Source organism: Pseudomonas sp. P1_F7 (genome assembly GCF_056405655.1).
Map to the genome: position 1 here is coordinate 1 of NZ_JBFUBR010000026.1, position 57,319 is coordinate 57,319.

Sequence of the window (57,319 nt, forward strand, 5' to 3'; positions counted from 1 at the left end):
CGCGCAACGTCGATTGCAGGTTTTCCACACCTTCCTGGTTCAGCGTGTTGATCTCGGTGATGTCGACGTTGATCGACTCCACCACGGCGGTCTGTTCTTCGGTCGCGGTGGCTACCGACTGGTTCATGCCGTCGATTTCACCGATACGCAGCGTCACGCTGTTCAGGCGTTCGCCCGCGAGGTTGGCGATTTCCACGCTGTCCTGGCTGTGGCGCTGACTGTCGCTCATGGTGCTGACCGATTCCCGGGCGCCGACCTGCAGCTCCTCGATCATGGTTTGCACCTGTTGCGCCGATTCCTGGGTGCGGTGTGCCAGGTTGCGCACCTCGTCCGCCACCACGGCAAAACCGCGACCGGCTTCACCGGCGCGGGCGGCTTCAATGGCGGCGTTGAGCGCCAGTAAGTTGGTTTGTTGGGAAATGCTGGTGATCACTTCGAGAATCTGCCCGATGTTCACCGTTTTGCTGTTCAGCGATTCGATGTTGGAGCTCGATGCGCTGAGCATGCTCGACAGTTGATTCATCGCCACGATACTGCGGTCCACCACTTGCTGGCCGTCTTCGGCCAGGCTGCGGGCAACGCTGGCCTGGCTCGACGCCTGAGCCGCGTTGCGGGCAATTTCCTGGGCTGCGGCGCCGAGCTGGTTGATGGCGGCCGCGACGCTGCTGGTGCGCGAGGCTTGCTGGTCGGAGTTGAACATCGACGAGTTGGAAGCCGCGACCACGCGCAACGCCACTTCATTGACTTGCCCGGTGGCCGAGGACACTTCGCGGATCGAGCCGTGAATGCGCTCGACGAATCGGTTGAACGCGGTGCCGAGGGTGCCGAATTCGTCATTGTTCTGGATGGTCAGGCGTTTGGTCAGGTCACCTTCGCCATCGGCGATGTCGGCCATGGCACGGGTCATGACGTGCAGCGGCTGAATCAGGATGCGAATCAGCATGCCGAGCAGGGCGATGATGATCGCCACGGCAATGATCGTCGCAACCACTGCCGAGGTACGGAATTCGCTGAGCATCGAAAAGGCTTTTTCCTTGTCGACCGACAGACCGATGTACCAGTTGACCGACGACAAGCCTTTGATCGGGGTGAAGGTCACGATGCGGGTTTTGCCGTTGACCTGGATTTCGCTCATTGCGCTGCTGATGGCCGGCGTGTCCTGCGGGTAGACATCCTTGAGTGTCTTCATCGCCAGCGCTTTGTCGGGATGTACCAGGATCTTGCCGTCGGAACTGACCAGGAAGGCATAACCGATGCCGTTGAAATCCAGCGTGCCAAGGCTGTCGGCGATCACTTGCAAACTCAGGTCGCCACCGACCACGCCGATGTTCTGGCCGTCCTTGATAACGCTGTCGACAATGGAAATCACCAGTTGGCCGGAGGCCAGATCGATATAAGGCTCGGTTAATGCCGAACCGCTGCTGCTTTGCGCGCTCTTGTACCAAGGGCGTGCACGGGGGTCATAGCCATCGGGCATCTTGCTGTCCGGGCGAATGATGAAAGAGCCATCCTTGTTGCCGAGGTAGGCGCCCATAAAGGTTGAGGTCACGGCTTTTTGTACAAGCAGCCTGGAAACGTTGTCGGCATCGGGATTGAGCGCGACAGTTTGTGACAGGTTTTCAATCAGCAGGCTGCGCCCGTTCAACCAGGTCTGGATGTTGTTGGCGGTCACTGCGCCCATTTGCTGCAGATAATTTTTCAGGTCATCGCGGATGGCGTTGCGCTGCAAATAGTCGTTGTACAGCGTGAATGAGGCGAAGGCGGCAATCACAATGAGGGCGGCGGCAAGCAGGATTTTATGGCTGAAACGCAGATTTTTGTTCATGGCTTGGGGTTCCGCTAAGGTCTTAATGTCCAGCGCGTGCTTTTATAAAGGGGCGCACAACGGGCAAGGTTGAAAGCAAGTGAATTTTCCGACTCTCCTTAGGGAAATTTCCGACCAGATCGTGTCTGACTGCTTTGTCGTTATCTCTATCGGCCGTGTAGGACCAAAGATTAATCATGGGTGACCAAATGCCTGACTCATTGCAACTCGTTATCGGCGCCGATCTCGAAGGGCAGCCGATTGCCCAGGCCATGCGCCTGGCGAACCGCCACGGTTTGATCGCGGGCGCGACCGGCACCGGCAAGACCGTCACTTTGCAACGAATGGCCGAAGCCTTCAGCGATGCGGGCGTGGCGGTGTTCGCCGCCGACATCAAGGGTGACCTGTGCGGCCTTGGCGCCGCCGGCAACCCCCAGGGCAAGATCGCCGAGCGGATTGCCGGGATGCCGTGGCTCAACCACAAGCCTCAGGCTTATCCGGTGACGTTGTGGGACGTGCACGGTCAGTCCGGTCATCCTTTACGCACGACCTTGAGTGAAATGGGGCCGCTGCTGCTGGGCAGCCTGCTGGAACTGACCGACAGTCAGCAGTCGGCGCTGTACGCCGCGTTCAAGGTGGCGGACCGCGAAGGCCTGTTGCTGCTCGATCTCAAGGACCTGAAGGCGCTGCTCAATCATCTGCGGGACAACCCCGAATTGCTGGGCGACGATGCGGCATTGATGACCACCGGTTCCAGCCAGGCACTGCTGCGACGTCTGGCGACCCTGGAGCAACAGGGCGCCGAAGCCTTGTTCGGTGAGCCGGCGCTGCAACTCGAAGACATTCTCCAACCCACGGCGGACGGTCGCGGGCGCATTCATTTGCTGGATGCCAGCCGCCTGGTGCATGAAGCGCCGAAAGTCTACGCGACGTTCCTGCTGTGGCTGCTGGCCGAGCTATTCGAGCAGTTGCCGGAACGTGGCGATGCCGATAAACCGTTGCTGGCGCTGTTCTTCGACGAGGCCCACTTGTTGTTCAACGGCACGCCGCAGGCATTGCGTGACCGTCTGGAACAGGTCGTGAGGCTGATTCGTTCGAAAGGCGTGGGCGTGTATTTCGTCACCCAGTCGCCGGGTGACCTGCCGGATGATGTGTTGGCGCAGCTGGGCTTGCGTATCCAGCACGGCTTGCGTGCGTTCACCGCCAAGGAGCAGAAGTCCCTGCGCGCAGTGGCCGAAGGTTTCCGGCCGAATCCGGCGCTCGATACGTTGTCGGTGTTGACCGAGCTCGGGATCGGCGAGGCGCTGGTCGGCACCTTGCAGGAAAAGGGCACGCCGGAAATGGTCCGGCGGGTGCTGGTAGCGCCGCCGCAATCGCGGATCGGGCCGTTGACCGACGCCGAGCGCACGGCGCTGATTGCCGGTTCGCCGTTGCAGGGGCGTTATGACAAGCCGATTGACCGTGAGTCGGCCTATGAGGTGCTGATGGGACGCAAAGGCCTGGCGCCCGAAGCCGAAGCGGTTCCGGGTAAACCGGCACCCGAGGAGCCAAGCTTTACCGAGCAGGCCGGGGAGTTCCTCGGTACGGCGGCTGGCCAGGCATTGAAATCGGCGATGCGCCAGGCGGCCAATCAGCTTGGGCGACAGCTGGTGCGCGGGTTGATGGGGTCATTACTGGGCGGCAGCAAGCGCCGCTAGCGCGCGGGCACATTAGGCCTGTGTCAGGTTTTGTTTTTGGCGTGCGCCGCCAGTCGCTCCAGCGCTGCCCGCAGATTCGGGTCGCTGATCCCGTCGGCCGTGGCCTGAATGGTCGCGGCCGCATCGTCCGACAGGTCCATGGTGTGCCCGGCTGCGCCCCGCTGGACGGTAGGCGGCTGCACCTTGAACAGGATTCGCGTCAGGTTGGCAAACTCGTCGAACAGTTGCAGTTGCCGTTGCAGGCGCTTCTGCTGGTAGCGCAGGCGGGTTGCCCAATGACCGTCGGTGACAATCAGCAACAAACTGCCTTCACGCCAGGAAGCCACGTGGCAATGCTCGCGAGCGGCGGGTTGTAATTGGCTCTCGAGCAAACGTTGCAGATGACCCAGGCGTTGAGCGTGGCCAAGAATGGCTTTCAGCGGCTTGGCTTCGCGTAATAGAACGGCAGGTACTTTGGCCGTAAGTGGGCGAAATGCCATGATCAGACACCTGAAGTAACAGAGGCGCCATGGTAGCAGAAAGCGCCGGATGCACCCGCCCATTGCTTTTGTGGGTGCTTTGCCCATTAAATCAACAACTAACTTCTGCCTTGAACGGCTTGAAGTTGAGCAAAACGCCCTTATTTTAAGTGAGCCCCGTCAAAGCGCTGTGCCAGCATCGTGGAATATCGCCACTTTCCTCTCCATCGTTTCCGGGTAGAATGCTCGTTCGCATGCGGCCATGAGGGCTGCACGGGCGACTCACGGGGCCGCCCTCCATCCCTTTAGTGTGGAAGATCCTGCCGATATGTTTGCGCCTTTGTTAAAGAAACTTTTTGGAAGCAAGAACGAGCGTGAAGTCAAACGCATGCTCAAGACGGTGCAACTCGTCAATGCCTTCGAAGAGCAAATGGTGGCCCTTTCGGACGATCAATTGCGTGCCAAGACCAGCGAGTTCAAGGCCCGCATCGCCAAAGGGGAATCCCTCGACAAACTGCTGCCAGAAGCCTTCGCGGTCGCCCGCGAAGCCGGCAAGCGTGTCATGGGCATGCGCCACTTCGATGTCCAGCTGATCGGCGGCATGACCTTGCATGAAGGCATGATCGCGGAAATGCGTACCGGTGAAGGCAAGACCCTGGTGGCAACACTGGGCGTTTACCTCAACGCGCTGTCCGGCAACGGTGTGCACGTTGTGACGGTGAACGACTACCTGGCCCGCCGTGACGCCAACTGGATGCGCCCGCTGTATGAATTCCTCGGCATGACGGTCGGCGTTGTCACGCCGTTCCAGCCGCCGGAAGAGAAGCGCGCTGCCTACGCCGCCGACATCACCTACGGCACCAACAACGAATTCGGTTTCGATTACCTGCGCGACAACATGGCGTTCAGCATGGAAGAAAAATTCCAGCGCGAACTCAATTTTGCCGTGATCGACGAAGTCGACTCCATCCTCATCGACGAAGCCCGTACGCCGCTGATCATCTCCGGTCAGGCCGAGGACAGCTCCAAGCTGTACATCGAGGTCAACAAGCTGATCCCGACGCTTGAGTTGCACATCGAAGAAGTGGAAGGCGAAGTCACCAAGGCCGGCCACTACACCGTTGACGAGAAGACCCGTCAGGTCGAACTCAACGAAGCCGGTCACCAGTTCGTCGAAGAAACGCTGACCCGCATCGGCCTGCTGGCTGAAGGCGAGAGCCTGTACTCGGCGCATAACCTGAGCCTGCTGACTCACGTTTACGCCGGCCTGCGCGCGCACAAGCTGTTCCATCGCAACGTCGAATACATCGTGCAGGACGGTCAGGTCGTACTGGTCGACGAGCACACCGGCCGTACCATGCCGGGCCGCCGCTTGTCCGAAGGCCTGCACCAGGCCATTGAAGCCAAGGAAAACCTGAACATCCAGGCCGAAAGCCAGACGCTGGCATCGACCACCTTCCAGAACTACTTCCGTCTGTACAACAAGCTGTCCGGCATGACCGGTACGGCCGACACCGAAGCGTTCGAGTTCCACCAGATCTATGGCCTGCAGGTCATGGTGATTCCGCCGAACAAGCCGCTGGCCCGTAAGGACTACAACGATCTGGTGTTCCTGACCGCCGACGAGAAATACGCGGCAATCGTGGCCGACATCAAGGAAAGCATGGCCGCGGGCCGTCCGGTTCTGGTCGGTACCGCCACCATCGAAACCTCCGAGCACATGTCCAGCCTGCTCGTGAAGGAAGGCATCGAACACAAGGTCCTGAACGCCAAGTTCCACGAAAAGGAAGCCGAGATCATTGCCCAGGCCGGTCGCCCGGGCGCGCTGACCATCGCCACCAACATGGCCGGTCGTGGTACCGACATCCTGTTGGGCGGTAACTGGGAAGTGGAAGTGGCTTCGCTGGAAGACCCGACCCCTGAGCAGATTGCCCAGATCAAGGCCGACTGGCAGAAGCGTCACCAGCAAGTGCTCGAATCGGGCGGCTTGCAGGTGATTGCCTCCGAGCGTCATGAATCGCGTCGTATCGACAACCAGCTGCGTGGTCGTGCCGGTCGTCAGGGCGATGCCGGTTCCAGCCGTTTCTACCTGTCGCTGGAAGACAGCCTGATGCGCATCTTCGCCTCTGACCGGGTGAAGAACTTCATGAAGGCCCTGGGCATGCAGCCTGGCGAAGCGATCGAGCACCGCATGGTGACCAACGCCATCGAAAAGGCCCAGCGCAAGGTTGAAGGCCGCAACTTCGACATTCGCAAGCAACTGCTCGAGTTCGACGACGTCAACAACGAACAGCGTAAAGTGATCTATCACATGCGTAACACGTTGCTGGCCGCCGATAACATCGGTGAGACCATCGCTGACTTCCGTCAGGATGTGCTCGACGCCACCGTCAGCGCGCACATTCCTCCGCAATCGCTGCCTGAGCAGTGGGACGTCGCGGGTCTGGAAGCCGCGTTGCAGAGCGATTTCGGTGTGGCGCTGCCAATCCAGCAGTGGCTCGACGAAGACGATCACCTGTACGAAGAAACCCTGCGCGAGAAATTGATGCAGGAACTGATCGCGGCGTACAACGAGAAAGAAGACCAGGCGGGCGCCGAAGCGCTGCGCACCTTCGAGAAGCAAATCGTTTTGCGCGTACTGGACGACCTGTGGAAAGACCACCTGTCGACCATGGATCACCTGCGCCACGGTATCCACTTGCGTGGTTATGCCCAGAAGAACCCGAAGCAGGAATACAAGCGCGAGTCCTTCACCCTGTTCTCCGAATTGCTGGATTCGATCAAGCGCGACTCGATCCGTGTGCTGTCCCACGTTCAGGTTCGCCGCGAAGACCCGATCGAAGAAGAGCAGCGCCTGCGTCAGGAAGCCGAGGCACTGGCCGCTCGCATGCAGTTCCTGCATGAAGAGGCTCCGGGCCTTGAGCAGCCGGAAGTGTTGGGCGAAGAGGTCGATGTTGCCCTTGCTGCCGCGCCGGTTCGCAACGAGCAGAAGCTGGGTCGCAACGAGTTGTGCTACTGCGGTTCGGGCAAGAAGTTCAAGCATTGCCACGGGCAGATTCAGTAAAACCCGTTTCAAACGCTGAAATACCCGCGCCGCGACCGGCTTCTGCCGTCGCGGCGTTTTACCATTCGAACCACCGTTCTGCTGAAACGGTGCTGACATCATTTATAAAGGAGCGCATTCATGGCTGTTGGTCTTGGTCCTTTGCCAACGTTGCACCCGGTTGCCGGTTTTGAACTCGGTATCGCCTCGGCCGGCATCAAGCGCCCGGGGCGCAAGGATGTTGTAGTCATGCGCTGTGTTGAAGGCTCCACGGTTGCCGGCGTGTTCACGTTGAACGCCTTTTGCGCTGCACCGGTGATCCTGGCCAAGCAACGCGTACAAGGCCCTGTGCGCTACCTGCTGACCAACACCGGCAATGCCAACGCCGGCACGGGCGAACCTGGCCTGATCGCCGCCGAGCGCACTTGCGCCAAACTGGCGGAACTGACCGGTGTCGATGCCAGTCAGGTGCTGCCGTACTCCACCGGCGTGATCGGCGAGCCGCTGCCGGTCGAGAAAATCGAAGGCGCGCTGCAAGCGGCCCTCGACGACCTGTCGATCCACAACTGGGAAGCTGCCGCCACCGGCATCATGACCACCGACACCCTGCCAAAAGGTGCCAGCCGTCAGTTCCAGCACGATGGTGTGACCATCACCGTTACCGGCATCAGCAAAGGCGCCGGCATGATTCGCCCGAACATGGCGACCATGCTCGGCTACATCGCCACCGACGCCAAAGTCTCCCGCGACGTGCTGCAAAACCTGATGCTGGACGGCGCCAACAAGTCGTTCAACCGCATCACCATCGATGGTGATACGTCGACCAACGACTGCTGCATGCTGATCGCCACGGGGCAGGCCGCGCTGCCGGAAATCACCCGCGCCGAAGGCGAGTTGTTCGCCAAGTTGAAACAGGCGGTGTTCGAAGTGTGCATGGACGTGGCCCAGGCCATCGTTCGCGACGGTGAAGGCGCAACCAAGTTCGTCACTGTTGAAGTCAACGGCGGCGGCAATCACAAGGAATGCCTGGACGTCGGTTACACCGTGGCCCACTCGCCACTGATCAAGACCGCGTTGTTCGCTTCCGACCCGAACTGGGGGCGCATCCTGGCGGCCGTAGGCCGTGCCGGTGTGCCGAACCTGGACGTGAGCAAGATCGACGTATTCCTCGGTGAAGTGTGCATTGCCAGCCGTGGCGCGCGCGCGGCAACCTACACCGAAGCCCAGGGCGCGGCGGTGATGCAGCAGGAAGAAATCACCATCCGTATCGAGCTGGGTCGTGGCGATTGCAGCGAAACCATCTGGACTACCGACCTGTCCCACGAATACGTGAAGATTAACGCCGAGTACCGTACGTAAGATCGAGTCGATCCCATCGCGAGCAGGCTCGCTCCCACAGGTTCAGTGGCGTACACGAATGTTGTGTCCAACGCGGTCACTGTGGGAGCGAGCTTGCTCGCGATGGCGGTTTGCCGGTCAGCCACTAGACTGGCTTGTCCCTAAATCTAAAGGTCCCGAACATGAGCCTGCACCTGATCATCGGCGACAAACTGCATTCCTCCTGGTCCTTGCGCGGGGCCCTGGCCCTCGATCTGGCTGGCGCCTCCTACACCGAAGAACTGATCAAGCTGAACCAGCCGGACACCCGTGAGCGTCTGCTCAAGCATTCGCCGACCGGCAAGGTCCCGCTGCTGAAAGCCGAACACGGCACCATCGCCGACTCCCTGGCGATTGCCGAGTACCTGGCAGAACAGTTTCCCGACGCGAACCTGTGGCCCAAAGACACCGCCGCCCGTGCCCAGGCGCGTTCGGCGTGCGCGCAGATGCACAGTGGCTTTTTCGCCATGCGCGGCAACATGCCGTTCGATCTGAGCCATGACGCAGCACTGTCGCCGGTCCCGGCCGATGTCCAGGCGGACATCGAGCGCATGTCGGCGTTGTGGGCCGAATGTCGTGCTGCTGCGACCGAGAGCGGTCCGTACCTGTTTGGCCGCATCACGTTGGCCGACGCGTTCTTTGCACCCATCGCCGTGCGCCTGCGCACCTATCGGGTGAAACTGTCCGCGGCTGACGAAGCCTATGTCGAAACCCTCTACCAGTGGCCGGCGTTCAAGGCCTGGCAGAAGGCCGGACTGGAGGAGCTGCAAAGGTGAAACGAGTTCATGTCGCCGCCGCTGTCATCCGCGATGGCAGTGGCCATATCCTCATCGCCCGTCGTGCCGACTCCCAGCATCAGGGCGGCCTGTGGGAGTTTCCAGGCGGCAAGGTCGAGGCCGACGAGTCGGTTGAAACCGCACTGGCCCGCGAACTCCATGAAGAGCTGGGCATCGTGGTCGGCGCGGCGCGCCCGCTGATAAAGATTCGGCACGATTACCCGGACAAACAGGTGTTGCTGGATGTCTGGGAAGTCTCGGCATTTACCGGCGAGCCTCACGGTGCCGAGGGACAACCGCTGGCTTGGGTTGCACCTCGTGATTTGTCGAATTACGAGTTCCCGGCGGCCAATCAGCCGATCGTCGCGGCCGCGAAGTTACCCGCTCAGTACCTGATCACGCCGGAAGATCTGGAAACACCGGCGTTGCTGCGTGGTATTCAGAAGGCCATTGCCGGCGGCATCAAGCTGGTCCAGTTGCGCGCACCGAACGGTTACGATCCGAAGTATCGCGACCTGGCGGTAGATGCGGTGGGCCTGTGTGCCGGTAAGGCGCAATTGATGATCAAGGGGCCGTTCGAATGGCTGGGAGACTTCCCGTCCGCGGGCTGGCACATTACCTCGGCGCAGCTGCGCAAATACGCAGCGGCTGGCCGACCGCTACCGGCGTCGCGCTGGCTGGCGGCGTCGTGCCATAACGCTGAAGAGCTGTTGCTGGCCGAACAAATGGGGGTGGATTTCGTGACCCTGTCGCCGGTGCAGCCGACCCTGACTCACCCTGGTGCCGAGCCGTTGGGTTGGGAGCAGGCGTCGAGCTTGATCGAGGGCTTCAGCAAGCCGGTGTTCCTGCTCGGTGGGGTTGGCCCGGCTGAGGTCGAGAAAGCCTGGGCGGCGGGTGCACAGGGTGTGGCGGGGATTCGGGCGTTTTGGCCTGATTCCCAGTGATGCAAATGGCCTCATCGCGAGCAAGCTCGCTCCCACAGTGGATTTGCGGCGATCACAAAACCTGTGGGAGCGAGCTTGCTCGCGATGAGGGCTTGGCAGGCGCCGGCTAAACCTCAGGTTTCGCCGCAGGCCGCCAAAGAATCTCCGCCACTCCCTGACGCTTGGCAATCAGCCGCGCCATCACAAACAACAAATCCGACAACCGATTGATGTACGCCAGGCCAACCCCGGCCAACGGCTCAATCGTATTGAGCTGCTGACACCGCCGCTCTGCGCTGCGCGCCAGGCTGCGGCAGACATGGGCCTGGGCAATCAGCGTCGAGCCGCCGGGCAAGATGAAGTTTTCCAGCGGCCCCAACTCTTCATTCCACACATCGATCGCCGCTTCCAGGCGTTCGATTTCCGCTGCATTCAGCGCCTGATACACCGGCATCGCCAGTTCGCCACCCAGATCAAATAACCGATGCTGGCAGGGAGCCAATACCTCGATCACTTCGTTCAAGCCTGGAAACTGACCAGTTTCTGCCGCCAGCCCGGCCAGCAACACGCCCACCTGACTGTTCAGCGTATCGACTTCGCCAATGGCCTCGATCCGCGGGTGATCCTTGGGTACGCGACGTCCATCGCCCAGCCCGGTCTCGCCTTTGTCGCCAGTGCGGGTGTAAATCTTCGACAAACGAAAGCCCATGGTTACCTCGATAGCAGATTGAGTTCTTGCGGGACAGGCGACGTGCTCGCCAGGGGCAGGCGCAAGGTGAAGCAAGTGCCTTGGCCCAGGGTCGATTGCACTTCCATCTGCCCCTTATGATTATTGGTGATGATGAAGTACGAGACCGACAGCCCAAGCCCGGTGCCCTGGCCGATCTCCTTGGTCGTGAAAAACGGCTCGAAGGTCCGTTTGCGCACGCTTTCGCTCATGCCGATGCCGTTGTCCTCGACCTGAATTTCCGCCCATGGCGGATTCAGCCTGGTGCGCAGAATGATTCGCCCCGGCTCACTGTCGTCCTCGCGCTGGTGAATGGCTTGTGCGGCGTTTTTCAACAGGTTGAGCAGCACTTGCTCCAGTTCGTTGGCGGTGCCGGGGACCGGTCCCAGTGCCGGATCGAACTGACGAATGATGGCCTGGCCTTTGAAGTCGAAACCGATCGCCAGGTCGAAATCGTTGCCGGCGATTTCCACCGCCTGATCGATCAGGGCGGGCAGATCGCACGGGGCCATTTGGCGGGTACTGCGACGGCTGAAACTGAGCATGTGGGTGACGATTTTCGCCGCCCGGGCGCCGGCCTGCTGGATGCCGTCGAGCAACTGCGGCACTTCGCGGACTTGCAGGTACTGGTTGACCGTCGCCAGTTCGATGCCGGCCTGTTCGGCCACTTCGAGGTTCTTCGGCAAATCGGGCGACAGGCGTCGGCGAATGTTTTGCACGTTGTGCAGGATCGCACCCAGCGGGTTGTTGATCTCGTGGGCCATACCGGCGGCAAGACCGCCGACCGAGAGCATTTTCTCCGACTGCACCATCATCTCTTCCAGGGACAGGCGCTGGGTGATGTCGTCGATCCGGATCACCACACCACGCCCGGCGCCGCCCATTAACGGATAGAAAGTCAGGGCGTAGTGGCGGGGCTCGTCGTCCTTGAGCCAGGTGACACGTTCGATTTTGGCCACTGTATGCTGCTCGACCGTTTGCTTGAGTTGCGGCAAAAACGGCTTGAGCGGTTCGAAGGCGAGGAAGATGGGCTGGTTCAGGGCTTCATCGAGGCGCGTGCCGGACAGGGCGCTGGCCTCCTGGTTCCATTGCGTCACGTAGAGCTGTTCGTCGAGGGCGATCAGCGCCGATGGCATGGAGTCGATGATGCTGTTGAGGTAGTTCTGGAAACCGGTGAGCTTTTTTTCGATCTTGCTGCGCACCTGGACTTCGAGCTCCAGTTTGCGGTTGGTATGCCGGGTTTCTTCCGCCAGACCCTGGGCTTGGTCGTAGGCTGCCTGGGAGTCGTCCCGGGCCCGCTTGAGTTGCTGTTCCCGGGCCTCGATCCGCGAGAGCATGGTGTTGAACGCCTCGGCGAGGCTGCCGATTTCATCGTGGTTGCCACGCGAAGCACGCAGTGCGTAGTTTTCTTCACGGGTTACCTGCCGGGACAACTCTTCGAGTTGGTGGATCGGCCGGGTAATCAGGCGCTTGATCTGGCGGGCAATGATCAGCCACAGCAGTACGCTGAAGATCAGAATCCCCAGGCTGGCCGTCAGGGTCCCGGTGTAGAACGCCACTGGCAGTTCGCTCGTGGCCACCAGCAGCAGGTGCCCTGGTGCCGCACCGGTGCGGGGCAGGGGGATGACTTGGTTGGTACGAAACTCGGTAGCCTGCCAGTCTTCGATATGCCGGAAACGCTTCGGCAGCTCCAGGTTGTCGCCACGCTGCAATTGCGCCAATCGCTCACCCTTTGCGTCATACAGGGCCGCCGCGCGCAACGGCGAATAGCTGTTGAGTTCATTCAGCAGGCGCTCGGCGCTTTGCGGTGACGCCAGGGCTTCGGAGGCCAGGTTCGGGTTGGATACCAGTCGGCCGATGGTCTGCAGGGCCTGAGGCGCCATGCTTTCCTGGGAGATGTAGTAGGCGGCGCTGATAAAGGTCAGGTTGGCAACCAGCAGGACGGTGACCATCAGTACCAGCAGGGCAGCCAGCAGTTTCTGGCCGACGGGCAGGTTTTCAAGGCGCTGGCGCAATGGCATCGGATTCATCGCAGACAAGGAACAAGTGGCCAGCGTAGCCGCTGCTCAGTCGCTGGGCAATCCAAGGCTTTGCAGGCGAGCGATCAACCTTGCCTCAAGTTGATTGAGGTGAGGCAGGTTCAGTTGATGGCGCCCAGCCACTTTGCAGGCATAACCGAGCAGGTAGCTGATTTCCGTGCGACGCTGGCTCGTGACGTCCTGATGCATTGAGGAGTAGTTGGCTGCGGTGGCATGAATCACCCGTTCGACTTCCTGCTGCAGGTTTTCGGCTGCTGCCGGCTGACCACAACGCTCGAGCAACTCTACCAGTTCACCGCACAGGGTGGCGACCTCACATTGATGTTGCTGCAAACCGCCGTTGCGGCAATCGTGCAGCACCGTTAGCGGATTGATCGCACAGTTAAGGGCGAGTTTGCGCCACAGCCTGGTCAGGATTTCGGTGCTCCACTCGTGGGGGATGCCGGCAGCGCTCAGGTCATCGAGCCAGATCGGTGCGACCGGATGGCTCGCATCCCCCAGCCAGGTGAAGCCATGCCCGGCAAACACCACGCGCCAATCGCCATCGCGGAAGGCGCCTTCGGTGCTCGACGCATAGATGCAGCGTGCCTGAGGAACCTGTGCGGCCACCGCGTCCTGACTGCCCAGGCCATTTTGCAGCAGGATCAGTTCGGCGCCTGGGGCAAGGCGTGGCGCCAGTCGGGCCACTGCACTTTCGGTATCGTAGGCTTTGCACGCCACCAGCAGGCGGTTGATCGGTTGGGGGCTGTCGGCTGTCTCGGCGGGCACGGCATAGTGTTGCGCCTCGCCGTGTTCCACCAGTGTCAATCCACCGGCCGCCTCATAGGCCTGCAGTCGCGCGGTGTCCCGCAGGATCAGCCTGACCGGCACTCCAGTCCGAGCCAGACGTGTCGCCCATAAAGTGCCGAGGCTGCCGGCGCCCAGAACATGCCAGGTGGTAGACATCAGCTTTTTGCTCTGTTTAAGGCGTGCATCGGCAGCTCACAGTGAATGATGGGAAAGACCCGTTATAATCAGCGCGGATTTTAACCGCAAGCCAGGCGTGCTCCATCAGTGCGCCTTTAAATTTGGAGAGATTACATGCCGTCGTTCGACGTGGTATCCGAACTGGACAAACACGAAGTCACCAACGCGGTCGAGAACGCCGTCAAGGAACTCGATCGTCGTTATGACCTGAAAGGCAAAGGCAGCTTCGAGTTCAAGGAAAAAGACCTGACCGTCAACCTGACCGCCGAAGCGGATTTCCAGCTCGAAGCGATGATTGAGATCCTCAAGCTGGCTCTGGTCAAGCGCAAAATCGACGTGCAGTGCCTTGAAGTCAAGGACGCGTTTGCGTCGGGCAAGCTGATGAAGCAGGAAGCCGTCCTCAAGGAAGGCATCGACAAGGAACTGGCGAAGAAAATCGTCGCTCACGTCAAGGACGCCAAGCTCAAGGTCCAGGCGGCCATTCAGGGCGAGCAGGTTCGCATAACCGGCAAAAAGCGTGATGACCTGCAAGAAGCCATTGCAGTGCTGCGGGCCAAGGAATTCGGTATGCCGCTGCAGTTCAACAACTTCCGCGACTGACCTTGAAAGCGGGAACCTCTTGGCGTTTGCGACGTCGGAGGCCCAAGCAACGGCAGAAACGATTGAGCCCGTCGCGGTCCAATCGTTCTGCCGCTTTTTTTTACGCATGCCGAATAGCCGGAAAACAGGAGAGAGCAGATGGACTTAAATGCTGAGGTAGACAATCTGGTCAAGGTATCCCAAACCTGGATCCCGATGATCATGGAATACGGCAGCCGTGTACTGTTGGCGGTCATCACCCTGGCCATCGGCTGGTGGCTGATCAACAAAGTCACGAAAAAGCTCGGCGGCCTGATTGCATTGCGTAATGCCGACCTGGCGCTGCAAGGCTTTATCAGCAGCTTGGCGAACATCATTCTCAAGATCTTGCTGATCGTCAGCGTGGCCTCGATGATCGGTGTGGAAACCACTTCGTTTGTCGCGGCGATTGGTGCCGCAGGCCTGGCCATTGGCCTGGCATTACAGGGCAGCCTGGCGAACTTCGCTGGTGGTGTGCTGATTCTGTTGTTCCGCCCGTTTCGTATCGGTGACTGGATCGAGGCTCAGGGTGTCGCCGGTACTGTCGACAGCATCCAGATTTTCCATACCGTGCTGCGTACTGGTGATAACAAAACCATCATCGTGCCCAACGGCAATCTGTCGAACGGCATCATCACCAACACCAATCGTCAGCCGACCCGCAAAGTCGTGTTTGATGTAGGCGTTGATTACGAAGCGGACTTGCAGAAAGCCCGAGAAGTGTTGCTGGAGTTGGCCAAGGACCCGCGAGTATTGGCCGATCCGGCACCACAGGCAGTTGTTTCTACCTTGGGTGACAGTTCGATCACACTTTCGCTTCGTGTTTGGGTAAAGACTGCCGATTACTGGGACGTAATGTTCATGTTCAACGAACTGTCCCGTGATCGTCTGAGAGAAGCCGGCATCGATATTCCATTTCCACAGCGAGTTATTCGCGTGGTTCAGGAATCTGCTGTGCAGTAATTGGTTTTCTGGTCAAAGCCTGACTACTCGGTCAGGCATGTTCTGCATAGAACTGATCGTTTAAACACACTATTGACACGCCAATGAAAAAGGCCCATCCGAAGATGGGCCTTTTTTTGATTACCGCGAACTAACTTTCTGCGATTACAGAATGTTGAGTGGGTAGTCGGTGATCAGGCGGAACTCAGAGATATCGCCTTCGCCTTCGTCAGTGTTGGCAGAGTGCCATGCTTGACGGATGCGGAACGACAGATCTTTGGCTGGGCCGGTTTGAATGACGTACTTGGCTTCCACGTTGGTTTCGTGGTGTTTGCCGTCTGCACCGTACAGACCGGCGTAGGCGCTGTTCGCTGGAGTGTTGGTACCGTCGATGTTCCAACCATTCACGTAACGGACCATGAAGCTCAGGCCAGGTACGCCGTACTCGGCCATTTTCAGGTCGTAACGGGCTTGTACCGACTTCTCGCCCGGAGCATTGAAGTCAGAGTACTGAATGGAGTTGGCGAGGAAGATCGAGTCGCCACCGCGGTTGTTTTTACCCACACCGATGTAGTCGAACGGGGTATCGCCGTTGACCTTCTGGAAGCCCAGGGTCACGGTGTGTGCTTTCAGGAACGAGTAAGCAGCAGCCAGGGAGTAGGCGGTGTTGCTGATTTCGCCTGCTTTAGCGTTACCGGTATCCTGGGTGTTGTAGATGTTACCGTCGAAGTTGATCGAGTTGTCACCGCCCAGTGCGAGGGTGTAGTTCGCGTTGGCGTAGTACTGGTTCCAGACGTCTTCGAGCTTGGCACCGTAGAGCGAAACACTCAGGTCTGGGGTAATGCCATACTTGCCGCCGAAGTAGTCGATGGAGTTGGCTTGCACGCCAGCGTAAGTAGCCCACAGGTCGCCGTCACGGGCGTTGCTGTCCTGGCTGGTTGCCGAGTAGAAGTGACCGGCTTCGAGGTCGAGGTCTGTAACTTCGCTGCTCTGCAGTTGGATACCGCTGGCAGTTTGGTGAAGGATACGGGAACCGCCTACAGCGAACACTGGAGAGGTGCTTGGCTGCATGTCGCCGACTTTCAGCTCGGTCTTGGAGATGCGGAACTTGGCGGCAGCGCCGGCTTTGCCCTGGCTGTTGTTGACTTCGCCATCACCGTCCACGGACATGTTGCCGGAGCCTGCATATTTGTYGGAACCGTCCAGCTTAATGGCCAGTTGGCCCCAAGCTTCAACGCCAACACCGATCAGACCTTGGGTGTAGCCAGAGCTGTACATGCCCTGAATGCCCTGGGTCCAGTCTTTGTCATCGACTGCGCCGTCTTTCTTGTTACGGTTGTAGTAGTAGTTGCGAACCAGCAGGTCGAGTTTGCTGTCTTCAACGAAACCTTTGGCTTCGGCCTGGTCGCTTACGAAAGGTGCGGCTACTGCCAACTGAGTACTGGCTGCTGCTGCAACTGCCAGTGCGATCATGCTCCACTTCATCACGCGCATCGTGATTTGCTCCTTTGGTTTTAGAAGAGTACTGCCGTCCCACCTGTTTTTTTATCTGGGCGGCTCTTTCTTTTTGTGTCGGCGCAAACTTATATCACGCCGACAATGTTGGCGATACTTGCGTATCTAACCTTTCGCCTTCTTTACGACCCTGTCGCAAACAGCGATGTAGATGTCGCAAATTTCCAGCTCCAGCGCAACCGGGCCGACAACTTTAATGCTGTTTTCCGAGCCTTGGCGCCGGTAAAAAGAGTCCTGGTGAAACGTTTGAATCTCCATCGGGCTACCTTGCCACTGTTTATTTTGCCTGAAGGCCTCCGCTTCCAGCGGGTGCCACATCAGGTGATGTTGGGTATGAATGCAACAAGTGTGCACAAATTCGAGTTTTGTTGCAGTTTTTTTCAAAATGACTGTCTGGCGCTGTAAAAACCTCATAAAACCGGGGGAGGGAGCGCGTTTAGTTTGGGCTTGACGCCTTGCCTGGCATCATGTTGCACCCTTCTAAACGACTGCCTTACAAACAAAAATGTTACCGGTTCACCCCGCCGGTGAGTAAATGGCGGATGTCGAAGCGTTCAGCGTAGACCCACTGTGCGGTTTTGGTGCAAATTTTTTTTGTGTTGTGCTGAATTCATACAGGTTGTCCGCTTGTCTGAAATGAACTCCTTGTTGTTAATCAGTCATTTTGGCGTTTTTTTCGGCTTATTGGTTCTGAGGTGGTGCGCAGTTGCGAAAAATGTCTCATGTGGGGGCGCTGGCCTTTCGCCGGCGCTCGTGACCTCTGTGTAAGGTTCGTCGTGAAGCATGCGCCGTTCGCAGGTATGCTGCCGTCCGGTCGTTTGGCGCGCTGTCCCATCAGGAAGGGCGCTAAGCTGAAAAATGATGATCCGGCGGGAGTGTGCGCAGTGTTCGTTTTAGATCCACGACTTCAACAAGACACGTTACCGATCGGGGACTTTCCGCTCTGCCGGTTGCTGCTGTCCAACGATTCGAACTATCCCTGGTTCATCCTGGTGCCTCGTCGCGAGGCTATCAGCGAGATATTTCAGTTGGATGTCGCAGACCAGCAACAGCTTTGGCAGGAAACAACTGCGCTGTCGCAAGTGCTCAAGGACTCGTTCGATGCGGACAAGTTGAATGTTGCGGCGCTGGGCAATGTCGTCAGTCAGTTGCACATGCATGTGATTGTGCGCAAACGCGAAGATGCCGCCTGGCCAGCGCCGGTTTGGGGTAAGCACCCGGCAAAACCCTACAACTCGGAGCAGATCGCCGCCATTCGCGAACGTTTGCGTCTGATTTTGACCAATGATTTTACGTTTCTGGAGGGCTGAGCCATGAGCCTGGAAGAGCGCGTTACCGAGCTTGAAAGTCGTCTGGCCTTTCAGGATGACACCATCCAGGCATTGAATGATGTACTGGTCGAGCAGCAGCGGGTGGTCGAGCGTCTGCAGCTGCAAATGGCCGCACTGCTCAAGCGGCAGGAGGAAATGGTCGGCCAGTTCGAGTCGTTCGAAGAAGAAGCGCCGCCGCCCCACTATTAAGTAAATCGCAGGCATAAAAAAACCGCGGACAGCTCGGCTGTGCGCGGTTTTTTTTAGCCTTGAATCAGCGGCGCGGCAGTGCGGCGATCACATCTTCGGCTTGCAGGCCCTTGTCACGATTCATGACGGAGAACTCCACGCGCTGGCCTTCGACCAGGACGCGGTGACCTTCACCGCGAATGGCCCGGAAGTGGACGAAGATATCGTCGCCGGAGTCGCGGGAGATGAAGCCGAAGCCTTTGGACGTATTGAACCACTTAACGGTGCCGGTATCGCGGTTGCTCATGTCGTAGCTTGGCGAGGCGGTGGCTGGTGACGACTTGTAGAAGCTGATGCCCAGGTGCAGGGCAACGGCAATCAGGGCTGCGACCAGGCTGAACAGAACGGCGGGTTGACCGGCGATGACGGGCATCGGCGCGATCAGCGTCAGGGTTTGCAGGACCACGCTCAGAACCAGCAGGGCGCTGACCAGGTTTTGCAGTTGGTGACGTGGGCCTTTGTTCCAGTAAGGGATGACAGGTGCAAGTGTGAGGTTGAGCAGGCCGAAAAAGGCCAGGTACAGCGCGTCGGGTTGTTGCAGGTAAGGTAAGGCTTCGGATTGCAGGCTAGGGATGAAGGACAGCAGCAAGGCCGCTGCGCCTATCAACAGATGGACGATTTTCAACATTTTGATTAACTCACGTTAAGACAGCTCACAAGGAAGAGCTGATGGCGCACGGTTCGCTTCAAGATAATAAAGAGGCGTTGGACACGTACCCGGTATCAGCCTATGCGCCATACCCGGAAAAATAGGCACTGGCGACACGCTGTCTATTTAACAGCAAAGCCGCAGGCTACTCAAATCAGGGCGTCCGGCGGCTCTTTGGGGATGATTTGCCACAGGTTGCCCCGGGTTGCCGGGCTGCGGTACCTGCGGCCGACTTGCTGACCCAGCGTATGCAGGTGCATGAAAAAACGGCGTGGATGCTTCGCGCTCTGCTGGATCAGTAATACTCGCGTGCGTGGATGACGCCTTGAAGTGTTGTTCGAACTCTTCTTTCCTACGTCATTCAATACTGTGCTTCTGAAGGGTGTGTCACTTCGTTGCGTGGGAAATTGTCCGGAGTAGGACGTTGTCCAGAGTCTGCCAACAGTTGTTGGCTTCTCCTACGCCGAGGGTCATAAAGTCGTCTGGATATACCTTTGTACCTGCGTTTTTATAAGTCGACACACAGTTGCACTTAAGGAAGCCAGGATGGCAAAGGAGTGTCAGCGTTATGGTTTATGAACGGCAGGAAGAGGGACGATACGGTTCGCACAAGGATGTAAGGGTCGATCCGTTTGTTCGCGAGTTCGATATGGGGTTGGCCCAGCCCTTGTCCCGCTCCGTACGATTGAATGGCTTCGCAACCTGTTTGCGGCTTGAGCAGGTTTATTGGGATATTTTGGGGGAGATGGCCCGGATCAATGGTTGCTCGGTCAGTAACCTGTTATCTCATGTGGATCGCGAAGTTCACTTGCGTCACGGCGGGGTAAGGAACTTCAGTGGATTGGTGCGGGTTGTCTGCGTCGTGCACAGTCTCAAGGAAGGGGGTTGCACCGTCACGGCCTAGCCTGGGCGGCGAAAGCAGCAGAGTGTCGGTCTGTGCAGTCTTACGGCTGCACAGGCCGCATTTAATGGATATAATCCCGCTCTTTGCCGCAAAACCCTGCGTGAGCGGTAGCAATCTGATCGCCGAGACAACCTCCATGCCGATGTACGATTATCAATGTGCTTCCTGTGGTCATCAGTTGGAAGCCATTCAAAAGATCAGCGATGCACCGCTGGTCGACTGCCCTGCCTGTCAGGCGCCAGAGCTTAAGAAACTGCTGTCCATGCCGGGCTTCCGCCTCAGCGGCACGGGTTGGTACGAAACCGATTTCAAGACCGGTTCCAAGAAGAACCTGGCCGGCGGCGACAAAGCTGACTAGGTCTGGAACCTGAGTTGAACGACACGCGTGCTCTTGCATCACCCGACGACTTTTTTAAAGGCGGGGCTGCTGTAGGATCTCCACCGAATTTCGAATTACGAGAAGTGAAACCACGACCATGATGCGCAGCCATTATTGCGGCCAACTGAACGAAAGCCTGGACGGCCAGGAAATTACCCTTTGCGGATGGGTCCATCGTCGCCGTGACCACGGTGGGGTGATTTTCCTCGATATCCGTGATCGTGATGGTCTGGCCCAGGTCGTGTTCGATCCGGACCGCGCTGAAACCTTCGCCGCAGCCGATCGCGTGCGCAGCGAGTACGTCGTGAAGATCACCGGCAAGGTTCGCCTGCGTCCGGCCGGTGCGACCAACGCCAACATGGCGTCGGGCATGATCGAAGTCCTGGGCTACGAGCTGGAAGTACTGAACGAATCGGAAACCCCGCCGTTCCCGTTGAACGAGTTCTCTGACGTCGGCGAAGAAACCCGTCTGCGCTATCGCTTCCTCGACCTGCGTCGCCCGGAAATGGCCGAGAAGCTGCGTCTGCGTTCGCGCATGACCACCAGCATCCGTCGCTTCCTGGACGAGAACGGCTTCCTCGACGTCGAGACGCCGATCCTGACCCGTGCTACCCCGGAAGGCGCGCGCGACTACCTGGTGCCGAGCCGTACTCACGCCGGTTCGTTCTTCGCCTTGCCGCAATCGCCACAGCTGTTCAAGCAGCTGCTGATGGTGGCCGGCTTCGACCGTTACTATCAGATTGCCAAGTGCTTCCGTGACGAAGACCTGCGTGCCGACCGTCAGCCGGAATTCACCCAGATCGACATCGAGACCAGCTTCCTCGATGAAAAAGAGATCATGGGCCTGACCGAGCAAATGATCCGCAACCTGTTCAAGGAAGTGCTGGGCCTGGAATTCGGCGAGTTCCCGCACATGACCTTCGAAGAAGCCATGCGCCGCTACGGTTCCGACAAGCCAGACCTGCGTAACCCGCTGGAACTGGTGGACGTTGCCGATCAGCTCAAGGAAGTCGACTTCAAGGTGTTCAGCGGCCCGGCCAACGACCCGAAATGCCGTATCGCCGCTCTGCGTGTACCTGGCGGGGCGAGCATGCCGCGCAAGCAGATCGACGACTACACCAAGTTTGTCGGCATCTACGGTGCCAAGGGCCTGGCGTACATCAAGGTCAACGAGCGCGCCAAGGGTGTTGAAGGCCTGCAGTCGCCAATCGTGAAGAACATTCCTGAAGACAACCTCAACGTGATCCTCGATCGCGTCGGTGCGGTCGACGGCGATATCGTGTTCTTCGGCGCCGACAAAGCGAAGATCGTCAGCGAAGCCCTGGGCGCGCTGCGGATCAAGCTCGGCCACGACCTGGACCTGCTGACCTGCAAGTGGGCGCCAATGTGGGTCGTCGACTTCCCGATGTTCGAAGAAAACGACGACGGCAGCTTCACCGCCTTGCACCACCCGTTCACCGCACCGAAGTGCACCCCGCAAGAACTGGAAGCCAACCCGGCTGGCGCTCTGTCCCGTGCCTACGACATGGTGTTGAACGGTACCGAACTGGGTGGCGGTTCGATCCGTATCCACCGTAAAGAGATGCAGCAGTCGGTGTTCCGTCTGCTGGGCATCAACGAAGCGGAACAGGAAGAGAAATTCGGCTTCCTGCTCGACGCCCTGAAGTACGGCGCACCGCCGCACGGTGGTCTGGCCTTCGGTCTGGACCGTCTGGTGATGCTGATGACTGGCGCCCAGTCGATCCGTGAAGTGATCGCCTTCCCGAAAACCCAGAGCGCGGCAGATGTCATGACTCAGGCGCCGGGCCAGGTGGATGCCAAGGCATTGCGCGAACTGCACATTCGTCTGCGCGAAACGCCTAAGGCCGAGTAAGGCTGACCTGAAGGGCGCATCTGCGGATGCGCCCTTTCTTTATAGACAAAGCTGTTCAAGACTTTTGTTTGTCGGCCGGCGCAATGCAGCGCAGCGGACAATGTTTCAAAGAGAATTCGGAGCGAGTTATGGCAGGTCATTCCAAGTGGGCGAACATCAAGCACCGCAAAGAACGTCAGGATGCCAAGAGGGGCAAGATCTTCACCAAGTGGATTCGTGAGCTGACCGTCGCTGCCCGTCAGGGTGGTGGTGATCCAGGCTCCAATCCGCGCCTGCGCCTGGCCCTGGACAAGGCCCTGGGTGCCAACATGAGCCGCGATATCATCGATCGTGCTGTCGCCCGCGGTACCGGCGCTGCCGACACGGACGACGTGGTCGAGCTGACCTACGAAGGTTACGGCCCGGGCGGCGTGGCGGTGATGGTCGAATGCATGACCGACAACCGTAATCGCACCGCAGCCGCTGTTCGTCACGCGTTCAGCAAGTGCGGTGGTAATCTGGGGACTGACGGTTCGGTGGCCTATCTGTTCGAACGCAAGGGGCAGATCTCCTTTGCTGCCGGCGTTGACGAAGACGCACTGATGGAAGCGGCCATGGAAGCCGACGCCGATGACGTGGTGACCAACGAAGACGGTTCGATCGACGTTTTCACCTCGTTTGCCGGGTTCTATTCAGTGCGTAACGCACTGGAAGCGGCGGGCTTCAAAGGTGACGACGCGGAAATCGTCATGTTGCCGACCACCAGCGCCGAGCTCGATCTGGAAGGCGCCGAGAAAGTCCTCAAGCTGATCGACATGCTCGAGGACCTGGATGACGTGCAAAACGTCTATTCCAACGCGGAGATTCCGGAGTCGGTGGCCGCACAGCTCGGTTGATGGTCTCTTAAAAGATCGCAGGTTTCGGTTTGTGCTCTCTCTGTAGGAGCTGCCGAAGGCTGCGATCTTTTGATTTTCAGCGGTTTATTTGAATGATCGCAGCCTGCGGCAGCTCCTACCCGGCTATCCTCGGCTAACGGCGATCTCTCTTTGCAGGCGTTATGACTTTAATTCTTGGTATCGACCCCGGTTCGCGCATCACCGGTTACGGTGTGGTTCGTGATACCGGCCGTGGCTGTGAGTACGTCGCCTCCGGTTGTATCCGCACCGGTGCCGGCGAGCTGCATGAACGACTGCAGATTGTCTATCGCGGCGTGCGAGAGATCATTCAGACGTACCATCCGGTGACCATGGGCATCGAAAAGGTCTTCATGGCGCGTAACGCCGACTCCGCCCTGAAACTGGGGCAGGCCCGCGGTGCCGCCATTGTGGCGGGCGCGGAAGAAAACCTGGAAATTGCCGAATACTCCGCGACCCAGGTCAAGCAAGCGGTCGTCGGCACCGGTGCGGCCAACAAGGAGCAGGTGCAAATGATGGTCATGCACATGCTCAAGCTCACCAGCAAACCGCAGATCGATGCCTCGGATGCCCTGGCCATTGCCATCTGTCACGCTCATACCCGTTCCAGCCTGCTGCCCCATGGTCTGGGAGCTGCACGCAGTCGTGGCGGGCGCCTGCGTCTCTGATAGCATCAGCAATCATTTTCATGGGGTGGGGGCGTTTCGCCTGGATTGTCGGCGGTATTTCCTCGCTCTATCAGTCGCTGGCCCAGAGCTGGCCAACGCTCAAGGATTTGTAACGTGATTGGACGTTTGCGCGGCACCCTGGCTGAGAAGCAGCCTCCACATCTGATTCTGGATGTAAATGGCCTGGGCTATGAACTTGAAGTGCCCATGACGACCCTTTACCGCTTGCCGTCGGTCGGTGAGCCGCTAACCTTGCACACCCATTTGGTCGTGCGCGAAGACGCACAGTTGCTCTATGGTTTTGTCGGCAAGCGTGAGCGCGATTTTTTTCGCGAGTTGATCCGTCTCAATGGTGTCGGGCCGAAACTGGCGCTGGCCTTGATGTCGAGCCTGGAAGTCGACGAACTGGTTCGTTGCGTACAGTCACAGGACACGTCTGCGCTGACCAAGGTCCCGGGCGTCGGCAAGAAAACCGCCGAGCGCTTGCTGGTGGAGCTCAAGGATCGCTTCAAGGCCTGGGAAACCGTACCGGCCATGTTCGCCCTGGTGCCGAACCAGCCGGATGGGCCGGCCCCGGTGAACACTGCCGAGACTGACGCCGTCAGCGCCTTGATTTCCCTGGGCTACAAGCCCCAGGAAGCGAGCAAGGCGGTGTCTGCGATCAAGGAGAAAGATTTGAGCAGTGAAGACATGATCCGCCGCGCCTTGAAGGGAATGATCTAAGTGATTGAAGCTGATCGTCTGATCGCTGCCACGCACAGTCCGCGTGAGCGCGAAGAAGTCCAGGACCGCGCGATTCGCCCGGTCAGCCTGGCTGAATACATTGGTCAGCCGACCGTTCGCGAGCAGATGGAGTTGTTCATTCAAGCCGCTCGCGGTCGTAACGAGTCCCTGGATCACACGCTGATCTTCGGGCCGCCCGGCCTGGGCAAGACCACCCTCGCCAACATCATCGCCCAGGAAATGGGTGTGTCGATCAAGAGCACCTCGGGGCCGGTGCTGGAGCGCCCCGGTGACCTGGCGGCGCTGTTGACCAACCTTGAGCCTCACGATGTGCTGTTTATCGACGAAATCCATCGCCTGTCGCCCATCGTCGAAGAGGTGCTGTACCCGGCCATGGAGGATTTCCAGCTCGACATCATGATCGGCGAAGGCCCGGCCGCGCGTTCGATCAAGCTGGATTTGCCGCCGTTCACCCTGGTTGGCGCAACGACACGGGCGGGGATGCTGACCAATCCGTTGCGAGACCGTTTCGGGATTGTCCAGCGCCTGGAGTTCTACAACAACGCCGATCTGTCGACAATTGTCAGCCGCTCGGCAAGCATCCTCGGTTTGCCGCTGGACCCGGAAGGTGCATTCGAAATCGCCCGCCGTGCCCGTGGCACGCCACGGATCGCCAACCGCTTGCTGCGCCGGGTGCGCGATTTTGCCGAAGTTCGCGCCAAGGGCCACATCACCAAGCCGATTGCCGACCTGGCCCTGAACCTGCTGGACGTCGACGAGCGTGGCTTCGACCACCAGGACCGGCGTCTGTTGTTGACCATGATCGAGAAGTTCGACGGCGGGCCAGTCGGGGTCGACAGCCTGGCCGCCGCCATCAGCGAAGAGCGTCACACCATTGAAGACGTGCTGGAGCCTTACCTGATCCAGCAGGGCTATATCATGCGCACGCCACGGGGGCGGGTGGTGACGCGGCATGCCTACCTGCATTTCGGTTTAAACATTCCGTCACGATTGGGCGAAATGCCCGTGGTAGACGAGTTCCTCGATGCCGCTGACGATTAATTAACGTTGCGTGCTGATTTTTTCGGGCAATGTAGGGTCCCAGGACGGTACTTTCACGAGAAAGCCGCAGAACAATGAAAAACAGTTGCCATGCCGGATTGGCAACCTGAGGAGTAAGCACTAGAGTATGCGCGCGCAAAACGGGCTTGAGCCTTTCGCACATCGTTGTCGCGTTTATTACGAGGACACCGATGCGGGCGGCATCGTGTATTACGTTAATTACCTCAAGTTTATGGAACGGGCTCGAACCGAGCGGCTACGAGATCTGGGCTTTGCCCAATCGCAGCTTGCCGGTGAGGACCTGTTGTTCGTCGTGCATTCCAGCGAAGCGCGCTACCACGCGCCGGCGCGACTGGATGACGAACTGCTGGTAAGCGCTGAAGTAATCGAATTGAACCGTGCCAGCCTGCGCTTTAAACAGCAGGTCAGGCGGGCAACGGATAATGCACTGCTCTGCGAAGGGCAGTTTCTGGTGGCCTGTGTGCGCACCGACAGTTTGAAACCCCGGGCCATTCCCGAAGCTCTACGAGCGGCCTTTGCCGACGTGAGCGGCGCGGGTACACACTCAAAGCAGGAGATAAAGCGTGGAAGCTAACGTCGTCGACCATTCCTCCATGTGGAGCCTGGTCAGCAATGCCAGTATCGTGGTGCAACTGGTAATGCTGATCCTGGTAGCCGCATCGGTGACCTCGTGGATCATGATCTTTCAGCGCAGCAACCTGCTGCGCGCCGGTCGACGTGCCCTGGAGAGCTTCGAAGAGCGCTTCTGGTCGGGTATCGACCTGTCCAAACTGTACCGTCAGGCCGGCAGCAATCCGGACCCTGATTCGGGCGTCGAGCAAATCTTCCGTGCCGGTTTCAAGGAATTCTCCCGTCTGCGCCAGCAGCCTGGCGTTGACCCGGAAGCGGTCATGGAAGGCGTGGCCCGTGCCATGCGCGTTGCCATTTCCCGCGAAGAAGAAAAGCTCGAGCAGAGCCTGCCCTTCCTGGCCACTGTCGGTTCCGTCAGCCCGTACATCGGTCTGTTCGGTACGGTCTGGGGCATCATGAACTCCTTCCGCGGTCTGGCGACCGCCCAGCAAGCGACCCTGGCCACTGTGGCCCCGGGTATCGCCGAAGCACTGATCGCCACCGCGATCGGTCTGTTCGCCGCCATTCCAGCCGTTATCGCTTACAACCGTTTTGCTGCTCGCAGCGAAACCCTGCTGGGCCGCTACTACACCTTCGCCGACGAGTTCCAGGCGATCCTGCACCGCAAAGTGCACACCAGCGAAGAATAAGCAGGTAATTTCCAATGGCTTTAATCGCTCGAGCTCGCAAAAAGCGCAAGCCGGTCGCCGAGATGAACGTGGTGCCTTACATCGACGTGATGTTGGTGCTGCTTGTGATCTTCATGGTGACCGCGCCGATGCTCAATCAGGGCGTGAAAGTTGATCTGCCCAAGGTTTCCAGCGAAGCCTTGCCGCAGGACAACAACACCCAGGTCCTGACCATTTCCATCAAATCCGACAAGACCTACTACTGGAACCTTGGCAGCGAAGTCGACACCGAAAAGCAGCAGGATCGGGCCATGACCCTGCCGCAGATGACTGATGCGGTGACCAAGATCATTCGCGTCGGCAACGAAGGCGGCAAGCGTACCCAGGTCTTCATTCGCGGCGACAAGAGTGTCGATTACGGCTCCGTCATGGGGGCCATGGGCGGGTTGCAGAAAGCCGGGGTCGGTAATGTTGGCTTGATTACCGAGGCGCCCTGATGCAGCAACAGCGAGAGCCGTCCGCCTCGGAAAGCTACTTCTGGCCTAGTGTCTGGGCGATTGGCTTGCACGTGCTGGTGTTCGGCATGCTGTTCGTCAGCTTTGCCTTTACCCCGGAGCTGCCGCCGGCCAAGCCGATTGTCCAGGCGACCTTGTACCAGCTGAAATCGAAAAGTCGGGCGACCACCCAGACCAATCAGAAGATTGCCGGTGAAGCGCAGAAATCTGCTGCGCGTCAGACCGAAGTCGAGCAGATGGAACAGAAAAAGGTCGAGCAGGAAGCGGTGAAGGCTGCGGAACAAAAGAAAGAAGAGGCGGCTCAAAAGGCCGAAGAAGCCAAGAAGGCCGACGAGGCGAAGAAAGCGGACGAGGCGAAAAAGGCTGATGAAGCCAAGAAAGCCGACGATGCGAAGAAAACCGCGGAAGCCAAGAAGGCAGAAGAGAAACAATTGGCTGATATAGCCAAGAAGAAAGCTGAAGAAGAAGCCAAGAAGGCTGCTGAAGAAGAGGCCAAGAAAGCGGCCGCTGAAGAAGCCAAGAAAAAGATCGTCGAAGACGCGAAGAAGAAAGCCGCGGAAGACGCCAAGAAGAAAGCTGAAGCTGAAGAGGCGAAGAAGAAAGTCGCCGAGGAAGCGAAGAAGAAAGCTGCTGCCGATGCTGCGAAGAAGAAATCGCAGGACGCGGCACGTAAATCCGCCGAAGACAAAAAGGCCCAGGCCCTGGCAGATTTGCTTTCCGACACGCCGCAGCGTCAGCAGGCCTTGGCCGATGAGCAGGGCGACGAGGTCGCCGGCAGTTTCGATGATCTGATTCGTGCGCGTGCAGCGGAAGGCTGGGCTCGTCCACCTTCGGCACGCAAAGGCATGACGGTCGTGTTGCAAATCGGCATGTTGCCGGACGGTACGGTGACCTCGGTCAGCGTGTCCAGGTCCAGTGGCGACGGTCCGTTTGACGCATCGGCTGTTGCAGCGGTGAAGAATATTGGACGTTTGACAGAAATGCAGGGAATGAAGCCGAGTGATTTCGCTCCGTATCGTTCATTCAAGATGACATTCACACCTGAGGATCTAGCCTTGTGAGAAACCTTCTTCGAGGAATGCTGGTCGTTATCTGCTGCATGGCAGGGATGGCGATGGCAGATGAGAAAAACATTCTGGTTACCAGTGGTAGCGATCGGGCGACCCCGATCGCCGTAGTACCGTTCGGCTTCCAGGGCGGTAGCGTGCTGCCGGACGACATGGCGGAAATCATCGGTAACGACTTGCGCAACTCGGGTTACTACTCGCCGCTTCCAAAGCAGAACATGATCAGCCAGCCGAGCCAGGCCAGCGAAATCATCTTCCGTGACTTCAAGGCGCTGGGTGCCCAGTACGTCATGGTCGGCAGCATTGTTCCGGCGGGCGGTCGCCTGCAGGTGCAATACGCACTGTTCAACGTGGCCACCGAGCAGCAAGTGCTGACCGGCAGCGTGTCGGGCGGCGTCGATCAGTTGCGCGACATGGCGCACTACATCTCTGACCAGTCGTTCGAAAAACTCACGGGTATCAAGGGTGCCTTCTCGACTCGCCTGCTGTACGTAACGGCCGAGCGTTTCTCCGAGAACAACACTCGCTACACCCTGCAACGTTCGGACTATGACGGTGCTCGTGCCGTGACCCTGCTGCAGTCGCGCGAGCCGATCCTGTCGCCGCGTTTCGCACCGGATGGCAAGCGCATCGCTTATGTCTCCTTCGAGCAGAAGCGTCCACGCATTTTCATGCAAAACATCGACACCGGTCGCCGTGAGCAGATCACCAACTTCGAAGGCCTGAACGGTGCACCGGCCTGGTCGCCGGATGGCAATCGCCTGGCGTTCGTGCTGTCCAAAGACGGCAACCCGGACATCTATGTGATGAACCTGGGCTCGCGTCAGATCAGCCGTGTCACCAACGGTCCTGGCATCAACACCGAACCGTTCTGGGGCAAGGATGGCTCGACCATCTACTTCACCTCCGACCGTGGCGGTAAACCGCAGATCTACAAGACCAGTGCGGGTGGTGGCGGTGCCGAACGCGTGACTTTCGTCGGTAACTACAACGCCAACCCTAAACTGTCGGCTGATGAAAAGACGCTTGTCATGATTCACCGTCAGGATGGCTTCACCAATTTCAAGGTGGCGGCCCAGGATTTGCAGCGCGGTAGTGTAAAAATCCTCACTGATAGCACTCTGGACGAGTCGCCTACTGTCGCGCCCAACGGCACCATGGTAATCTACGCCACCCGCCAGCAGGGCCGGGGAGTCTTGATGCTCGTGTCCATCAATGGACGCGTAAGGCTCCCGCTTCCTACCGCACAAGGCGAAGTCAGAGAACCTTCCTGGTCCCCTTACCTGAACTGACGCGGCGCTATACGTTGTACTTAACACACTGGGGTTCATTAGGAGTTTCACGATGGAAATGCTGAAGTTTGGTAAATTTGCTGCGCTGGCACTGGCCATGGCTGTAGCTGTAGGTTGCTCGTCCAAAGGCGGCGACAATGCCGGTGAAGGCGCGGTAGATCCAAACGCTGGTTACGGCGCAAACACTGGTGCAGTTGACGGCTCCCTGAGCGAAGAAGCTGCACTGCGCGCTATCACCACTTTCTACTTCGAATACGACAGTTCGGACCTGAAGCCAGAAGCCATGCGCGCTCTGGACGTTCACGCCAAAGACCTGAAAGCAAACGGCGCTCGCGTTGTTCTGGAAGGCAACACCGACGAACGTGGTACTCGTGAGTACAACATGGCACTGGGCGAGCGTCGTGCGAAAGCCGTTCAGCGCTACCTGGTACTGCAAGGCGTTTCCCCAGCTCAGCTGGAACTGGTTTCCTACGGCGAAGAGCGTCCAGTTGCTACCGGCAACGACGAGCAGTCCTGGGCTCAAAACCGTCGCGTCGAACTGCGTAAGTAATTCGTCATGCGAACGTGCCGTCGTGCTGTAACTGTTCTGGCTCTCAGCCTCGCGCCACTGGCGGTGTGGGCTGCGGTTCCTGTGGTCGATAATGACTCTGGCTATAACAATAGCGGGAGCAGTTATCCGCCTGCAGGTTACGGTACGAACGGCGCCTATGCCGGGGGAGGGGTTTCGGCCCCTGTCTCGGCACAGGGCGAGCTGTTCAACCAACTGCAATCAATGCAGCAACAGATCGAGCGCCAGCAGGGTGCGATTGAAGTTCTGCAAAATGATGTAGCGCGCATGAAGCAGGAAAACCTGGAGCGATACCAGGATCTTGATCGGCGCATAGGAACCGGCGTTGCACCAGCCGCGACTCCTCAAAATTCTTCCACCGGTGGTGATTTGAATGCCGCTGGTGCAGCAGCAGGTGCAGCAGTTGGCGCGGCCGCCGCTCAAGCGCCTGCCGCGGGTAGCGAGCCGGCAGATCCGGCGAAGGAAAAGCTCTATTACGATGCTGCCTTCGACCTGATCAAGGCCAAGGATTTCGACAAGGCCAGCCAGGCTTTTGCCGCTTTTCTGCGCAAATACCCGAACAGCCAGTACGCGGGCAACGCCCAATACTGGTTGGGCGAAGTGAACCTGGCCAAAGGCGATCTGCAAGGTGCAGGTCAGGCATTTGCCAAGGTTTCGCAGCTGTATCCCAAGCACGCCAAAGTGCCGGACTCGCTGTACAAGCTTGCTGATGTAGAGCGTCGCCTGGGTCATACCGACCGGGTCAAAGGCATTCTGCAGCAGGTGGTGTCCCAATATCCGGGCACTTCCGCCGCTCAGTTGGCCCAGCGCGATCTGCAGAAAATGTAAGCCTGCTTGAGCCGTTTCAAAGAAACCCGCGCTTGTCGCGGGTTTTTTCGTTAGAATTCACGCCCTTTTTATGAAACACGCTTTTTGGGATCTGCGCATTGCCGGGGTTCCTTGAAGTGCCTGACGGAGGCGGACAGCCTGTTTAGCTGTTACGCCCGTGGCGACTATGCAAGACACATTGAGAATCACCGAAGTTTTCTACTCGTTGCAGGGTGAAACGCGGACTGCCGGGCTGCCCACTGTTTTTGTGCGCCTGACCGGTTGCCCTCTGCGTTGCCAATACTGCGACAGCGCCTACGCGTTCACAGGCGGAACCATTCGCACCYTCGACGACATCCTCGAGCAGGTCGCCGGTTTCCGTCCGCGATACGTCTGCGTCACGGGCGGCGAGCCCCTGGCGCAACCCAACGCCATTCCCTTGCTCAAGCGCTTGTGTGACGCCGGTTACGAAGTGTCACTGGAAACCAGTGGTTCTATTGATATCTCGGCAGTAGATTCCCGGGTCAGTCGCGTTGTCGACCTGAAAACCCCGGGTTCGAAGGAAGCACACCGCAATCGCTACGAAAACATTGAGCTGCTCACGCCCAACGATCAGGTGAAGTTTGTCATCTGCTCGCGGGAGGACTATGACTGGTCCGTTTCCAAACTGATCCAGTACGGTCTGGACAAGCGCGCCGGCGAAGTCCTGTTCTCGCCAAGTCACCATGATCTCAATGCTCGGGACCTGGCGGACTGGGTGGTGGCGGACAACCTGCCAGTGCGTTTGCAATTGCAGCTGCATAAATATCTATGGAATGACGAGCCGGGGCGCTGAAATGACTGAACAACTCAATACTGCTGAAAAACGTGCGGTCATCCTGCTGTCCGGTGGCCTGGACTCGGCGACCGTCGTGGCCATGGCGCGCGCTGAAGGCTACAGCTGCTACACCATGAGCTTCGATTACGGTCAGCGCTCTCACGCCGAACTGTACGCCGCCGAGCGTGTGGCGCGGGACCTGGGTGTGGTCGAGCACAAGGTGATCGGTCTGAACCTGAATGGCATGGGCGGCTCCGCGCTGACCGACAGCAGCATCGATATTCCGGAAGAGTTGGGTGAAGGCATTCCGGTGACGTATGTGCCTGCGCGTAACACGGTGTTCCTGTCCCTGGCCCTGGGCTGGGCAGAGGTACTTGGCGCACGGGACATCTTCATCGGCGTCAATGCGGTGGATTATTCCGGTTACCCGGACTGCCGTCCCGAGTTCATCGAGTCGTTCGAGCGCATGGCCAACCTGGCAACCAAGGCCGGCGTGGAAGGCAATGGCTTCCGCATTCAGGCACCTCTGCAAAACCTCAGCAAGGCGCAGATCGTCCAGGAGGGCGTGAAGCTTGGCGTGAACTACGGACTGACCGTTTCCTGCTATCAGGCCGACGATAAGGGTCGTGCATGCGGCAAGTGCGACAGCTGCCGACTGCGTGCAGAAGGCTTTGCGGCGGCCGGAATCAGCGATCCAACCCCTTATTTTTGATTTATTTCAAAATAGGTGTTGAATAGTCCTTAAAAATCAGTATTATACGCGCCACCACACAGCGGGTCGTTAGCTCAGTTGGTAGAGCAGTTGGCTTTTAACCAATTGGTCGTAGGTTCGAATCCCACACGACCCACCATTTTTGGCGGTTTAGAAAATCCGGAAGGCCCACGCAAGTGAGGATTTCCGGGTTTTTTTTTGCCCGCAATTCAAGTCCGCTTCGCTGCGGGCTGCTGCGCATGACGCAGGTCAGAATCACCTTTTGCATCCGTCGGATATTCTGTAGCCTTGCGCAGCTTCAACACTGTCCGTGCCTGATGAATACTCACTTTCCCGGCGGTACCCTGACGGGTCCGGAGCCGGGTGTATACTCGACTTTCGCGCGAATGCGCTTGCAGGTCTTGCGAACATGACGCAAATTTCCGAACGCCTTCTGGTTCAAGCCCACCTCGACGCCAAACAGCCCAAGCCGCTGACCGCCGATGAAGAGGCTTATTACCGTGCTGCCATCGCTGCCGAGCTCAAGGCTCAGGACGCGGTGCTGGTGGCCCACTTCTATTGTGACCCTGTCATTCAGGCGCTGGCCGAAGAGACGGGTGGTTGTGTCTCCGACTCGCTTGAAATGGCCCGTTTCGGCAACGCCCATCCGGCCAAGACCGTGGTCGTCGCCGGCGTGAAGTTCATGGGTGAGACAGCCAAGATCCTCAACCCGGAAAAACGCGTGCTGATGCCGACGCTCGAAGCGACCTGTTCGCTCGACCTGGGTTGCCCTGTGGACGAGTTTTCCGCGTTCTGCGATCAACACCCGGAGCGCACGGTGGTGGTGTACGCCAACACGTCGGCTGCGGTAAAGGCCCGAGCGGATTGGGTGGTGACTTCAAGCTGTGCGCTGGAGATTGTCGAGAGCCTGATGGACAACGGCGAGACCATCATCTGGGGGCCGGACAAGCACCTGGGGACCTACATCCAGCGCCAGACCGGTGCCGACATGCTGCTGTGGGACGGTGCCTGCATCGTTCACGAAGAGTTCAAGTCCAAGCAGCTTGAAGACATGAAGGCGCTGTACCCGGATGCAGCGATTCTGGTGCACCCGGAGTCGCCGACATCGGTGATCGAACTGGCCGACGCAGTGGGCTCCACCAGTCAGTTGATCGCGGCGGCACAGAGCCTGCCGAACAAGACGCTGATCGTCGCAACCGACCGCGGCATCTTCTACAAGATGCAGCAGCTGTGCCCGGACAAGGTCTTTATCGAAGCCCCTACGGCGGGTAACGGCGCGGCGTGCCGCAGTTGTGCACATTGCCCGTGGATGGCCATGAACACCCTTGAGCGCACGCTGAAGGCGTTGAAGGAGGGGGCGAACGAGATCTTTGTCGACCCGGCGCTGATTCCTCAGGCGATCCGGCCGCTCAAGCGCATGCTTGATTTCACCCAGGCGGCGCGGATGAAACTGGCCGGTAACGCTTAAAGGCCAGAAAGCAAAAGATCGCAGCCTTCGGCAGCTCCTACAGGTGTAAACGAAACCCTGTAGGAGCTGCCGAAGGCTGCGATCTTTTTTGTGGGCGTTACTTGGTCTTCTTCGGAATCCGCACCAGCCGGGTGTTGGAATACATGTCATGCCAGCTGCGTTTCTGCTTGTCGAACAGCGACCAGAAGAATCCCAGGCCAACGCATAGCAGCGAGGCAATCGACACCACAAAGCGCAGCAGCGCCTGCCACAGGCTGATGGACGAGCCATCGGCATTCTGCACGCGGATGCACCAGACCTGCATGCCCAGCGTCTGACCGGACCAGGTCCAGAATTTGGCGAAGAAGCCGAACAGTACGAACAACAGCACTGTGGAGAGCAGCGGATCGCCGTCCAGCGCACCCGCTTCGGTGAGGGTGCGCATCCTTTCTTCGCCGATGATCGCCATCTGGATCATCTTGTAGATGCCGCTGGTGACGATCAGCAGGGCGGTGCACAGCAGGAAATCATAGAACATGGCTGCCAGGCGACGACCCAGGCCAGCGGCAGGAAAGTCGCCCTGGGGAGTAAGCAGGTGTTTCGACATGGCAGGCTCTCGGCGAAAAAAGAAGCCATTTTACGGATTTACGCGCACAAAAAAGCCCCTGATGTCAGCATCAGGGGCTTTTTCGTTACAGAAGATTAGGCTTCTGCTTGTACTTCGTCAGCCTGCATGCCTTTCTGGCCCTGCACGGCGATGAAAGTCACTTTCTGGCCTTCTTTCAGGCTCTTGAAGCCGTTGCCCTGGATGGCGCGGAAATGCACGAACAGATCCGGACCGCTTTCAGGAGTGATAAAACCAAAACCTTTCTCGTCGTTAAACCACTTGACGGTACCGCTCTGACGTTGGGACATTTCTTATTTCCTTTGACGCAAAAAATTAATGACAGTCTCCTTCTCATGAAAGAGTACTGGGGCTGGTTGCAGGAGAGTAAGAAGACGTCGAACGGGATGTAGCTAACTTGTAGGCTACTGCCCAGGTCACGATTCCAAGCGACCCATGCAAACACAGTGAACAAACTCTACGCCAACTACGGGAGAAAAAACAAGCCCTGTGAGAGCCCCGTATTTCCTCAGGTTGATGGCAAAGTAAGTCCACTAGTGCGGCCTTATTCGCTAGCCTTGTTCAAATGTTTTCGATCGTTATAAGCAAAGTTCATAATCGAAGCTTAGAGCCAAACAATGCACTATTTTATGGCGGTTGCGTTACACATTAGTGCACAGTTAACGCAACCGCGTTACTTATAGGAACATTCAATCAGCCGCGATAGTAGCGTTGTGGAACAAATGGCATTTTGCTTACAAGCAAAGGCACCTTTTTCCCACGAACAATCGCCCAAACCGGTGTGTCCAGTGCGATGTAGGCGCTGTCGACATAACCCATGGCCAGCGGACCGCCCAGGGTCGGCCCGAAACCGCCGCTGCAGACGCTACCGATGATGTCGCCGGATTCGTTGACGATCTCGGCGCCTTCACGCACGGGTGTACGTTCCTGTGGTAGCAGACCCACACGTTTGCGGTTCACGCCTGCCTGTTGCTGAGCGAATACGGTTTCGGCGCCTGGGAAGCCGCCGGCCCGTGCGCCATCAGCGCGACGTGGCTTGGAGATCGCCCACAGCAGGCTTGCTTCGATCGGGCTGGTGTCGGTGTTCATGTCGTGGCCGTACAGGCACAGGCCGGCTTCCAGGCGCAGGGAGTCACGAGCGCCAAGGCCGATGGCGGCCACTTCGGCTTCAGCGAGCAGTGCACGAGCCAGGGCTTCGGCGTTGGCGGCGGGTACGGAAATTTCGAAACCGTCTTCACCGGTGTAGCCCGAACGGCTGGCAAAGCAGTCCACGCCCAGCAGATTCACGCGGGCGAACTGCATGAAGGTCATCTTTGCAACTGTAGGTGCCAGGCGTGCCAGCACGGTTACGGCAGCCGGGCCTTGCAGGGCAAGCAGGGCGCGTTCTTCGAACAGCGGCTCGATCGTGCACTGGTCGCCAATGTGCTTGCGCAGGTGGGCCAGGTCCTGGTCCTTGCAGGCGGCGTTGACCACCAGGAACAGTTCGTCATTGCCCAGGTTGGCGACCATCAGGTCGTCGAGAATGCCGCCGGTCTCGTTAGTGAACATGGCGTAGCGCTGCATGCCCACCGGCAGGTCGACGATGTCCACCGGCACCAGGGTTTCCAGGGCCTTGGCGGCATTGGCGCCGGTCAGGCGGATCTGGCCCATGTGCGAGACATCGAACAGCCCGGCCTGTTCGCGGGTGTGCTGGTGTTCTTTCATTACGCCCAGCGGGTACTGCACGGGCATGTCGTAGCCGGCGAACGGCACCATGCGTGCGCCGAGTTCGATGTGCAGTGCGTGCAACGGGGTTTTCAACAGTTGTTCGGTGGACATATTCAGCTCCTGAAGAAGGGTGCAGATGAGCGCGCATCAGCACTCGATAATGTTGACCGCCAAACCGCCACGGGCGGTTTCCTTGTATTTGCTTTTCATGTCGGCGCCGGTCTGGCGCATGGTGCGGATGACCTTGTCGAGGGAGACGAAGTGTTGCCCGTCGCCACGCAAGGCCATACGCACGGCATTGATGGCCTTGACCGAACCCATGGCGTTGCGCTCGATGCAAGGCACTTGCACCAGCCCGCCAATCGGGTCGCAGGTCAGCCCGAGGTTGTGTTCCATGCCGATTTCCGCGGCGTTCTCCACTTGTTGCACAGTGCCGCCAAGGACTTCGCACAAGGCACCGGCGGCCATCGAGCAGGCGACGCCGACTTCGCCCTGGCAGCCGACTTCGGCGCCGGAGATCGAGGCGTTTTCCTTGTACAGAATGCCGATGGCCGCGGCAGTGAGCAGAAAACGCACCACGCCGTCGTCATTCGAGCCGGGGATAAAGCGCATGTAGTAGTGCAACACCGCCGGAATGATCCCCGCTGCACCGTTGGTGGGCGCGGTCACGACGCGCCCGCCGTTGGCGTTCTCCTCGTTGACCGCCAGCGCGTAGAGATTGACCCAGTCCAGCACCGACAACGGGTCGCGCAACGACGATTCCGGGTTCTTGCACAACTGCCGATGCAGTGCGGCGGCCCGGCGTTTGACCTTCAGCCCGCCGGGCAGGATGCCTTCATTACGGCATCCGGCGGCGACGCAGTCCTGCATCACCTGCCAGATTTTCAGCAGGCCGGCGCGGGTTTCCGCTTCCGGGCGCCAGGCGCTTTCGTTGGTCAGCATCACCTGGCTGATCGACAGCCCGTATTTGACGCAATGACCGAGAAGGTCCTTGGCGCTTTTGAACGGAAAGGTCAGGGGCGTGGCGTCTTCGACGATGCGATCGGCGCCGGCGGCGTCTTCATCGACCACAAAACCGCCGCCGACCGAGTAGTACTCACGGCTGCGGATCTGCAGGCCCGCCGCGTCAAAGGCGCGAAAAATCATGCCATTGGGGTGATAGGCCAACGGTTTGCGAATCATCGCCAGGTGTTCTTTCTCGTTGAACGCAATGCTGTGTTCGCCGAGCAGGTTCAAGCGTGCGTTGCTGCGGATTTCTTGCAGACGCGCCGCGACGGTTTCGGTGTCTACGGTGTCCGGGTGCTCGCCTTCCAGGCCAAGTAGCACAGCCTTGTCACTGCCGTGGCCTTTGCCGGTGGCGCCGAGCGAGCCGTACAGTTCGACTTTGACGCAGGTGGTTGCCGACAGCAGCCCTTCACGGCGCAGGCCTTCGACGAAACGCGCAGCGGCGCGCATCGGGCCGACAGTGTGGGAGCTGGAGGGGCCGATGCCAATCTTGAACAGGTCGAACACGCTTAACGACATGGTGGTTCTCCGGTTTCTTGTTATAGGAATTCACGGAACATAAGACTTGGCACAGATCCCTGTGGGAGCGAGCTTGCTCGCGATGACGGACTGACATTCACCAGAGATGTTGATTGAAAGACCGCTATCGCGAGCAAGCTCGCTCCCACAGGGTTGTGGGGTGTTCTGGAAATTGGGGGCGGATCAATCCGCCCCCTCATTTGTTTAAGCGTAGCTTTCGATCGACGGGCAAGCGCAGACCAGGTTGCGGTCGCCAAACACGTTGTCGACGCGACCGACCGGTGGCCAGTACTTGCCTTCGATCAGCGACGCAACCGGGTACACCGCTTGCTCACGGCTGTACGGGTGAGACCACTCGCCGACCAGTTCCTTGGCGGTGTGCGGGGCGTTTTTCAGCGGGTTGTCGTCCTTGTCCAGGGTGCCGTTTTCCACTGCGCGGATTTCTTCGCGGATGCGGATCATGGCGTCGCAGAAACGGTCCAGTTCTTCTTTGGATTCGCTTTCGGTCGGCTCGATCATCAGCGTGCCGGCCACCGGGAACGACATGGTCGGCGCGTGGAAGCCGAAGTCGATCAGGCGCTTGGCGACGTCATCGACGCTGATGCCGCTGCTGTCTTTCAGTGGACGCAGGTCGAGGATGCACTCATGCGCCACCAGGCCGTTGCTGCCGGTGTAGAGCACTGGGTAGTGCTCTTCGAGGCGACGGGAGATGTAGTTGGCATTGAGGATCGCCAGTTGCGAAGCACGCTTGAGGCCCGCGCCACCCATCATACGAATGTACATCCAGGTGATCGGCAGAATGCTCGCGCTGCCGAACGGTGCCGCGCAAACGGCGCCTTGCTTGCGTTCCATCTGCGCGTGGCCCGGCAGGAATGGCGCCAGGTGCGATTTCACACCGATCGGGCCGACGCCCGGACCGCCACCGCCGTGGGGGATGCAGAAGGTTTTGTGCAGGTTCAGGTGCGACACGTCGCCGCCAAACTTGCCCGGTGCACACAGGCCGACCATGGCGTTCATGTTGGCGCCGTCGATGTACACCTGGCCGCCGTTGTCATGAACGATGCCGCAGATTTCGCGGATGCCTTCTTCGAACACGCCGTGGGTCGACGGGTAAGTGATCATCAGTGCGGCGAGGTGTTCGCGGTGCTCGATGGCCTTGGCGCGCAGGTCTTCGATGTCGACGTTGCCACGGGCATCGCAAGCGGTGACGACCACGCGCATGCCGGCCATTTGTGCAGTGGCCGGGTTGGTGCCGTGGGCCGACGACGGGATCAGGCAGATGTCGCGACGGTCTTCGCCACGGCTCTGGTGGTAGGCACGAATCGCCAGCAGGCCGGCGTATTCGCCCTGGGAACCGGCGTTAGGTTGCAGCGAAACCGAGTCGTAGCCGGTGGCAGCGCAAAGCATGGCTTCCAGTTCGTCGGTCAGTTGCTGGTAGCCGGTGCTTTGCTCGGCCGGGGCGAATGGGTGCAGGGCGCCGAACTCGGCCCAGGTCACCGGGATCATTTCGCTGGCGGCGTTGAGTTTCATGGTGCACGAACCCAGCGGGATCATGGTGCGGTCCAGCGCCAGGTCCTTGTCTGCCAGTTTGCGCAGGTAGCGCATCAGCTCGGTTTCCGAGTGATAGCGGTTGAACACCGGGTGGCTGAGGATCGGCGACTGACGCACCAGCGTGGCCGGGATGGCGCTGACGACCGAGGCGGCGAGGGCGGCGAAGTCCGGCAGGGCCTTGCCGTCGGACAGCAGGCTCCACAGGGCTTCAACGTCAGCCTGAGTGGTGGTTTCGTCCAGGGACAGGCCCAGGCGCTCGCCATCGACCACGCGCAGGTTGATGCGCTGGGCGTGTGCCTTGTCGTGCAGGGCGGTGGTTTGCGCGCCGGTCTTCACGGTCAGGGTGTCGAAGAAGCTCGCTTGCTCGACGCTCAGGCCCAATGCGCTCAAGCCTTTGGCCAGGATTGCAGTCAGGTGATGGATGCGATTGGCGATCTGCGTCAGTCCTTTCGGACCGTGGTACACGGCGTACATGCTGGCGATGTTGGCCAGCAGTACTTGCGCGGTGCAGATGTTGCTGGTGGCTTTCTCGCGACGGATGTGTTGCTCGCGGGTCTGCATGGCCAGGCGCAGGGCCGGGTTACCGAAACGGTCTACGGAAACACCGACCAGGCGGCCCGGCATGTCACGCTTGAACGCATCCTTGGTGGAGAAGTACGCCGCGTGCGGGCCACCGAAGCCCAGCGGTACGCCGAAGCGCTGTGCACTGCCGATGGCCACGTCGGCGCCGAATTCGCCCGGGGCGGTCAGCACGGTCAGGGCCAGCAGGTCGGCAGCCACGGCAACGAGGGCGTTGGCGGCGTGGAAGCGTTCGGTCAGCTCGCGGTAATCGAACACGTCACCGTTGCTTGCCGGGTATTGCAGCAGTGCGCCGAAGAATGGCGTCACGTCAGTCAGCTCGCGCTCGTCGCCAACCACCACGTCGATGCCCAGAGGCTCGGCACGGGTGCGCAGTACGTCGAGGGTTTGCGGATGGCAATGCACGGAGGCGAAGAAGGCGTGGCTGCCCTTGTTCTTGCTCAGGCGTTTGCAGAAGGTCATGGCTTCGGCAGCCGCGGTGGCTTCGTCCAGCAGCGAGGCGTTGGCAATCGGCAGGCCGGTCAGGTCGCTGATCAGGGTCTGGAAGTTCAGCAGCGCTTCGAGACGGCCCTGGGAGATTTCTGGCTGGTACGGGGTGTAGGCGGTGTACCAGGCCGGGTTTTCCAGCAGGTTGCGCAGGATCGGCGACGGCGTGTGGGTGCCGTAGTAGCCCTGGCCGATGTAGGTCTTGAACAGCTGGTTTTTAGTCGCGATGGACTTGATCAAGGCCAGGGCATCGGCTTCGCTCAAGCCGTCTTCCAGGCCGAGCACACTGGTGCCTTTGATGCTGTCGGGAATCACGCTGGCGCTCAGGGCTTCCAGGGAGTCGAAACCGAGGCTGTTGAGCATGGCTTGCTCGTCACCGGCGCGCGGGCCGATATGACGGGCAATGAATTCGTTGGCGGTGGTCAGATTCACTTGGGTCATGTCAGTGCTCCTCAGGCTTCGGCTTGGGCTTTGATCAGGCGGTCGTAGGCGTCCTGATCCAGCAGTTGGGCGACTGCCGAGGCGTCGCTTGGCTGGAAGCGGAAGAACCAGCCTTCGCCCAGCGGATCTTCGTTGACCAGTTCAGGGCTGCTGTCCAGCGCCGGGTTCACTTCCAGCACTTCGCCGTCCAGTGGCATGTACACGCCGCTTGCAGCCTTGACCGATTCCACGGTGGCAGCTTCGGCGCCTTTGTCGTAGGACTGCAGCTCAGGCAGTTGAACGAAAACCACGTCGCCCAGGGCGTTCTGTGCGAAAGCGGTGATGCCGACCGTGACGCTGCCGTCTGCTTCGGTGCGCAGCCATTCGTGATCTTCAGTAAAACGCAACTCGCTCATGGAAACTCCTAAGGGGCCAGACTCGTCTGGTGGACGCGATTGAATACTTGGGCGATGCCCGGGTTATGAGGAGTACATAGCAAGAACGCGGCCAATGTTGTTTTTATTGTTATTGATCAATGATTTAGGTGGTTTCGACAAACGCTGAAAATCAATCGTTGTAGCGAAATCGATACGGCATATGTCAAGGATGAAAGCCGAGGTGGATCAAAGCCTTGCACAGCCGTGACCGGAGAGGGGTGTAGCGATATCGTTCCGCTGTAGCGCTTTCAGTACAGATGGAGGTCGTTTTTAAACAGGTGAAGAAGTTTTCGAAGTGACAATCCGTTCCGTAGGAGCTGCCGCAGGCTGCGATCTTGTCGCAGGCACCATAAGATCAAGTACACAGCCCACCATCTGTGGACGCAAGGCTTCAAGCCTTGTTGGGAATCCCGTACTTGCGCAACCGATGGGCAATCGCCGTGTGGGAGGTTTGCAGGCGGGTCGCCAGTTGCCGGGTCGAGGGGTAGCTGACGTAGAGTTTTTCCAGCAGGGTTTTCTCGAACTCGTCCATGGCCTGTTCCAGGCTGTCGACGTCATGGTCGCTCTGGCGGGCCACCGAGGTGCCGGCGATGTCGAGGTCGCCGATGTCCACCAGGCTGCTTTCGCAAATCGCAGCGGCGCGGAAGATCACGTTTTGCAATTGCCGCACATTGCCTGGCCAGCGGTTGCCCAGCAGCGCCGGGTAAGTGCCCGGCGCCAGGCGACAGATCGGGCGCTGGATCTGCGCGCAGGCCTGCTGCATGAAGTAGCGGGCCAGCAGCAGGATGTCCTGGCCGCGCTCGCGTAGCGGCGGCACTTCAACGTTGAGAACGTTGAGGCGATAGAACAGGTCTTCGCGGAACAGGCCTTCGCTGACCATTTTTTCCAGGTCGCGGTGGGTCGCGCTGAGGATCCGTACGTTGACCTTGACCTCACGGTCACCGCCGACCCGGCGAAAACTGCCGTCGTTGAGGAAACGCAGCAATTTGGCCTGCAAATACGGCGACATCTCGCCGATTTCATCGAGAAACACCGTGCCCTGGTTAGCCAGCTCCATCAGCCCCGGTTTGCCGCCCCGTTGTGCGCCGGTAAAGGCGCCGGGGGCGTAGCCGAACAGTTCGCTTTCGGCGAGGTTCTCTGGCAATGCCGCGCAGTTCAACGCCAGAAACGGTGAACTGTACCGGGCGCTGATGGCGTGGCAGGCGCGGGCCACCAGCTCCTTGCCGGTGCCGGTTTCGCCCTGGATCAGCAGCGGTGCATCGAGGGCCGCCACCCGCTGGGCACGCGCCTTGAGAGTGCGGATCACCGGGGACTCGCCGAGCAGCGCATCGAAACCTTCGGCGTGGTCATGGTGCAGCGCGGAAAGGCGTTCGCCGATGCGGTTCGGTTGGTACAGGGTCAGCAGGGCGCCGGCGTCGGTAATCGGAGTGGCGTCGAGCAATAAAGTCTGGCCGTTGACGGTGATTTCCCGCAGCGGCAGGCGGAAGCCGTGTTCGAGCAAGGCGTCGAGCAAGGCCGGGTCGGCAAACAGGTCGCCCACGCTTTCACCGCCCGGTTCGCGGCCGTACAGGGCAATCAGGGCCGGGTTGGCCAGCAGCACCTTGCCGTCGCTGTCCAGCGCCAGCACCGGGTCGGTCATGGCTGCGAGCAAGGCGTCGAGCTGCAAGTGCCGGCGCTGGCCCGGCAGGATGTCGACCACCGTCACCGCTTGCACGCCACGCACGCTGAACAGGGCATCGCGCAGTTCCTCGAGGACTTGCGGGCTCAGGGTCGGGGCGTCGATATAAACATTGGGCGGGACCATTTCCACCGCATCCAGGTTCAGATTGCGCCCGCCGAGCAGGGCCAGGACTTCCTGGGTGATACCGACGCGGTCGATGAAGCTGACGTGGATACGCATGGGGCGGTTTTGGGTTCTGCAGTGCGAAGGGTGGCAAGTATGCCTTGGGGCGGGCTAATGGTGAAATTTTGCGCGGACTTTGATTGGGCTATAGCCCCCTGTGGGAGCGAGCTTGCTCGCGATGGCAGTGTGTCAGTCAACATCAATGGTGGATGACAGGCCGCCATCGCGAGCAAGCTCGCTCCCACAGGTACAGCGTCCACTTGGAGGCTGGGTTATTCCAGGTGCTCGGGTTTGACCGGGTCGCCCGATTTCATGTTCAACTGCACCCGCACGTCTTCGAACATCGCGTCGTAATGTTTGTGGACCGAACCGATGTTGCTATGGGTTTTCGGGATGCCATGCTTCTCGGCAATCTTGGTGACGTTGCTGGCGAAGTTGTAGGCCATGTCCTTGGGCAGGAAGAACGACTCGCTCATGTCTTTGTTCTGAATGCTGCCGTGCATTTTGAACAGCATCCCTTTGCCTTCCTTGGGGTCCTGACTGACTTCATAGTCGAGGTAGATGTTGTAGCTGACGTCGTCCTTGTTCAGCGCGTGTCGCTCGATGTGCAGGTGACCCGGCTCGAACGTTGCCATTGTTGACTCTCCTTCAAAAGGTCTTGAATCAGGGCAGACCGCAGGCCTGCCCCGCAGTTTCGGTTATTGATAGCTGATGCCCGGTGTCGCCGTGCTGATGCGTGTACCGGCCTTGCCCTGGACGATCGCTTCGATGTCCGCGAGCGAACCGATCACTGCGACTTTTCCAGTATGGCGCGCGAATTCGCAGGCTGCCTGCACCTTCGGTCCCATGGAGCCGGCGGCGAAGCCGAGTTTTTCCATTTCGTCGGGGTGGGCCTGGGCGATGGCTTTCTGCGTGGGTTTGCCAAAGTCGATGAAGGCGGCGTTGACGTCGGTGGCGATCACCAGCAGATCGGCTTCAAGTTGTTCGGCCAGCAGCGCCGAGCACAGGTCCTTGTCGATGACCGCTTCGACGCCTTCGAGTTTGCCGGGCGACGTATACATGGTCGGAATGCCGCCGCCACCGGCGCAGATCACGATGCTGCTTTTTTCCAGCAGCCATTTGATCGGACGGATTTCGAAGATGCGCTTGGGTTTCGGGCTGGCGACCACGCGACGATATTTGTCGCCGTCCGGGGCAATGGCCCAGCCTTTTTCGGCGGCGAGTTTTTCCGCATCGGCCTTGCTATAGACCGGGCCGATGGGCTTGGTCGGGTTTTTGAACGCCGGGTCATTGGCATCGACTTCGACCTGGGTCAGCAGGGTCGCGAAGGGCACTTCGAAGTCCAGCAGGTTGCCCAGTTCCTGTTCGATGATGTAGCCAATCATGCCTTCGGTTTCGGCACCGAGCACGTCCAGCGGGTAAGGGGTGACGGAGGTGTAGGCTGCCGCCTGCAATGACAGCAGTCCGACCTGGGGGCCATTGCCGTGGGCGATGACCAGTTGGTTGCCGGGATGGATCTTGGCGATCTGTTCGGTGGCGATCCGGATGTTGGCGCGCTGGTTGTCAGCGGTCATCGGTTCACCCCTGCGGAGCAGGGCATTACCGCCCAGAGCAACGACGATACGCATGGTGCTAGTCCTTCTAAACAGAGGAAAGGCAAACGACTCGATTCCCTGTGGGAGCGAGCTTGCTCGCGATAGGATCACCGCGGTCTGTCAGAGACACCGAGGTGCGGCCATCGCAGGCAAGCCAGCTCCCACATTGACCGTGTTCCGTCAGTGGGAGCCGAGTCAGCCGTTACAGGTCAGCCAGCGTCGACACCAGAATCGCCTTGATCGTGTGCATGCGGTTTTCCGCTTGCTCGAAGGCGATGCAGGCCGGCGACTCGAACACGTCATCGGTCACTTCGATGCCGTTGCTCAGGTTCGGGTACTGCTCGGCAATCTGCTTGCCGACTTTGGTATCACAGTTGTGGAACGCCGGCAGGCAGTGCATGAACTTGGTGCGCGGGTTGCCGGTGGCTTTCATCAGTTCGGCATTGACCTGATACGGCAGCAGTTGCTGGATGCGTTCGGCCCAGGCTTCGACCGGCTCGCCCATCGACACCCAGACATCGGTGTGGATGAAGTCCACGCCCTTGACCGCCGCTTTCGGGTCTTCGGTGAGGGTGATGCGCGCGCCGCTTTCTTCGCCGTATTTTTTGCAGCGAGCCACCAGGTCGTCCGCCGGCCACAGGGCTTTCGGCGCGCAGATGCGCACGTCCATGCCGAGTTTGGCGCCGATCAGCAGCAGCGAGTTGCCCATGTTGTTACGGGCATCGCCGAGGTAGGCGTAGCTGATTTCGTGGATGGGCTTGTCGGCGTGCTCACGCATGGTCAGCACGTCGGCGATCATTTGCGTTGGGTGGTATTCGTCGGTCAGGCCGTTGAACACCGGCACACCGGCGAACTTGGCCAGTTCCTCGACGATTTCCTGTTTGAAGCCACGGTACTCGATGGCGTCGTACATGCGCCCGAGCACACGGGCGGTGTCCTTCATGCTTTCCTTGTGGCCGATCTGCGAAGAGTTCGGGTCGATGTAGGTGACGTTGGCGCCCTGGTCATAGGCTGCAACTTCGAACGCGCAGCGGGTGCGGGTCGAGGTCTTTTCGAAGATCAGCGCGATGTTGTTGCCCTTGAGATGCTGCTGTTCGGTGCCGGTGTACTTGGCACGCTTGAGGTCGCGGGACAGGTCGAGCAGGTAGCGCAATTCGCGAGGGGTGTGGTGTTCCAGGCTCAGCAGATTGCGGTTATGGATATTGAACGCCATTTTGGATCTCCTAAGGTGTCGGTTATCCCCTTGGCCCGTGCATGCCCTTGGGTAGAGGGCAGCGCGGGCCAAGGTTCATAGGTTAGTAGTCAATCGGGTCGCGGATGATCGGGCAGGTCATGCAATGGCCGCCGCCCCGTCCCCGGCCGAGTTCGCCGGCGCTGATGGTGATGACTTCCACACCGGCCTTGCGCAGCAGGGTGTTGGTGTAGGTATTGCGGTCGTAGCCGATGACCACGCCGGGTTCCACGGCCACCACGTTGTTGCCGTCGTCCCATTGCTCGCGTTCGGCGGCGAAGCTGTTGCCGCCGGTTTCCACCACGCGCAGGGCCTTGAGGTTGAGGGCCTGGGCCACGGTGTCGAGGAAGTTGGTTTCTTCGCGGCGGATATCGATGCCGCCCGCTTTGCTTTCATCGGGACGCAGGGTGAAGGCGACGATCTGGTTCACCACTTCCGGGAAGATCGTGACGAGGTCGCGATCGCAGAAGCTGAACACCGTGTCCAGGTGCATTGCCGCGCGAGATTTCGGCAGGCCGGCGACGATCACTTTCTCGACGGCTTTGTTTTTGAACAGGTTCACCGCCAGTTGCGCAATGGCCTGCCGCGACGAGCGTTCGCCCATGCCGATCAACACCACGCCGTTGCCGATCGGCATCACATCACCGCCCTCCAGGGTGGAGTTGCCATGCTCTTTGTCCGGGTCGCCGTACCAGATCTGGAAGTCGGCGTTGGTGAACTCGGGGTGGAATTTGTAGATGGCGGTGGTCAGCAGGGTTTCCTGACGGCGTGCCGGCCAGTACATCGGGTTGAGGGTGACGCCACCGTAGATCCAGCAGGTGGTATCGCGGGTGAACTGGGTGTTGGGCAGCGGCGGCAGGATGAAGCTGGAGTTGCCGAGGAAGTCGCGGAACATCTCGATGGCCTTGCCACCGAAACTGGTCGGCAGATCATCGCCCGATACGCCGCCGATCAGGAACTCGGCGATCTTGCGCGGCTCCAGGCTGCGCAGCCACGAGGCGGTTTCGTTGATCAGGCCCAGGCCCACCGAGTTGGCGGTGATCTTGCGTTCCAGGATCCAGTCCAGGGCTTCGGGGATGGCGACGATGTCGGTCAGCAGGTTGTGCATTTCCAGCACATCGATGTTGCGTTCGCGCATCTTGGTGACGAAGTCGAAGTGGTCGCGCTTGGCCTGGGCCACCCACAGCACATCATCGAACAGCAGTTCATCGCAGTTGTTCGGGGTCAGCCGCTGATGGGCCAGGCCTGGGGAGCAAACCATGACTTTGCGCAGTTTACCGGCTTCGGAATGGACGCCGTACTTAACTTTTTCCTTGGTCATTACAGTGATCCTCCAGATGTCAAAACAGTGCTTCTAGAAACAGAAGCTAAAGAGTCAGGAAGCCGTCATAGAGACCGTAGGCCGCCACCACGGCGCCCACGACCACCGCAGCGAAAATCAGCTTCTCGACGTTGGTGAAAACCGGTTTGTTGATTTCCAGCTTGGCCTTGGCGAACAGGATCACGCCGGGGGCGTAGAGCAGGGCGGACAGCAGCAGGTACTTGATGCCGCCGGCGTACAGCAGCCAGATCGCGTAGATCAGGGCCACGGCACCGATGATCAGATCCTTCTGCCGCTCGCCCGCCGCGCCTTCGTAGCTTTCGCCACGCACCGCCAACAGCAAGGCGTAGGCCGCCGACCACAGGTAGGGCACCAGAATCATCGATGTGGCGAGGTAGATCAGCGACAGGTAAGTGCTGGCCGAGAACAGCGTGATGATCAGGAAAACCTGCACCATGGCGTTGGTCAGCCACAGGGCGTTGACCGGTACATGGTTGGCGTTTTCCTTGCGCAAAAACTCCGGCATGGTGTGGTCCCTGGCGGCGGCGAACATGATCTCCGCGCACAGCAGCACCCAGGACAGCAACGCCCCCAGCAACGAGATGATCAAACCGACGCTGATCAGCACCGCGCCCCAGTGACCAACCACGTGTTCCAGCACGGCGGCCATTGACGGGTTCTGCAGTTTGGCCAGTTCCGGCTGAGTCATGATCCCCAGCGACAGCACGTTGACCAGGACTAAAAACAGCAGCACGGTGACGAAGCCGATCACGGTGGCTTTACCCACATCGCTGCGCTTTTCCGCCCGGGCCGAAAAGATGCTCGCGCCTTCGATGCCGATGAACACCCACACGGTGACCAGCATCATCTTGCGCACCTGGTCCATCACGCTGCCCAGGTCCGGGTTCTTCAGGCCCCAGATGTCGGCGGTGAAAATGTCCAGTTTGAAGGCGAACAACGCGATCAACATGAACAACAGCAGCGGCACGATCTTGGCGACGGTGGTCACCAGGTTGATGAACGCTGCTTCCTTTATTCCTCGCAGTACGAGGAAATGTACGGCCCAGAGCAGCACCGAGGCGCCGATCACGGCAGCGGGGGTATTCCCCTCCCCAAATAGCGGAAAGAAGTAGCCGAGGGTGCTGAACAAAAGTACGAAGTACCCCACGTTGCCCAGCCAGGCACTGATCCAGTACCCCCAGGCGGACGAGAAGCCCATGTAGTCGCCGAAACCGGCTTTGGCGTAGGCGTAGACCCCGCCATCAAGATCGGGTTTGCGGTTGGCCAGGGTCTGGAACACGAACGCCAGGGTGAGCATGCCGACGGCGGTGATCGCCCAACCGATCAGAATGGCGCCGACATCGGCACTGGCGGCCATGTTTTGTGGCAAGGAAAAGATCCCGCCACCAATCATCGAACCCACGACTAACGCAACCAGCGCGCCGAGTTTGAGTTTTCCGGGAGCTTCAGACATTGCATGACTCCAATGCAGGAGAAGAGAGGCAACAGACTAATTCCGTTGACTGCTCAATCAGCTGACTTAGATCACTAAATGAGAGCGTTCCCAGTTTGTTGGCGGAGTGCCATCATTTACAATGTTTCTGCCTGTAATGCTTGTTCTAGAGCCTTTTGCAGATTATTTCAGTACTTTGTATAGTTTGTTTCGAATTATGACGCTAGTTGGTTTTTCAGAATCTGCAAATTTTCTTTATGGGTTTTTTGTACAAAATTGACGTATTAAAAAATCGTATACAACAAATGATTATATCGACGTCTTAATAGCCATTTTGTGCAAGTTAAAAGACGCTTGTTGGCGTTATCCAATAAACGTTATTACTCTTCATCAGTTTAGTTGACGCCCGTTATGTGACGATCTCGCAGCAGTTGTCGCCCGCCAAAGAAATGGAGATGCAATGATGTCGCAATCACCGAGCAAGCTTCGCCTGAGCGCGTTGATCGCGTTGGTGGTGGGTTCGATGATCGGCGGCGGGATCTTTTCCCTGCCGCAAAACATGGCGGCCAGGGCCGATGCCGGGGCGATTCTGATCGGTTGGGCAATCACGGCCGTCGGCATGCTCACCCTGGCGTTCGTGTTCCAGACCCTGGCCAACCGCAAGCCGGAGCTGGACTCCGGGGTGTACGCCTATGCCAAGGCCGGGTTCGGTGACTACATGGGCTTTTCTTCAGCCTGGGGGGACTGGATCAGCGCCTGGCTGGGCAACGTCGGCTACTTCGTGCTGCTGTTCAGCACCCTCGGTTATTTCGTTCCGGTCTTTGGCGAAGGCAACACGCCGATCGCTATCGTCTGCGCTTCGGTGCTGCTCTGGACCGTGCATTTTGTGGTGATGCGCGGGATCAAAGAGGCGGCGTTCATCAATCAAGTGACCACCGTGGCCAAGATCGTGCCGCTGATCATGTTCATCGTGATCACCGCCGTAGCGTTCAAGGCGGACATCTTTACCCTCGATATCTGGGGGCGCAACAACCCGGAGTTCGGCAGCGTGATGGATCAGGTTCGGCACATGATGCTGGTCACCGTATTCGTGTTTATCGGCATCGAGGGCGCCAGTGTCTATTCCGCCCGGGCGGAGAAACGATCCGACGTGGGCCGCGCGACAGTGATCGGGTTCGTTGGGGTATTGGCGCTGCTGGTGCTGGTGAACGTGCTGTCGCTGGGGATCATGACCCAACCGGAACTGGCGAAACTGCAGAACCCTTCATTGGCGGCGGTGCTTGAACGCATCGTCGGCCCCTGGGGCGCGTTGCTGATCAGCGTCGGCCTGGCGATCTCGTTGTTGGGTGCCTTGTTGTCCTGGGCGCTGCTGTGCGCCGAAATCCTCTTCGCCACAGCGAAAGACAAGACCATGCCGGCATTCCTGACCAGGGAAAACGCCAACCGTGTGCCGGTCAATGCGATGTGGCTGACCAACGCGATGATCCAGTTGTTCCTGCTGATCACGCTGTTTTCCGCCGGCACCTACACCAGCCTGATTTATCTGGCGTCCTCGATGATTCTGGTGCCGTACCTGTGGTCGGCGGCGTATGCGGTGTTGTTGTGCGTGCGCGGTGAAACTTACCAGCAGGCACCGGCCGAGCGGAGCAAGGATTTGCTCATTGGCGTCATCGCTTTGAGTTACGCGGTGTGGTTGCTGTACGCCGGTGGCCTGAAGTATTTGCTGCTGTCGGCGTTGCTGTATGCGCCGGGTGTGATCCTGTTTGCCAAGTCACGTCATGAACAGGGCATGCCATTGTTCACGGTTATCGAGAAAAGCATTTTCACCGGTGTCATTGGGGGCGCCGGGCTGGCGGCTTATGGGTTGTACAGCGGGTTGCTGAGTCTGTGAAGGTGTTGCTGGCGTATCAACCACCCTATGACTGGCCGGCGATGCTGGGTTTTTTGTCGGCGCGGGCGATTGTTGGCCTGGAAACGGTGGTCGAGGGTGTTTACTCGCGCAGTATCGACTTGCATGGCGTTCACGGTACGTTTTCGATCCAGCCTGCTACATCCGATGCGCTTGAGCTGAATCTGGACTTTCCGGATGCTGCTGCCGTGCCCGAGATCGTTGCGCGAGTGCGGCGGATGTTCGATCTGGATGCCGACCTGTCCACGATTCACCGGCACCTGGCGGTTGATCCGCTGATGGCGCGGTTGATTGCCGAGCGCCCCGGGCTGCGTGTACCAGGAGCGTGGGATGGCCTGGAACTGGCGATCCGCGCGGTGCTGGGGCAGCAGATTACGGTGGTGGCGGCGATCAAATTGGCGGGGAAACTGGTGGCGCAGTACGGTGTGCCATTGAGTTCACTGCAGTCGGGATTGAGCCATGTGTTTCCCACGGCTGATGTGCTGGCGGGAGCGGATCTGGCGACGCTGGGCATGCCGAAAAGCCGAGGCCGGACGTTGTCGGGGGTGGCTCAGGCACTGCTCGAGGATCCACGATTGTTTGAGCCCGGCCGGATGGGAGGCGTAGCACGGTTGCTGGCCTTGCACGGGATTGGTGACTGGACGGCGCAATACATTGCCTTGCGACAGTTGCGGGAGATGGATGGATTTCCCAATGGCGACGTGGGGCTGATCAATGCGTTGACGGCGCTGGAGGGTGGGCCGGTGACAGCGAAGCAGTTGTTGTTGCGGGCTGAAGGGTGGCGGCCGTATCGAGGGTATGCGGCGCAGGTGCTATGGACTGCTTTGAGTCGGTCGGACTGAGCTGATCCGGTTTTTGTGTTGCTGTTTCTGGCGCCATCGCGAGCAAGCTCGCTCCCACAGTTGATCGCGATCGTCAGGAAAAATGCGGTCCCTGTGGGAGCGAGCTTGCTCGCGATGGCTATCTAAAACTCACTACCACTGCGCGCAATGTGAACCCAATTCGGTTGCCGGTAGCGCCCATTGCAACGGTGTCCCAGTCATCTTCAATGGGGCGTGCAACCGATGCGCTGGCCCCCACGGAGTCTGCTCCACCATCACCCCCTGATCCTGCTCATCTTCCGCACGTAACGCTTCAATCGTCCCCGGCCCATGCTCGATCAACAACCTCGCCGTACGCGCCAACGACAATCGCGCCGAGCTCCCCATCCCGCGGCTCAAGCGCTCTGCCAATAACCTGATCGCACTGGCCGCCATCAAATACCCGGTGGCGTGATCGAGGGCCTGCACCGGCAACGGCGTCGGCTTGTCCGCCTGCTTCCAGCGCATGCCCGCTTCGGCAATGCCGCTGCTCATCTGCACCAGGCTGTCGAAGCCCCGGCGGTTTTGCCAGGGGCCGCTCCAGCCATAGGCATTGAGGCAAACATCAATCAGGCCGGGGTTCAGTTGATGGCGCTCATTCGTGCCGAAGCCAAGTCGCTCCAGCGCATCGGCACGATAGCCATGGAGCAGAATGTCGGCGTCCTTGAGCAGGCATTCGAATACCGCGCGATCGGACCTGTCGTTCAGATCAAGACGCGCGCAACGTTTTCCCAACGTGACTTCCGGCACCACCCCCGGCTCGTTCCAGGTCGGCGGATCGATGCGCAAGACATCGGCGCCCAGGCCTGCCAGAAAGCGACTGGCGATGGGCCCCGCCAGTACCCGGGTCAAGTCCAGTACCTTGATGCCGGCCAGTGGTCGAGCAACTGAACCTGTCCACGGTTTGCGGCTCTGGCTTGGGTGGTTGGCGAACAGAATCAAGGGTTCGGCATTTACCGCCTGTCCCTGCGGATGGGTCTGCCATTGATCCCAAGTGCGCATTTCGGCGGCGCAACCACCGGCATCGACCACTGCTTGCTCCAACTCGCTTTTCGTCCATTGCGCCACTTTGCCGGTCATCGCTGCGCGGTCGGCACAGGCACCGAGCACGTTTTCGGCGGCAGCGCGGTGGTGGGGCGCGTTGGTGTGCAGGCGAATCCAGCCATCGCGGGTGGCGTAGTCACCGGCCACCGGATCCCACAACGGCGGAACGCTCCAGCCGATCGGACGAATCGAGGTCGCGAACCAGAAGGATGCCAGGCGTCGGTCAACTTCAAGGTCGGGCAGGCGCCCGGTTTGCTGGTGCAGTAGTTCGCTGGCGGCCTGGCCGGCGGCGGCCATGCTGGCGCAGGCCAGATCCGTGACGGCAAACGCCGAGGGCAGGGCGCCGCTGGACGTGAATGAAATCGGGGTATGAGGCAAACCGAGTGCGGCTTGAATGGACGTGAGCAGATCAGTCATCGAAGGGCCCTCCGGAACGAGAGCCAGATCTTAGTCCAAAAAATTCCAAGTCAGATGAAATCCCTCTGTGGGAGCGAGCTTGCTCGCGATGACGGAATTACATTCAACATCAATGTTGATTGAAAGACCGCTATCGCGAGCAAGCTCGCTCCCACAGGGGATCTTCGGTAGGTGCTTTAAACGCGGAACTGATCCATCAACTTCATCTGCTGGGTGGTCAGGGTGTTGAGCTGGCTGCTGATCTGCGCCGATTCGGTGGCCTGGCCGGTCAGGGTTTCGGTGACGGTGCGGATCGCCGAGACGTTGCGGTTGACCTCTTCGGCCACGGCGCTTTGCTGCTCGGCGGCGCTGGCGATTTGCAGGTTCATGTCGCTGATCACGGTGACCGCGTCGCTGATCTTGCTCAAGGCCTGGACCGCCTGCTGGATCTGCCCGGCGTTGCTGTGGGCCTGAGTCTGGCTTGAATGCATGGTGGCGACCACGCCGCGGGTGCCGGACTGGATGCGTTCGATTACCTGGCGAATTTCTTCCACCGAATCCTGGGTGCGTTTGGCCAGGTTGCGCACTTCATCGGCCACCACCGCAAAGCCGCGACCGCTCTCGCCGGCACGGGCGGCTTCGATGGCAGCATTGAGGGCCAGCAGGTTGGTTTGCTCGGCGATGCTGCGAATCACCTCCAGCACCGAACCGATCTGCTCGCTGTTGACCGCGAGGGCTTCGACTTCGGTCACGGCCTTGCTGACTTCGTTGGCCAGTTGATTGATATCGCGGGTGCTGCGCTCGATGATCGACATGCCGTCGCGGGCCGACTGGTCGGCACCCTTGGCGGCGTTGGCCGCGTTCGAGGCACTGTTGGCGACATCGTGGGCGGTGGCGCTCATCTCGTTGGACGCCGTGGCGACCTGGTCGATTTCGCGGAACTGCACCTGCATGCCTTCGCTGGTCTGGCGGGCAATCTCCGACGATTGATCGGCCGTGCCGCGGGCGTCGGTGATGCTTTGCTTGATCTGCGCGATGGTCGGTTGCAGCTTGTCGAGGAAGCGGTTGAACCAGCTCACCAGTTCGCCCAGTTCGTCCTGCTTGCTGTAGTGCAGGCGCTGGGTCAGGTCGCCGTCACCGCTGGCAATCGCCTTGAGCATGTCGGCCACGCTGTTGATCGGGCGGGTCACGCCGGACGCGGTGAGCCACATCAGCAACAACCCAAGCAGGCCGGCAATCACCGCCACCGACAGGGCCTTGATCGTGCCGCTTTGCTGGGCATCGTCGAGTACCGCTTGCAGCTTCACCGAGTCGGCCAGCAGCACTTGTTTGGGCAGGTCGATCACCACGGCCCAGGCCTTGGCATCGGCAATCGGGCTGACCGGGTACACCGCACGGATCAGGTCGCCTTGCTGGAGAATCTTCGGCGCGCCGCTGCCGAGCAGTTGCAGGATGTCCTTGCCATCTGCACCCAGGGTGTCGCCGATGTTCTTGCCGACTTTCGTTGCATCGACACTGTAGGCCGCCATCACGCCAGTGCCGGAGACGATGAGCATGTGCCCGGCACTGTTGAACAGGTCGCGCTGGGAGTCGACCGCCGCCGCTTGCAGGGCGTCGAGGGCGATGTCGATACCGACCACACCGATGGACTTGCCATCCACCAGCAGCGGTACGGAAATGGTGGTCATCAACACTTCCTTGCCGCCGACCGTATCGGCGTAGGGGTCGAGCAGGCAGGTGCGCTTGCTGTCCCGCGGGCAGGTGTACCAGACGTTGTACGGCGTGCCGCTGAGGTTCAGGGTGGTTTTGGTCATGTCCTCTTCGACCATGATCGTGTTCAGCGACTCGCCCCCGGCGCGGCTCCAGTAGGTGGCGAAACGACCGATTTCGTTGGACTGGCGGGCGGCGTCGTTGGCGAACTCGCTGTCCTTGCCGTCCAGGCCGTTGGGTTCGAACGCCAGCCAGATGCCCAGCACTTTGCCGTTGCGCTCGAACGCGGTTTTCAGGCTCTGGTTCAACTCTTCACGCAGGGCGCCGGGTGCAAGCTCGCGCTTGGCGGCCAGGGTGCGCATGTCCTTGATCTGGTCGGCCAGGGCGGTCACCACCGTCAGGGTTTCACTGAATGTCTTCTGCACCCGCACCGCTTGCTCGGCGGCTTTGGCCTGGAGCAGGTCCTGCACACTGGCGGTGAGCATTCTGCTGCTGGAATCGCTGACCAGGTCATCGTTCTGATTGGTCTGGTAGATATTCATGCCCACTATCAAGGCGACTACACCCAGCAGGCACAGACCGGACAGCAGGACGATTTTCAGGCGGATGGACAGTGAGTCGAACATAGGGCGAACTCGCGAATGGATGAAGTGTTGGCTGTGGGCCGTTGCGGCTCACTCGCTAAATCCATTTAGCGCCGATCAATGCACATCGGCGTGGCGTTGAGGTTACATGAGGGGCAACCCGACGAACGGTAATGGTTGAACGTTTGCGCAGGAAAATGTGCCGAAAAGCGCTTTAAAACGAAGAAAAATCGCGGAGTTGTTCAGACGGGTTCTGGCAGTGATTCCGGCCGTGACCAGATCCACAGATTGCCCAGCCCCATCCCGATAATCGCCAGGTAGACCGGCCAGCCGTGATCGAGCATCGCCAACATCAGACCGGCACATAACAGCATGCTGACAGTGGCGCTGACTTTTGCTCGACGCGCGATGATCTTGCCGTTGCGCCAGTTATGGAGGATGGGGCCGAACAGTCGGTGGTTTTCCAGCCAGGCACTCAGGCGCGGCGAACTTCGGGTTGCGGCCCAGGCGGCCAGCAGGATGAACTCGGTGGTTGGCAGGCCGGGTATGACGATGGCGACCAGGCCGATGCCCAGGCTGACATAGGCCAGCAGGCCGAAGAGAAGGCGGGAGAGTTTGGAAGAGGTGGGCATGGGCTCGGGAGGAAGGCGTTCAGGCTTGATCGGGATCTAGCGGACTTACTCGGTCCCTGTGGGAGCGGGCTTGCCCGCGATAGCAATTTACAATTCAGCATCTCTATTGGATGCGAAGCCGCCATCGCGGGCAAGCCCGCTCCCACAGGGGTTAGATGTCTCAGGCCGGCTCGGTGGTTGTCGAATAAGCCTGCTCCAGCAACACGGTAAACCGGTTGAACGCGTCGATGGCGCCTTTTTCCACTTCGGCTTCTTCCTGGGTGCTGAATGCCAGGCCGTCCAGGGTCTGGACGAAGCGCTTCCAGCCTTCAGCGCGGCCACCGGCCGGTTCGCCGAGGTGGCGGGCGCCGAAGGTTTCGCTCAGGCCAAGGCCCACGGCACGCTTGATCAGGAACGCCGCACCGAGCTTCGAGCCTTCCGAAACAAAGATCCAGCCCAGGGCTTCGGCCTTGGTCGGGTTCTTCAGTGCACCGGCCACAGGTGTCGGCACGTCGGTGTCCAGGTCCGCGAGGTCGGCCCTGGCGGCATCGGCACGGCAGCGGGCCGGCAGATCCGGGACGATGGCGGTCAGTTCGGCATCGTTGTACAGCGACACCAGTTCCGACTGGAACAGGTACTGCGCTACCACGAAGCGGGCGAAATTGGCCGGGGTTTCAAACGGGGAGTGGGCCTTGACCAAGGCATCGAGCTTGCTGTGCGGCTCGTTGGTGATCTGGTTCAAACGCTGCGAGCGCAGGTTGGGGCGTTGTTCGGTGGCCTGGGTAGTCATGGCAATTCCTTGGAGAAAGAAGAGGCGCTTGGTAACGAGACGAACAGCAAGGCGCCTGACAGTAAAAAATCCTCACCGGGCGGCTTGATGAAACCGCCCGCCGGGATGTGCGGATCAGATATCCCAGATCAGGTTGACCGCAAAGTTGCGACCCGGCTGGGTCAGGCGATCGAGGTTGGCCGGTTGGGTCACCGAGGCTTCGCCGACGCTGTCGTAGCCGCGCACGTCATCCCACAGCCAGTACTTCTTGTCGGTGAGGTTGTAGACGCCGCCGCTGACGGTCACGTCGTCGGTCACCTTGTAGAACGCACTCAGGTCCAGAATGCCGAAACCGGGGGTCTTGAACTGGGTGCTGGTGCCGTCCGGGGTCTTGAAGCTGGTGCTGTCGACGCGGTCCTTCTTCTTCACCAGTGTCCAGTTGAGCACACCGCCGTAGGTGTCCTGGTCGTAGCCGAGGCCGAATACGCCGGTCAGCGGGTTGACGCTGTTGAGCGGCTCGCCGTTGTCGTCGTTGCGCCCGTAGGCATAGGCCACCGAGCCTTGGGTGTAGAGGCCTTGCGGCGC

Annotated in this window: 53 protein-coding genes, 1 tRNA gene and 2 pseudogenes (1 of these 56 cut by a window edge); 30 read left to right on the forward strand and 26 right to left on the reverse strand. The window is 59.5% G+C overall.

Annotation, left to right across the window (positions count from 1 at the left end; genetic code table 11):
• Positions 1-1,825 (reverse strand): methyl-accepting chemotaxis protein (locus AC1D1M_RS28570; RefSeq protein ID WP_477778283.1); only part of this gene is annotated, 1,825 nt, incomplete at its 3' end.
• A gap of 188 nt (positions 1,826-2,013) precedes the next feature.
• On the opposite strand from AC1D1M_RS28570, the gene AC1D1M_RS28575 reads away from it, so the two are divergent.
• A complete protein-coding gene (locus tag AC1D1M_RS28575) occupies positions 2,014-3,501 on the forward strand; it encodes a helicase HerA-like domain-containing protein (RefSeq protein ID WP_477778284.1) in 1,488 nt (495 codons plus the stop codon).
• 23 nt (positions 3,502-3,524) lie between these two features.
• Here the strand turns inward: AC1D1M_RS28575 and AC1D1M_RS28580 are convergent, their stop codons facing one another.
• A complete protein-coding gene (locus AC1D1M_RS28580; protein ID WP_477778285.1) occupies positions 3,525-3,980 on the reverse strand; it encodes a DUF721 domain-containing protein in 456 nt (151 codons plus the stop codon).
• A gap of 307 nt (positions 3,981-4,287) precedes the next feature.
• On the opposite strand from AC1D1M_RS28580, the gene secA reads away from it, so the two are divergent.
• The 4 genes from secA (at position 4,288) to AC1D1M_RS28600 (ending at position 10,099) form a co-directional block, all read left to right on the forward strand.
• Positions 4,288-7,023: a preprotein translocase subunit SecA gene (gene secA, locus AC1D1M_RS28585; RefSeq protein ID WP_477778286.1), complete on the forward strand. Its 2,736-nt coding sequence runs from the start codon at positions 4,288-4,290 to the stop codon at positions 7,021-7,023.
• A gap of 120 nt (positions 7,024-7,143) precedes the next feature.
• Positions 7,144-8,361, forward strand: coding sequence for a bifunctional glutamate N-acetyltransferase/amino-acid acetyltransferase ArgJ (gene argJ / locus AC1D1M_RS28590; protein WP_477778287.1), 1,218 nt, complete (start codon positions 7,144-7,146; stop codon positions 8,359-8,361).
• A 161-nt stretch (positions 8,362-8,522) separates the two neighbouring features.
• Positions 8,523-9,155, forward strand: a complete 633-nt coding sequence (locus AC1D1M_RS28595; protein WP_477778288.1) for a glutathione S-transferase family protein — start codon at positions 8,523-8,525, stop codon at positions 9,153-9,155.
• Positions 9,152-10,099: a Nudix family hydrolase gene (locus AC1D1M_RS28600; RefSeq protein ID WP_477778289.1), complete on the forward strand. Its 948-nt coding sequence runs from the start codon at positions 9,152-9,154 to the stop codon at positions 10,097-10,099. Before AC1D1M_RS28595 ends, AC1D1M_RS28600 begins: the two co-directional genes overlap by 4 nt.
• A 106-nt stretch (positions 10,100-10,205) precedes the next feature.
• Here AC1D1M_RS28600 and AC1D1M_RS28605 read toward each other — a convergent pair whose 3' ends face one another.
• From AC1D1M_RS28605 to AC1D1M_RS28615, 3 genes are read right to left on the reverse strand one after another with little or no spacing between them, the layout of a single operon-like run.
• Positions 10,206-10,787, reverse strand: a complete 582-nt coding sequence (locus tag AC1D1M_RS28605; RefSeq protein ID WP_477778290.1) for a cob(I)yrinic acid a,c-diamide adenosyltransferase — start codon at positions 10,785-10,787, stop codon at positions 10,206-10,208.
• A 2-nt stretch (positions 10,788-10,789) separates the two neighbouring features.
• Positions 10,790-12,826 carry a sensor histidine kinase gene (locus AC1D1M_RS28610; protein WP_477778378.1) on the reverse strand — a complete coding sequence of 679 codons (2,037 nt, stop codon included), beginning with the start codon at positions 12,824-12,826 and terminating at the stop codon, positions 10,790-10,792.
• Positions 12,827-12,871: 45 nt separating this feature from the next.
• Entirely contained in the window at positions 12,872-13,789 is a 918-nt protein-coding gene (locus AC1D1M_RS28615) for a putative 2-dehydropantoate 2-reductase (protein WP_477778291.1), read from the reverse strand.
• Positions 13,790-13,924: 135 nt separating this feature from the next.
• Here AC1D1M_RS28615 and AC1D1M_RS28620 point away from each other — a divergent pair, with 135 nt between their 5' ends.
• A complete protein-coding gene (locus tag AC1D1M_RS28620) occupies positions 13,925-14,410 on the forward strand; it encodes a YajQ family cyclic di-GMP-binding protein (RefSeq protein ID WP_007977344.1) in 486 nt (161 codons plus the stop codon).
• A gap of 138 nt (positions 14,411-14,548) precedes the next feature.
• The gene (locus AC1D1M_RS28625) at positions 14,549-15,391 is read left to right on the forward strand and encodes a mechanosensitive ion channel family protein (protein WP_477778292.1); all 843 of its coding nucleotides are present in this window, start codon (positions 14,549-14,551) and stop codon (positions 15,389-15,391) included.
• A gap of 144 nt (positions 15,392-15,535) precedes the next feature.
• On the opposite strand, the gene AC1D1M_RS28630 is transcribed toward AC1D1M_RS28625, so the two are convergent.
• On the reverse strand, positions 15,536-16,864 hold the full coding sequence (locus AC1D1M_RS28630; RefSeq protein ID WP_477778293.1) for an OprD family porin: 1,329 nt from the start codon (positions 16,862-16,864) through the stop codon (positions 15,536-15,538).
• A gap of 126 nt (positions 16,865-16,990) precedes the next feature.
• A complete protein-coding gene (locus AC1D1M_RS28635) occupies positions 16,991-17,269 on the reverse strand; it encodes a hypothetical protein (RefSeq protein ID WP_477778294.1) in 279 nt (92 codons plus the stop codon).
• 500 nt (positions 17,270-17,769) lie between these two features.
• On the opposite strand from AC1D1M_RS28635, the gene AC1D1M_RS28640 reads away from it, so the two are divergent.
• A complete protein-coding gene (locus tag AC1D1M_RS28640; RefSeq protein ID WP_477778379.1) occupies positions 17,770-18,195 on the forward strand; it encodes an HIT domain-containing protein in 426 nt (141 codons plus the stop codon).
• 3 nt (positions 18,196-18,198) lie between these two features.
• Positions 18,199-18,405, forward strand: coding sequence for a SlyX family protein (locus tag AC1D1M_RS28645; RefSeq protein ID WP_477778295.1), 207 nt, complete (start codon positions 18,199-18,201; stop codon positions 18,403-18,405).
• A gap of 64 nt (positions 18,406-18,469) precedes the next feature.
• Here AC1D1M_RS28645 and AC1D1M_RS28650 read toward each other — a convergent pair whose 3' ends face one another.
• Positions 18,470-19,072 (reverse strand): cold-shock protein, encoded by a 603-nt coding sequence (locus tag AC1D1M_RS28650; RefSeq protein WP_477778296.1) that lies wholly within the window; start codon positions 19,070-19,072, stop codon positions 18,470-18,472.
• Positions 19,073-19,314: 242 nt separating this feature from the next.
• Here AC1D1M_RS28650 and AC1D1M_RS28655 point away from each other — a divergent pair.
• From AC1D1M_RS28655 to nadA, 19 genes and pseudogenes are all read left to right on the forward strand, one after another.
• Positions 19,315-19,395: pseudogene (locus tag AC1D1M_RS28655) on the forward strand (DNA starvation/stationary phase protection protein); the annotation flags it as partial.
• Positions 19,396-19,661: 266 nt separating this feature from the next.
• Positions 19,662-19,997 carry a ribbon-helix-helix domain-containing protein gene (locus AC1D1M_RS28660; protein WP_477778297.1) on the forward strand — a complete coding sequence of 112 codons (336 nt, stop codon included), beginning with the start codon at positions 19,662-19,664 and terminating at the stop codon, positions 19,995-19,997.
• Positions 19,998-20,133: 136 nt separating this feature from the next.
• On the forward strand, positions 20,134-20,355 hold the full coding sequence (locus tag AC1D1M_RS28665; protein ID WP_032829812.1) for an FmdB family zinc ribbon protein: 222 nt from the start codon (positions 20,134-20,136) through the stop codon (positions 20,353-20,355).
• 118 nt (positions 20,356-20,473) lie between these two features.
• Positions 20,474-22,249, forward strand: a complete 1,776-nt coding sequence (gene aspS / locus AC1D1M_RS28670; RefSeq protein WP_007995642.1) for an aspartate--tRNA ligase — start codon at positions 20,474-20,476, stop codon at positions 22,247-22,249.
• Positions 22,250-22,377: 128 nt separating this feature from the next.
• On the forward strand, positions 22,378-23,124 hold the full coding sequence (locus AC1D1M_RS28675) for a YebC/PmpR family DNA-binding transcriptional regulator (protein ID WP_007995641.1): 747 nt from the start codon (positions 22,378-22,380) through the stop codon (positions 23,122-23,124).
• A 161-nt stretch (positions 23,125-23,285) separates the two neighbouring features.
• Entirely contained in the window at positions 23,286-23,810 is a 525-nt protein-coding gene (ruvC, locus tag AC1D1M_RS28680) for a crossover junction endodeoxyribonuclease RuvC (RefSeq protein ID WP_046042207.1), read from the forward strand.
• Between the two features lie 114 nt (positions 23,811-23,924).
• Positions 23,925-24,533 carry a Holliday junction branch migration protein RuvA gene (ruvA, locus tag AC1D1M_RS28685; protein WP_008052450.1) on the forward strand — a complete coding sequence of 203 codons (609 nt, stop codon included), beginning with the start codon at positions 23,925-23,927 and terminating at the stop codon, positions 24,531-24,533.
• Positions 24,534-25,595 (forward strand): Holliday junction branch migration DNA helicase RuvB, encoded by a 1,062-nt coding sequence (ruvB, locus tag AC1D1M_RS28690; RefSeq protein WP_008015800.1) that lies wholly within the window; start codon positions 24,534-24,536, stop codon positions 25,593-25,595.
• A 127-nt stretch (positions 25,596-25,722) separates the two neighbouring features.
• A complete protein-coding gene (ybgC, locus tag AC1D1M_RS28695) occupies positions 25,723-26,190 on the forward strand; it encodes a tol-pal system-associated acyl-CoA thioesterase (protein WP_085714501.1) in 468 nt (155 codons plus the stop codon).
• Positions 26,180-26,875, forward strand: a complete 696-nt coding sequence (gene tolQ / locus AC1D1M_RS28700) for a protein TolQ (RefSeq protein WP_008147369.1) — start codon at positions 26,180-26,182, stop codon at positions 26,873-26,875. The genes ybgC and tolQ overlap by 11 nt, the downstream gene beginning before the upstream one ends.
• A gap of 23 nt (positions 26,876-26,898) precedes the next feature.
• Positions 26,899-27,351 carry a protein TolR gene (gene tolR / locus AC1D1M_RS28705; RefSeq protein ID WP_162135951.1) on the forward strand — a complete coding sequence of 151 codons (453 nt, stop codon included), beginning with the start codon at positions 26,899-26,901 and terminating at the stop codon, positions 27,349-27,351.
• The gene (gene tolA, locus AC1D1M_RS28710) at positions 27,351-28,430 is read left to right on the forward strand and encodes a cell envelope integrity protein TolA (protein WP_223459484.1); all 1,080 of its coding nucleotides are present in this window, start codon (positions 27,351-27,353) and stop codon (positions 28,428-28,430) included. The genes tolR and tolA overlap by 1 nt, the downstream gene beginning before the upstream one ends.
• A 17-nt stretch (positions 28,431-28,447) precedes the next feature.
• The gene (gene tolB / locus AC1D1M_RS28715) at positions 28,448-29,728 is read left to right on the forward strand and encodes a Tol-Pal system beta propeller repeat protein TolB (RefSeq protein ID WP_167362903.1); all 1,281 of its coding nucleotides are present in this window, start codon (positions 28,448-28,450) and stop codon (positions 29,726-29,728) included.
• Between the two features lie 52 nt (positions 29,729-29,780).
• Positions 29,781-30,278 (forward strand): peptidoglycan-associated lipoprotein Pal, encoded by a 498-nt coding sequence (gene pal / locus AC1D1M_RS28720; protein ID WP_003178634.1) that lies wholly within the window; start codon positions 29,781-29,783, stop codon positions 30,276-30,278.
• A gap of 6 nt (positions 30,279-30,284) precedes the next feature.
• Positions 30,285-31,124, forward strand: a complete 840-nt coding sequence (ybgF, locus tag AC1D1M_RS28725; RefSeq protein ID WP_477778298.1) for a tol-pal system protein YbgF — start codon at positions 30,285-30,287, stop codon at positions 31,122-31,124.
• A 166-nt stretch (positions 31,125-31,290) separates the two neighbouring features.
• Positions 31,291-31,938, forward strand: coding sequence for a 7-carboxy-7-deazaguanine synthase QueE (queE, locus tag AC1D1M_RS28730; protein WP_477778299.1), 648 nt, complete (start codon positions 31,291-31,293; stop codon positions 31,936-31,938).
• A gap of 1 nt (position 31,939) precedes the next feature.
• On the forward strand, positions 31,940-32,632 hold the full coding sequence (gene queC / locus AC1D1M_RS28735; RefSeq protein WP_477778300.1) for a 7-cyano-7-deazaguanine synthase QueC: 693 nt from the start codon (positions 31,940-31,942) through the stop codon (positions 32,630-32,632).
• A 63-nt stretch (positions 32,633-32,695) separates the two neighbouring features.
• Positions 32,696-32,771 (forward strand) — tRNA-Lys (locus tag AC1D1M_RS28740).
• A 270-nt stretch (positions 32,772-33,041) separates the two neighbouring features.
• On the forward strand, positions 33,042-34,100 hold the full coding sequence (gene nadA / locus AC1D1M_RS28745) for a quinolinate synthase NadA (protein WP_007995624.1): 1,059 nt from the start codon (positions 33,042-33,044) through the stop codon (positions 34,098-34,100).
• A gap of 97 nt (positions 34,101-34,197) precedes the next feature.
• Here nadA and AC1D1M_RS28750 read toward each other — a convergent pair whose 3' ends face one another.
• The 12 genes from AC1D1M_RS28750 to arcD (AC1D1M_RS28805) all read right to left on the reverse strand — a co-directional run bounded on the left by AC1D1M_RS28750 (position 34,198) and on the right by arcD (AC1D1M_RS28805) (position 48,872).
• Entirely contained in the window at positions 34,198-34,686 is a 489-nt protein-coding gene (locus AC1D1M_RS28750; RefSeq protein ID WP_008047369.1) for an RDD family protein, read from the reverse strand.
• Positions 34,687-34,781: 95 nt separating this feature from the next.
• Complete coding sequence (locus tag AC1D1M_RS28755) at positions 34,782-34,994, reverse strand: cold-shock protein (protein ID WP_007977299.1); 213 nt, start codon at positions 34,992-34,994, stop codon at positions 34,782-34,784.
• Positions 34,995-35,397: 403 nt separating this feature from the next.
• Positions 35,398-36,522 (reverse strand): glycine cleavage system aminomethyltransferase GcvT, encoded by a 1,125-nt coding sequence (gcvT, locus tag AC1D1M_RS28760; protein ID WP_477778301.1) that lies wholly within the window; start codon positions 36,520-36,522, stop codon positions 35,398-35,400.
• 36 nt (positions 36,523-36,558) lie between these two features.
• Positions 36,559-37,935 carry an L-serine ammonia-lyase gene (locus AC1D1M_RS28765; protein ID WP_477778302.1) on the reverse strand — a complete coding sequence of 459 codons (1,377 nt, stop codon included), beginning with the start codon at positions 37,933-37,935 and terminating at the stop codon, positions 36,559-36,561.
• 204 nt (positions 37,936-38,139) lie between these two features.
• Positions 38,140-40,992 (reverse strand): aminomethyl-transferring glycine dehydrogenase, encoded by a 2,853-nt coding sequence (gcvP, locus tag AC1D1M_RS28770; protein ID WP_477778303.1) that lies wholly within the window; start codon positions 40,990-40,992, stop codon positions 38,140-38,142.
• Between the two features lie 11 nt (positions 40,993-41,003).
• Positions 41,004-41,387 (reverse strand): glycine cleavage system protein GcvH, encoded by a 384-nt coding sequence (gene gcvH, locus AC1D1M_RS28775; RefSeq protein ID WP_008047373.1) that lies wholly within the window; start codon positions 41,385-41,387, stop codon positions 41,004-41,006.
• 412 nt (positions 41,388-41,799) lie between these two features.
• The gene (locus AC1D1M_RS28780) at positions 41,800-43,308 is read right to left on the reverse strand and encodes a sigma-54-dependent transcriptional regulator (RefSeq protein ID WP_477778304.1); all 1,509 of its coding nucleotides are present in this window, start codon (positions 43,306-43,308) and stop codon (positions 41,800-41,802) included.
• 215 nt (positions 43,309-43,523) lie between these two features.
• Complete coding sequence (locus AC1D1M_RS28785; RefSeq protein WP_150757912.1) at positions 43,524-43,886, reverse strand: DUF5064 family protein; 363 nt, start codon at positions 43,884-43,886, stop codon at positions 43,524-43,526.
• A gap of 63 nt (positions 43,887-43,949) precedes the next feature.
• The gene (gene arcC / locus AC1D1M_RS28790) at positions 43,950-44,879 is read right to left on the reverse strand and encodes a carbamate kinase (protein ID WP_477778305.1); all 930 of its coding nucleotides are present in this window, start codon (positions 44,877-44,879) and stop codon (positions 43,950-43,952) included.
• A gap of 169 nt (positions 44,880-45,048) precedes the next feature.
• On the reverse strand, positions 45,049-46,059 hold the full coding sequence (locus AC1D1M_RS28795) for an ornithine carbamoyltransferase (RefSeq protein ID WP_477778306.1): 1,011 nt from the start codon (positions 46,057-46,059) through the stop codon (positions 45,049-45,051).
• Positions 46,060-46,141: 82 nt separating this feature from the next.
• Positions 46,142-47,398: an arginine deiminase gene (gene arcA / locus AC1D1M_RS28800; RefSeq protein WP_223445821.1), complete on the reverse strand. Its 1,257-nt coding sequence runs from the start codon at positions 47,396-47,398 to the stop codon at positions 46,142-46,144.
• Between the two features lie 46 nt (positions 47,399-47,444).
• A complete protein-coding gene (gene arcD / locus AC1D1M_RS28805; RefSeq protein WP_477778307.1) occupies positions 47,445-48,872 on the reverse strand; it encodes an arginine-ornithine antiporter in 1,428 nt (475 codons plus the stop codon).
• Positions 48,873-49,314: 442 nt separating this feature from the next.
• Here arcD (AC1D1M_RS28805) and arcD (AC1D1M_RS28810) point away from each other — a divergent pair, with 442 nt between their 5' ends.
• Positions 49,315-50,742: an arginine-ornithine antiporter gene (gene arcD, locus AC1D1M_RS28810; RefSeq protein ID WP_477778380.1), complete on the forward strand. Its 1,428-nt coding sequence runs from the start codon at positions 49,315-49,317 to the stop codon at positions 50,740-50,742.
• A complete protein-coding gene (locus AC1D1M_RS28815; protein ID WP_477778308.1) occupies positions 50,739-51,602 on the forward strand; it encodes a DNA-3-methyladenine glycosylase family protein in 864 nt (287 codons plus the stop codon). Before arcD (AC1D1M_RS28810) ends, AC1D1M_RS28815 begins: the two co-directional genes overlap by 4 nt.
• A gap of 132 nt (positions 51,603-51,734) precedes the next feature.
• Here the strand turns inward: AC1D1M_RS28815 and AC1D1M_RS28820 are convergent, their stop codons facing one another.
• From AC1D1M_RS28820 to AC1D1M_RS28845, 6 genes and pseudogenes are all read right to left on the reverse strand, one after another.
• A complete protein-coding gene (locus tag AC1D1M_RS28820) occupies positions 51,735-53,081 on the reverse strand; it encodes a CoA transferase (RefSeq protein ID WP_477778309.1) in 1,347 nt (448 codons plus the stop codon).
• A gap of 176 nt (positions 53,082-53,257) precedes the next feature.
• Positions 53,258-54,013, reverse strand: coding sequence for a methyl-accepting chemotaxis protein (locus AC1D1M_RS28825; protein WP_477778381.1), 756 nt, complete (start codon positions 54,011-54,013; stop codon positions 53,258-53,260).
• Between the two features lie 102 nt (positions 54,014-54,115).
• A pseudogene (locus tag AC1D1M_RS28830) lies at positions 54,116-55,396 on the reverse strand (methyl-accepting chemotaxis protein); the annotation flags it as partial.
• A 200-nt stretch (positions 55,397-55,596) separates the two neighbouring features.
• Positions 55,597-55,986, reverse strand: coding sequence for a YbaN family protein (locus AC1D1M_RS28835; RefSeq protein WP_477778310.1), 390 nt, complete (start codon positions 55,984-55,986; stop codon positions 55,597-55,599).
• Positions 55,987-56,146: 160 nt separating this feature from the next.
• Positions 56,147-56,755, reverse strand: coding sequence for a biliverdin-producing heme oxygenase (locus tag AC1D1M_RS28840; RefSeq protein WP_477778311.1), 609 nt, complete (start codon positions 56,753-56,755; stop codon positions 56,147-56,149).
• A gap of 114 nt (positions 56,756-56,869) precedes the next feature.
• Positions 56,870-57,319 carry the end of a TonB-dependent receptor gene (locus AC1D1M_RS28845; protein ID WP_477778312.1) on the reverse strand. It continues 2,115 nt past the right edge of the window, so only the last 450 of its 2,565 coding nucleotides appear in the window; the start codon falls outside the window, past its right edge; its stop codon occupies positions 56,870-56,872.

Bases quoted from the DNA above. Each gene is read 5' to 3' on its own strand.
- AC1D1M_RS28575 (WP_477778284.1), top strand. From the start codon at position 2,014: ATGCCTGACTCATTGCAACTCGTTATCGGCGCCGATCTCGAAGGGCAG.
- AC1D1M_RS28580 (WP_477778285.1), bottom strand. From the start codon at position 3,980: ATGGCATTTCGCCCACTTACGGCCAAAGTACCTGCCGTTCTATTACGC.
- secA (WP_477778286.1), top strand. From the start codon at position 4,288: ATGTTTGCGCCTTTGTTAAAGAAACTTTTTGGAAGCAAGAACGAGCGT.
- argJ (WP_477778287.1), top strand. From the start codon at position 7,144: ATGGCTGTTGGTCTTGGTCCTTTGCCAACGTTGCACCCGGTTGCCGGT.
- AC1D1M_RS28595 (WP_477778288.1), top strand. From the start codon at position 8,523: ATGAGCCTGCACCTGATCATCGGCGACAAACTGCATTCCTCCTGGTCC.
- AC1D1M_RS28605 (WP_477778290.1), bottom strand. From the start codon at position 10,787: ATGGGCTTTCGTTTGTCGAAGATTTACACCCGCACTGGCGACAAAGGC.
- AC1D1M_RS28610 (WP_477778378.1), bottom strand. From the start codon at position 12,826: ATGCCATTGCGCCAGCGCCTTGAAAACCTGCCCGTCGGCCAGAAACTG.
- AC1D1M_RS28615 (WP_477778291.1), bottom strand. From the start codon at position 13,789: ATGTCTACCACCTGGCATGTTCTGGGCGCCGGCAGCCTCGGCACTTTA.
- AC1D1M_RS28620 (WP_007977344.1), top strand. From the start codon at position 13,925: ATGCCGTCGTTCGACGTGGTATCCGAACTGGACAAACACGAAGTCACC.
- AC1D1M_RS28625 (WP_477778292.1), top strand. From the start codon at position 14,549: ATGGACTTAAATGCTGAGGTAGACAATCTGGTCAAGGTATCCCAAACC.
- AC1D1M_RS28645 (WP_477778295.1), top strand. From the start codon at position 18,199: ATGAGCCTGGAAGAGCGCGTTACCGAGCTTGAAAGTCGTCTGGCCTTT.
- AC1D1M_RS28650 (WP_477778296.1), bottom strand. From the start codon at position 19,072: ATGTTGAAAATCGTCCATCTGTTGATAGGCGCAGCGGCCTTGCTGCTG.
- AC1D1M_RS28660 (WP_477778297.1), top strand. From the start codon at position 19,662: ATGGTTTATGAACGGCAGGAAGAGGGACGATACGGTTCGCACAAGGAT.
- AC1D1M_RS28665 (WP_032829812.1), top strand. From the start codon at position 20,134: ATGCCGATGTACGATTATCAATGTGCTTCCTGTGGTCATCAGTTGGAA.
- aspS (WP_007995642.1), top strand. From the start codon at position 20,474: ATGATGCGCAGCCATTATTGCGGCCAACTGAACGAAAGCCTGGACGGC.
- AC1D1M_RS28675 (WP_007995641.1), top strand. From the start codon at position 22,378: ATGGCAGGTCATTCCAAGTGGGCGAACATCAAGCACCGCAAAGAACGT.
- ruvC (WP_046042207.1), top strand. From the start codon at position 23,286: ATGACTTTAATTCTTGGTATCGACCCCGGTTCGCGCATCACCGGTTAC.
- ybgC (WP_085714501.1), top strand. From the start codon at position 25,723: ATGCGCGCGCAAAACGGGCTTGAGCCTTTCGCACATCGTTGTCGCGTT.
- tolA (WP_223459484.1), top strand. From the start codon at position 27,351: ATGCAGCAACAGCGAGAGCCGTCCGCCTCGGAAAGCTACTTCTGGCCT.
- tolB (WP_167362903.1), top strand. From the start codon at position 28,448: ATGCTGGTCGTTATCTGCTGCATGGCAGGGATGGCGATGGCAGATGAG.
- pal (WP_003178634.1), top strand. From the start codon at position 29,781: ATGGAAATGCTGAAGTTTGGTAAATTTGCTGCGCTGGCACTGGCCATG.
- ybgF (WP_477778298.1), top strand. From the start codon at position 30,285: ATGCGAACGTGCCGTCGTGCTGTAACTGTTCTGGCTCTCAGCCTCGCG.
- queC (WP_477778300.1), top strand. From the start codon at position 31,940: ATGACTGAACAACTCAATACTGCTGAAAAACGTGCGGTCATCCTGCTG.
- nadA (WP_007995624.1), top strand. From the start codon at position 33,042: ATGACGCAAATTTCCGAACGCCTTCTGGTTCAAGCCCACCTCGACGCC.
- AC1D1M_RS28750 (WP_008047369.1), bottom strand. From the start codon at position 34,686: ATGTCGAAACACCTGCTTACTCCCCAGGGCGACTTTCCTGCCGCTGGC.
- AC1D1M_RS28755 (WP_007977299.1), bottom strand. From the start codon at position 34,994: ATGTCCCAACGTCAGAGCGGTACCGTCAAGTGGTTTAACGACGAGAAA.
- gcvT (WP_477778301.1), bottom strand. From the start codon at position 36,522: ATGTCCACCGAACAACTGTTGAAAACCCCGTTGCACGCACTGCACATC.
- AC1D1M_RS28765 (WP_477778302.1), bottom strand. From the start codon at position 37,935: ATGTCGTTAAGCGTGTTCGACCTGTTCAAGATTGGCATCGGCCCCTCC.
- gcvP (WP_477778303.1), bottom strand. From the start codon at position 40,992: ATGACCCAAGTGAATCTGACCACCGCCAACGAATTCATTGCCCGTCAT.
- gcvH (WP_008047373.1), bottom strand. From the start codon at position 41,387: ATGAGCGAGTTGCGTTTTACTGAAGATCACGAATGGCTGCGCACCGAA.
- AC1D1M_RS28780 (WP_477778304.1), bottom strand. From the start codon at position 43,308: ATGCGTATCCACGTCAGCTTCATCGACCGCGTCGGTATCACCCAGGAA.
- AC1D1M_RS28785 (WP_150757912.1), bottom strand. From the start codon at position 43,886: ATGGCAACGTTCGAGCCGGGTCACCTGCACATCGAGCGACACGCGCTG.
- arcC (WP_477778305.1), bottom strand. From the start codon at position 44,879: ATGCGTATCGTCGTTGCTCTGGGCGGTAATGCCCTGCTCCGCAGGGGT.
- AC1D1M_RS28795 (WP_477778306.1), bottom strand. From the start codon at position 46,059: ATGGCGTTCAATATCCATAACCGCAATCTGCTGAGCCTGGAACACCAC.
- arcA (WP_223445821.1), bottom strand. From the start codon at position 47,398: ATGACCAAGGAAAAAGTTAAGTACGGCGTCCATTCCGAAGCCGGTAAA.
- arcD (WP_477778307.1), bottom strand. From the start codon at position 48,872: ATGTCTGAAGCTCCCGGAAAACTCAAACTCGGCGCGCTGGTTGCGTTA.
- arcD (WP_477778380.1), top strand. From the start codon at position 49,315: ATGTCGCAATCACCGAGCAAGCTTCGCCTGAGCGCGTTGATCGCGTTG.
- AC1D1M_RS28820 (WP_477778309.1), bottom strand. From the start codon at position 53,081: ATGACTGATCTGCTCACGTCCATTCAAGCCGCACTCGGTTTGCCTCAT.
- AC1D1M_RS28825 (WP_477778381.1), bottom strand. From the start codon at position 54,013: ATGCAGGTGCAGTTCCGCGAAATCGACCAGGTCGCCACGGCGTCCAAC.
- AC1D1M_RS28835 (WP_477778310.1), bottom strand. From the start codon at position 55,986: ATGCCCACCTCTTCCAAACTCTCCCGCCTTCTCTTCGGCCTGCTGGCC.
- AC1D1M_RS28840 (WP_477778311.1), bottom strand. From the start codon at position 56,755: ATGACTACCCAGGCCACCGAACAACGCCCCAACCTGCGCTCGCAGCGT.